Source organism: Brevibacterium sp. 239c (assembly GCF_900169365.1).
Lineage (GTDB): Bacteria > Actinomycetota > Actinomycetes > Actinomycetales > Brevibacteriaceae > Brevibacterium.
In genome coordinates this window covers 1-57,671 of the sequence record NZ_FXZH01000016.1, presented here as the reverse complement: position 1 = coordinate 57,671, position 57,671 = coordinate 1, and the positions used below count along the sequence as shown (strand labels likewise).

Annotated in this window: 43 protein-coding genes and 2 tRNA genes (1 of these 45 running past the window's edge); 26 read left to right on the top strand and 19 right to left on the bottom strand. The window is 62.6% G+C overall.

Translation table 11 applies throughout. The annotated features are described in order from the left end of the window. Positions 1 to 840: the 3' portion of a molybdenum cofactor guanylyltransferase gene (locus tag BSP239C_RS14485; protein WP_101574066.1), read on the top strand. It extends 84 nt beyond the left edge of the window; only the last 840 of its 924 coding nucleotides appear in the window; the start codon falls outside the window, past its left edge; the stop codon is at positions 838 to 840. On the opposite strand, the gene BSP239C_RS14480 is transcribed toward BSP239C_RS14485, so the two are convergent. Continuing rightward, entirely contained in the window at positions 821 to 1,150 is a 330-nt protein-coding gene (locus tag BSP239C_RS14480; RefSeq protein WP_101574065.1) for a hypothetical protein, read from the bottom strand. The genes BSP239C_RS14485 and BSP239C_RS14480 overlap by 20 nt on opposite strands. A 149-nt stretch (positions 1,151 to 1,299) precedes the next feature. Then, a complete protein-coding gene (locus BSP239C_RS14475) occupies positions 1,300 to 2,955 on the bottom strand; it encodes an APC family permease (RefSeq protein ID WP_219618911.1) in 1,656 nt (551 codons plus the stop codon). A 442-nt stretch (positions 2,956 to 3,397) separates the two neighbouring features. On the opposite strand from BSP239C_RS14475, the gene BSP239C_RS14470 reads away from it, so the two are divergent. After that, complete coding sequence (locus tag BSP239C_RS14470) at positions 3,398 to 4,096, top strand: GntR family transcriptional regulator (protein ID WP_180959047.1); 699 nt, start codon at positions 3,398 to 3,400, stop codon at positions 4,094 to 4,096. A gap of 7 nt (positions 4,097 to 4,103) precedes the next feature. On the opposite strand, the gene ykgO is transcribed toward BSP239C_RS14470, so the two are convergent. Continuing rightward, on the bottom strand, positions 4,104 to 4,226 hold the full coding sequence (ykgO, locus tag BSP239C_RS14465; RefSeq protein WP_096162004.1) for a type B 50S ribosomal protein L36: 123 nt from the start codon (positions 4,224 to 4,226) through the stop codon (positions 4,104 to 4,106). 68 nt (positions 4,227 to 4,294) lie between these two features. Between ykgO and BSP239C_RS14460 the strand changes: the two genes are divergently transcribed. After that, entirely contained in the window at positions 4,295 to 5,380 is a 1,086-nt protein-coding gene (locus BSP239C_RS14460; protein WP_180959046.1) for a GTP-binding protein, read from the top strand. A 76-nt stretch (positions 5,381 to 5,456) separates the two neighbouring features. Here BSP239C_RS14460 and BSP239C_RS14455 read toward each other — a convergent pair whose 3' ends face one another. Continuing rightward, positions 5,457 to 5,915, bottom strand: a complete 459-nt coding sequence (locus BSP239C_RS14455; protein ID WP_101574062.1) for a Fur family transcriptional regulator — start codon at positions 5,913 to 5,915, stop codon at positions 5,457 to 5,459. Positions 5,916 to 6,003: 88 nt separating this feature from the next. Here BSP239C_RS14455 and BSP239C_RS14450 point away from each other — a divergent pair, with 88 nt between their 5' ends. Together BSP239C_RS14450 and BSP239C_RS14445 are read left to right on the top strand one after the other, a co-directional pair. After that, on the top strand, positions 6,004 to 7,155 hold the full coding sequence (locus tag BSP239C_RS14450; protein WP_101574061.1) for a GTP-binding protein: 1,152 nt from the start codon (positions 6,004 to 6,006) through the stop codon (positions 7,153 to 7,155). A 315-nt stretch (positions 7,156 to 7,470) separates the two neighbouring features. Then, positions 7,471 to 11,151 (top strand): efflux RND transporter permease subunit, encoded by a 3,681-nt coding sequence (locus BSP239C_RS14445; RefSeq protein ID WP_101574060.1) that lies wholly within the window; start codon positions 7,471 to 7,473, stop codon positions 11,149 to 11,151. 47 nt (positions 11,152 to 11,198) lie between these two features. Here the strand turns inward: BSP239C_RS14445 and aztA are convergent, their stop codons facing one another. Next, positions 11,199 to 11,831, bottom strand: a complete 633-nt coding sequence (gene aztA, locus BSP239C_RS14440) for a zinc ABC transporter ATP-binding protein AztA (protein WP_101574059.1) — start codon at positions 11,829 to 11,831, stop codon at positions 11,199 to 11,201. Positions 11,832 to 11,860: 29 nt separating this feature from the next. On the opposite strand from aztA, the gene aztB reads away from it, so the two are divergent. From aztB to aztD, 4 genes are all read left to right on the top strand, one after another. Further along, complete coding sequence (gene aztB, locus BSP239C_RS14435; protein WP_101574058.1) at positions 11,861 to 12,712, top strand: zinc ABC transporter permease AztB; 852 nt, start codon at positions 11,861 to 11,863, stop codon at positions 12,710 to 12,712. 9 nt (positions 12,713 to 12,721) lie between these two features. Then, complete coding sequence (locus BSP239C_RS14430) at positions 12,722 to 13,954, top strand: PQQ-binding-like beta-propeller repeat protein (protein ID WP_101574057.1); 1,233 nt, start codon at positions 12,722 to 12,724, stop codon at positions 13,952 to 13,954. Beyond that, positions 13,954 to 14,874, top strand: a complete 921-nt coding sequence (gene aztC / locus BSP239C_RS14425; RefSeq protein ID WP_101574056.1) for a zinc ABC transporter substrate-binding protein AztC — start codon at positions 13,954 to 13,956, stop codon at positions 14,872 to 14,874. Before BSP239C_RS14430 ends, aztC begins: the two co-directional genes overlap by 1 nt. Before the next feature lie 82 nt (positions 14,875 to 14,956). Then, on the top strand, positions 14,957 to 16,207 hold the full coding sequence (gene aztD, locus BSP239C_RS14420) for a zinc metallochaperone AztD (protein WP_101574055.1): 1,251 nt from the start codon (positions 14,957 to 14,959) through the stop codon (positions 16,205 to 16,207). Here aztD and BSP239C_RS14415 read toward each other — a convergent pair. Continuing rightward, positions 16,188 to 17,039, bottom strand: a complete 852-nt coding sequence (locus BSP239C_RS14415) for a FadR/GntR family transcriptional regulator (RefSeq protein ID WP_101574054.1) — start codon at positions 17,037 to 17,039, stop codon at positions 16,188 to 16,190. The genes aztD and BSP239C_RS14415 overlap by 20 nt on opposite strands. Before the next feature lie 229 nt (positions 17,040 to 17,268). Here BSP239C_RS14415 and BSP239C_RS14410 point away from each other — a divergent pair, with 229 nt between their 5' ends. The 6 genes from BSP239C_RS14410 (at position 17,269) to BSP239C_RS14385 (ending at position 24,911) form a co-directional block, all read left to right on the top strand. After that, positions 17,269 to 18,960, top strand: coding sequence for an L-lactate permease (locus BSP239C_RS14410; protein ID WP_101574053.1), 1,692 nt, complete (start codon positions 17,269 to 17,271; stop codon positions 18,958 to 18,960). A 75-nt stretch (positions 18,961 to 19,035) separates the two neighbouring features. Continuing rightward, the gene (locus tag BSP239C_RS14405; protein ID WP_101574052.1) at positions 19,036 to 20,304 is read left to right on the top strand and encodes an alpha-hydroxy acid oxidase; all 1,269 of its coding nucleotides are present in this window, start codon (positions 19,036 to 19,038) and stop codon (positions 20,302 to 20,304) included. 386 nt (positions 20,305 to 20,690) lie between these two features. Continuing rightward, positions 20,691 to 22,553: a molecular chaperone DnaK gene (gene dnaK, locus BSP239C_RS14400; RefSeq protein WP_101574050.1), complete on the top strand. Its 1,863-nt coding sequence runs from the start codon at positions 20,691 to 20,693 to the stop codon at positions 22,551 to 22,553. Continuing rightward, positions 22,553 to 23,263, top strand: coding sequence for a nucleotide exchange factor GrpE (locus tag BSP239C_RS14395; protein ID WP_101574048.1), 711 nt, complete (start codon positions 22,553 to 22,555; stop codon positions 23,261 to 23,263). The genes dnaK and BSP239C_RS14395 overlap by 1 nt, the downstream gene beginning before the upstream one ends. Positions 23,264 to 23,436: 173 nt before the next feature. Further along, complete coding sequence (locus BSP239C_RS14390) at positions 23,437 to 24,459, top strand: DnaJ C-terminal domain-containing protein (RefSeq protein WP_101574046.1); 1,023 nt, start codon at positions 23,437 to 23,439, stop codon at positions 24,457 to 24,459. A gap of 14 nt (positions 24,460 to 24,473) precedes the next feature. Continuing rightward, positions 24,474 to 24,911 carry a heat shock protein transcriptional repressor HspR gene (locus BSP239C_RS14385; RefSeq protein ID WP_101574043.1) on the top strand — a complete coding sequence of 146 codons (438 nt, stop codon included), beginning with the start codon at positions 24,474 to 24,476 and terminating at the stop codon, positions 24,909 to 24,911. Between the two features lie 125 nt (positions 24,912 to 25,036). Here the strand turns inward: BSP239C_RS14385 and BSP239C_RS14380 are convergent, their stop codons facing one another. The 3 genes from BSP239C_RS14380 to BSP239C_RS14370 form a co-directional block, all read right to left on the bottom strand. Beyond that, positions 25,037 to 26,380: an LPXTG cell wall anchor domain-containing protein gene (locus tag BSP239C_RS14380; RefSeq protein ID WP_101574041.1), complete on the bottom strand. Its 1,344-nt coding sequence runs from the start codon at positions 26,378 to 26,380 to the stop codon at positions 25,037 to 25,039. A 244-nt stretch (positions 26,381 to 26,624) separates the two neighbouring features. Then, complete coding sequence (locus BSP239C_RS14375; RefSeq protein WP_101574039.1) at positions 26,625 to 28,544, bottom strand: hypothetical protein; 1,920 nt, start codon at positions 28,542 to 28,544, stop codon at positions 26,625 to 26,627. A 274-nt stretch (positions 28,545 to 28,818) separates the two neighbouring features. Further along, positions 28,819 to 29,934 carry a diacylglycerol kinase family protein gene (locus BSP239C_RS14370; protein WP_257930227.1) on the bottom strand — a complete coding sequence of 372 codons (1,116 nt, stop codon included), beginning with the start codon at positions 29,932 to 29,934 and terminating at the stop codon, positions 28,819 to 28,821. Between the two features lie 96 nt (positions 29,935 to 30,030). Between BSP239C_RS14370 and serS the strand changes: the two genes are divergently transcribed. Then, positions 30,031 to 31,311, top strand: a complete 1,281-nt coding sequence (serS, locus tag BSP239C_RS14365) for a serine--tRNA ligase (RefSeq protein WP_101574037.1) — start codon at positions 30,031 to 30,033, stop codon at positions 31,309 to 31,311. A gap of 28 nt (positions 31,312 to 31,339) precedes the next feature. After that, a complete protein-coding gene (locus BSP239C_RS14360) occupies positions 31,340 to 32,188 on the top strand; it encodes an HAD family hydrolase (RefSeq protein ID WP_101574035.1) in 849 nt (282 codons plus the stop codon). Positions 32,189 to 32,275: 87 nt separating this feature from the next. Here the strand turns inward: BSP239C_RS14360 and BSP239C_RS14355 are convergent, their stop codons facing one another. From BSP239C_RS14355 to ilvA, 5 genes are all read right to left on the bottom strand, one after another. Continuing rightward, positions 32,276 to 33,109, bottom strand: a complete 834-nt coding sequence (locus BSP239C_RS14355) for an HAD family hydrolase (RefSeq protein ID WP_257930226.1) — start codon at positions 33,107 to 33,109, stop codon at positions 32,276 to 32,278. Beyond that, entirely contained in the window at positions 33,106 to 33,624 is a 519-nt protein-coding gene (locus BSP239C_RS14350; RefSeq protein ID WP_101574033.1) for a hypothetical protein, read from the bottom strand. Before BSP239C_RS14350 ends, BSP239C_RS14355 begins: the two co-directional genes overlap by 4 nt. Further along, positions 33,621 to 34,241, bottom strand: a complete 621-nt coding sequence (locus tag BSP239C_RS14345; RefSeq protein WP_308298070.1) for a proteasome activator — start codon at positions 34,239 to 34,241, stop codon at positions 33,621 to 33,623. Before BSP239C_RS14345 ends, BSP239C_RS14350 begins: the two co-directional genes overlap by 4 nt. 61 nt (positions 34,242 to 34,302) lie before the next feature. After that, positions 34,303 to 35,349, bottom strand: coding sequence for an NAD(P)H-quinone oxidoreductase (locus tag BSP239C_RS14340; protein WP_101574032.1), 1,047 nt, complete (start codon positions 35,347 to 35,349; stop codon positions 34,303 to 34,305). A 47-nt stretch (positions 35,350 to 35,396) separates the two neighbouring features. Beyond that, entirely contained in the window at positions 35,397 to 36,683 is a 1,287-nt protein-coding gene (gene ilvA, locus BSP239C_RS14335; RefSeq protein ID WP_101574108.1) for a threonine ammonia-lyase IlvA, read from the bottom strand. Positions 36,684 to 36,913: 230 nt separating this feature from the next. On the opposite strand from ilvA, the gene BSP239C_RS14330 reads away from it, so the two are divergent. The 3 genes from BSP239C_RS14330 to BSP239C_RS14320 all read left to right on the top strand — a co-directional run bounded on the left by BSP239C_RS14330 (position 36,914) and on the right by BSP239C_RS14320 (position 39,882). Further along, on the top strand, positions 36,914 to 39,220 hold the full coding sequence (locus BSP239C_RS14330; protein WP_101574030.1) for a maltokinase N-terminal cap-like domain-containing protein: 2,307 nt from the start codon (positions 36,914 to 36,916) through the stop codon (positions 39,218 to 39,220). Between the two features lie 102 nt (positions 39,221 to 39,322). Further along, a tRNA-Ser gene (locus tag BSP239C_RS14325) sits at positions 39,323 to 39,410 on the top strand. 196 nt (positions 39,411 to 39,606) lie between these two features. Further along, on the top strand, positions 39,607 to 39,882 hold the full coding sequence (locus BSP239C_RS14320; protein ID WP_101574027.1) for a VOC family protein: 276 nt from the start codon (positions 39,607 to 39,609) through the stop codon (positions 39,880 to 39,882). 145 nt (positions 39,883 to 40,027) lie between these two features. On the opposite strand, the gene BSP239C_RS14315 is transcribed toward BSP239C_RS14320, so the two are convergent. Further along, entirely contained in the window at positions 40,028 to 41,401 is a 1,374-nt protein-coding gene (locus tag BSP239C_RS14315) for an APC family permease (RefSeq protein WP_101574025.1), read from the bottom strand. Positions 41,402 to 41,842: 441 nt separating this feature from the next. On the opposite strand from BSP239C_RS14315, the gene BSP239C_RS14305 reads away from it, so the two are divergent. Then, on the top strand, positions 41,843 to 42,985 hold the full coding sequence (locus tag BSP239C_RS14305) for an MBL fold metallo-hydrolase (RefSeq protein WP_257930225.1): 1,143 nt from the start codon (positions 41,843 to 41,845) through the stop codon (positions 42,983 to 42,985). Positions 42,986 to 43,019: 34 nt separating this feature from the next. Further along, the gene (locus BSP239C_RS14300; RefSeq protein WP_101574021.1) at positions 43,020 to 44,180 is read left to right on the top strand and encodes a C45 family peptidase; all 1,161 of its coding nucleotides are present in this window, start codon (positions 43,020 to 43,022) and stop codon (positions 44,178 to 44,180) included. Between the two features lie 30 nt (positions 44,181 to 44,210). Here BSP239C_RS14300 and BSP239C_RS14295 read toward each other — a convergent pair whose 3' ends face one another. Together BSP239C_RS14295 and BSP239C_RS14290 are read right to left on the bottom strand one after the other, a co-directional pair. Beyond that, positions 44,211 to 45,230, bottom strand: a complete 1,020-nt coding sequence (locus BSP239C_RS14295; protein WP_101574019.1) for a hypothetical protein — start codon at positions 45,228 to 45,230, stop codon at positions 44,211 to 44,213. A 51-nt stretch (positions 45,231 to 45,281) separates the two neighbouring features. Further along, positions 45,282 to 45,929, bottom strand: a complete 648-nt coding sequence (locus BSP239C_RS14290) for a TetR/AcrR family transcriptional regulator (protein WP_101574017.1) — start codon at positions 45,927 to 45,929, stop codon at positions 45,282 to 45,284. Between the two features lie 195 nt (positions 45,930 to 46,124). Between BSP239C_RS14290 and BSP239C_RS14285 the strand changes: the two genes are divergently transcribed. Then, positions 46,125 to 48,995: an efflux RND transporter permease subunit gene (locus tag BSP239C_RS14285; RefSeq protein ID WP_101574015.1), complete on the top strand. Its 2,871-nt coding sequence runs from the start codon at positions 46,125 to 46,127 to the stop codon at positions 48,993 to 48,995. Continuing rightward, positions 48,992 to 51,409 (top strand): YhgE/Pip family protein, encoded by a 2,418-nt coding sequence (locus BSP239C_RS14280; protein WP_101574013.1) that lies wholly within the window; start codon positions 48,992 to 48,994, stop codon positions 51,407 to 51,409. The genes BSP239C_RS14285 and BSP239C_RS14280 overlap by 4 nt, the downstream gene beginning before the upstream one ends. A 426-nt stretch (positions 51,410 to 51,835) precedes the next feature. Here the strand turns inward: BSP239C_RS14280 and BSP239C_RS14275 are convergent, their stop codons facing one another. Both BSP239C_RS14275 and BSP239C_RS14270 read right to left on the bottom strand, forming a co-directional pair. Next, complete coding sequence (locus BSP239C_RS14275; protein WP_101574106.1) at positions 51,836 to 54,145, bottom strand: FAD/NAD(P)-binding domain-containing protein; 2,310 nt, start codon at positions 54,143 to 54,145, stop codon at positions 51,836 to 51,838. 56 nt (positions 54,146 to 54,201) lie between these two features. After that, positions 54,202 to 56,052 (bottom strand): LCP family protein, encoded by a 1,851-nt coding sequence (locus BSP239C_RS14270; RefSeq protein ID WP_101574010.1) that lies wholly within the window; start codon positions 56,050 to 56,052, stop codon positions 54,202 to 54,204. Between the two features lie 759 nt (positions 56,053 to 56,811). Here BSP239C_RS14270 and BSP239C_RS14260 point away from each other — a divergent pair. Together BSP239C_RS14260 and BSP239C_RS14255 are read left to right on the top strand one after the other, a co-directional pair. Then, positions 56,812 to 56,900: transfer RNA gene (locus BSP239C_RS14260), tRNA-Ser, on the top strand. A gap of 161 nt (positions 56,901 to 57,061) precedes the next feature. Continuing rightward, entirely contained in the window at positions 57,062 to 57,565 is a 504-nt protein-coding gene (locus BSP239C_RS14255) for a short chain dehydrogenase (protein WP_101574006.1), read from the top strand. The last annotated feature ends 106 nt before the right edge of the window (positions 57,566 to 57,671 follow it).

Genomic DNA, 57,671 nt, shown 5'->3' with positions numbered 1-57,671 from the left:
CGATCGGTGATCTCGCGGATCATCGCGACCGTGCGCTCGGCGGTGCCCGATGCGAAGATCTGGCTGGCAGGTCCGGCCGAGGGGCTCTCGCAGGCCGAGCAGGCTGAGGTGTACACGGTCCGTGAGGAACCGATTTTCTCTGGTCCTCTGGCCGGAATCGATGCCGGCGTGCGCGCCGTCAGAGACCAGCACGAACAGAGGCAGAGTGGTGCCTCACAGCGTAGCCGTGAGGCTTCCGACGTCACCCTCATCCTGGCCGGTGACATGCCGCTGGTCAGTGAGGATCATCTGCAAGCGCTCATCGCCTCGTGCCGGGAGACCGAGAAGCCTGCGGCCGGTGTCGACGACAGAGGAAAGCTTCAGTTCCTGTGTGCGGCGTGGCCGACAGGGTTGCTGCGTTCACGACTGGCCGATATCGGCGACACACGCGACAAAGCGGTCAAGCTGCTCTTCCGCGGGGTTGAAGTGACCTCAGTGGAGGTCGATCCCGGGACGATCGTCGACTTCGACACGCCGGAAGAGTTCGAGCAGATCTCTGCCGAGGTCTCCGCTGCTGACGAGGGCCCTGCTGGCAATGGCTCTGCAGCCGATAGAGTTCGGCCGGTACCTGCGGAGGTCCTGCAGATCCGGGATTATGCGGAGTCTGAGATAGACGATGGCGAGGTTGCCGCGATCCTCGAGTTCGCTTCGAGGATCAAACATTCGCAGTCGTCCTTGAGCCCGGTCCTCGCTGCGTTCCTCGCCGGCAGGGTACATGCCGGAGGCTCAGCCGGTGCTCCGACGTCCGTCGAGGAGTCGCTGCGGAAGGTCGAGGAGGTCCTCACTCGTCGCAGCGACTGAGTGCGGCGATGACGTCCTCGACGCGCGCACAGGCACTGGCCGCCGTTTTAGTTTGTGCGTCTGAACGGGATCCGGCGAGGAAAGCACCGAAGGGGGCGGCCGCGCGTGAGCCTATAGTCGCCGCCCAGGTCGAACTGGAGTCCAGAAGCGTTGTGACCAGCCCCGAGGCATCCGACTCGATGTCAGCTTCATCATTTGGCACAGTGCTGGGTGTGCCGCTTTGGGGCAGACTGATCCCCAGCGCCTGAGCGGCGGCGAACAGTTCCTCTGCCATCAAGGCAAGTCGCTCGGGTGAGTAATCCGTGGCCATGTCTCCTCCTTGGTGACTGACCATAGTTCATGCCCGAGCGGCCGTGCGGTGATTTCGACCGTGACTATTCGATACCCACGGCATCACCCCGACGGCAAAGTTCGCCGAGGTGATGCCACGGGTGTGCGGTTCGGGAAGCAGACGTGGACTCAGTCGTCCACGCGCTGAGTCTGCTCGATGGCTTCGACCGACTCCTCTGGGGTCAGTCGGCAGCTGATGCCGACGTAGAAGACGATGACCGAGAAGATCACAGTGACGATCTCACCCCAGACGAAGCCCATGATGTCGAGTCCGCCGCCGTAATGGCCGATGAGGCTGAGAAGGACCAGGCCGACCATCCACAGGATCATCCACCAGCCGGAGCGCATCTTCAGGTCCGGCAGGCGAGCCTTGTCCTTGGCGAAGATGTGGTGGAGGATCATGACGACGTAACCGATCGCGACGGCGAGGAAGAGCTTCCAGTTCGTTTCCCATCCTGTCCAGTAGACGATGAGGTTCGCGCAGATGAAGCCGATGATGGGCAGCACGTCGTTGCCAGGCAGTTTGAACGGACGTTCCTGCTCAGGCAGCTGACGCCGCAGCGCGGCGACGACCACCGGGCCCGTGGCGAATGAGAGTACGGTGCCGGAGGTGATGAATCCGACCAGTTTCGCCCATGAGGGGAAGGGCAGGAACATGATGCAGGAGACGATGAAGACGACGAGCAGTGAGATCCAGGGGACGCCGTGCTTGTTGAGCTTGGCCAGGGCGCGTGGGGCGTTGCCGACCTTCGCCTGTGAATAGGACAGGCGAGGAGCCAGCGCGGTGTAGATCAGGCCGGTGTCAGCGGGGGAGACGATCGCATCACCGTAGAGGATGACTGCCAGCCATACGGCGCCCAGCAGCAGGGAGATCTCAGCCAGAGGACCCGCATCGTTGGTGAAGGCCAGTTTCGCCCAACCACCGTCGAGGAGGTCCGAGGGCAGTGCGCCGATGAAGGCCGCCTGCAGTGCGATGTAGATGACGCCGGTGACGAGGATCGATCCGATGACTGCGAAGGGGACATTCTTCTGCGGGTTCGTCGTCTCACCGGCGAACTCGACGCCTTGACGGAAACCGAGGTAGGAGAAGACGATGCCGGCAGCAGGCAGGGCTGCGAAGATCGGTCCGATTCCGTTGGGTGCGAATCCGCCGAACTGCTGGCTCGCGAAGTGACCGGGGTTGAACGAGAGAGCGAAGAACACGACGATGACCAGCAGGATGACGGCGAGCTTCCACCACACGAGGACGTTGTTGAACCGAGCGAAGAGCTGGACTCCGTAGAGATTGATGAAGCTGAAGACCAGCATCAGAGCAATGCTCACCGCAATGCCCGGGCCTGTGAGGACGGCGACGTCATCGACGGTGTGCATCAGCCAGGGAAGGTAGCTCGACGCGTACTGAACGGCGGCCATGACCTCGATGGGCACGGTCGCCGCCACAGACAGCCAGGTGATCCACCCGCTGGTGAAGCTGGCGAATGAGCCGAAGGAGAAGTGGGGGAAGCGAATGACGCCACCGGCGACGGGGAACATCACGCCGAGCTCCGCATAGTTCAGCGCCACGAAGATCATCATGACGGCGCCGAGCGCCCAGGAGATGAGTGATGCCGGACCGACCATCACGGAGGCGTTGAACGCGCCGAAGAGCCAACCGGAGCCGATGATCGAACCGACGCCGGTGAATAGGAGACCGATTTTTCCGATGTCTCTCTTGAGCCCCTTATCGGCCCGGACTTCGACCTTCGTTGGTCGTCCGGACGCCGGGGGAATGATTGTGGACATCATTGCCCTTTCAATTGTGTAAATAGCTTTCAACTTTTGAAGTTTCTCTCCTGGAGTGGGTGATGTCAATCACGTTGATAGTGATTTCCGGCCCTCGGGGGCGCGCATATATACCGCATGTGACCTGGGTCGATAGTCAGGCTTTCGAACAACGACAAGATATCGCGTCGAATGGATCCAATGCCGAAACAGGCTTCGCTATAGAGCCCATTAATATCTGTCATCGCTGAATGCCCAGTTGCCAGATTGGATCCAATTATGCTCAGAATTCCCAGGCAGCAGTTCCGCAGTTCAGGTGCCTTTGGTCCAAATGGGCCCAGATTGCAGTTTGATTGCAATCGGCGCGGAGTGTCTCGAGTCGATGATCATTGCGGACCTTGGGATCCGCCGTCTCGCAGCGTGTGGGCGACTATGCTTCACGGCAGAGGGCGAAAGTATGAAAGGGATGCGAACTGTGACACACGATCAGGCGGCCAGCGCCAGAATCGCGGCCGAGCTGAGGTCGCGGATCATCAAGGGAGTTCTCGTCCCTGGAACCAGGATCAGGCAGGAGGAGATCGCCGAGGAATTCGGCGTGAGCAGGCTGCCGATCAGGGAGACCCTGCACATCCTCGAATCCTCTGGACTGGTCACCCTGGTGGCATCGACTGGAGCGTGGGTGTCAACGCTTAATCTTGACGAATGCCGGGAGATCTACCTGATGCGGGAACGGCTGGAGCCGCTGCTGCTGGGGATGGCGATGCCCACTCACACTGCAGATTCCTTTGCCGAGTTCGAAGCCAGTGCCCAGCGGGTGGAGGCGGCGACGTCGAGTGGTGACTTCCTTGAGTGTGACCATGATTTCCATCGGGCACTGATGGCAGGCCCGACGACGATCAGGCTCCACGACACTGTCGAGCACCTGTGGAATCTCACCCACTATTACCGCAGGCAGCTGCTGGCTCCGGACGGAATCACCCGACGTTCCCGGCGGGAGGACATCTTCGCCGAGCACCGCATGATCCTTCGGGCCGTGATCGATGGCGATGTCGAATCCGCGGAGGCGATGATGGCCCTGCATATTCGCCACACCCGAAAGCTCGTTGAGCTCAACCCCGAGATCTTCACGCACGGCAGTGCGGGCGGCCCCAGGCGTTCGCGCTGAGCTCGGATCAGCCCTGACGTGCCTTGAATCGGGGATTGAGCTTGTTGATGACATAGACGCGGCCGCGTCTGCGCACGACCTGTGAACCCGGCTGCTTCTTGATCGAGCGCAGAGATCTGCGAACCTTCATGACTGATCTCCTTAATGAGAATGAGTATTGTTAGGCTTAACAATAGATTCTTTGAGGGAAGGATGCCAATGCCAGAGTCAAGTGATGCCGATGTCGATGTGATTGCGGTGACTGGCGCGTGTGCCCAGGAGAGGGGCAGGTGCGCCCGGAGCATAGCGGAAGTCCGGGGATTCGTCTTCGTCCCTGCCGAGCAGACGGGTCAAGGACTCGAAGCCGTCGACAGGGCAGTCAATCTGATGCGCAAGGCGATCCACGTTCCCGGCGTCGTCCTGGAATACCCACTGGAGGTGCCGGTGATGGAGATCGTCGGCTTCCTCACGGCTCCGGACGCGGGGACGGCTCTCCTCGACCTCGTCTGCGTCCTCGACGTGGGATGTATGCTTGCTGATCTTGACTCTGAGGAGCTCATCAGAGTCCCCCTGGCGAGTGATGCGAGGGACGGAGGCGTCATCGCCTCGAAGGCTGAGCTGCTCGTCGCTCAGATCGAATTCGCTTCGACGATCGCAGTTGTAAACGGAAGCTCGCTCCAGCCGAAGGCGCTCGAGCGGGCTGCCTCGCTGCTCAGCCATCTAGCCCCAAGTGCTGAGCAGAGACTCGTCGCGAATCCCTGCAGCCGGCACGGTCGCGACGGTCTCGGCGGTCGCGACGGTTTCGAAGTGCTCGGTCGTGCCGGGAGGACCTACGTGCAGCGGCCACCGGATGCCGGCTGGGTGGCGATCCTCAACCAAGAATTTCCACCGCAGCGGCAATCCTGCGTGGTCGAAGCCATTCGGTACGAGCAGTATCGTCCCTTCCACCCAGGTCGCCTGAATCACGCGCTGAAGGCATGCCTGTTTCAGGGGCACTGCGGTCACATTCTGCGCTCGGCCGGATTTGCACGATTGGCCACACGTCCGCACATCACCGCTCAGTGGGATCAGGTCGGCCGCATATTCACGCTTTCTCCATTGGCGTTCGACGACAGCCCCGGCGCTGGGGCCGAGTTTCTCGCGTTCGGTCAGGACCTGGCGTTCATCGGCACCGGACTCGACGAGCTCCGGCTGCGGCAGGTCCTCGACGAGGCCGCCCTCAGCGATGCGGAGCTGGAGGCCGGGCCGATGGAGTGGGCGGGCTACCCCGACGAATTTCCGGCGTGGAGCACAACGGCGACGTAGGTTCGCCGATGCTGTCCGCCGACGACTGCAACTGGTTCTTCGCTGGCGATTGCAACCGGTTCATCGCTGGCGACCGCTACCGGTTCTTGGCCAGGGCGGCGCACTCAGCGCAGAGACCGAAGATCTCGAACACATGTCGAGTGACTTCGAATCCATGTGATTGTGCCGTGGTGGTGATCCAGTCCTCGCTGGGCGGTTCCACCTCAACGGCTTTGCCGCAGTTTTCGCACACCAGGTGGTGGTGATGTTCATCCTGGGTGCAGGCGCGGAACAGCTGTTTCTCGGCAATGGTGATGGAGTCGGCGTGCCCGGACTCGCTCAGGGAGTTGAGCTGTCGGTAGACGGTGGCCAGCCCCACTGTGTGTCCCTGATCCTCAAGCGTCCGATGCAGCTGTTGGGCGGAGACGAAGCGCTTCTCGCTCTCGAGGGCGGAGCGGATCACGGCCTTCTGAGCCGTACTGCGGGTCTTCTTGGGCTCTTCAGCCGTCATGTCCTTGTGCCTCCGACGCTGCAGCGCAGTTGGTCCTGTGAGCATATGCGCATACGTTGATATGTTCCAATATTAATGAAAAACATTACCATTAGCGGATGACGAGCGTCCCGATGGCAGATGTGGAGGAGATGTGAACACGAAGCAGTCTGCAGGAGCCGTCCCGGTGATCCTCCTGACTGGCTACCTGGGGGCGGGTAAGACCAGTCTGCTCAATCACCTGCTGCGCCATCCCGATGCGCGCATCGGAGTCGTCGTCAATGACTTCGGCGACCTCAACATCGACGCGGGCCTCGTCGTCGGGCAGGTCGATGAGCCCTTCTCCATCTCGGGCGGATGCATCTGCTGCCTTGATGATGACACTTCGCTCGAAGACGCACTCACCGCACTTGCGAAACCACGGCTGCGTCTCGACGCCATCATCGTCGAAGCCAGCGGTTTCGCCGAACCGCTGACACTGGCCCGGATGGTTACCCGCATGGGCCACCACCGCTTCCACCTCGGCGGGGTCATCGACGTCGTCGACGCCACCATGCATGCCGCCACGGTCGACACCGAAACCGCACCGCCGATGCGCTACGCGGCGACGACCCTGGTGCTTGTCAACAAGCTCGATCAGCTCCCCGTCGCAGACCGGGACACGGCTGTCGCTGCGATCCGGGAACGGGTCCATCAGCGCAATCCGCGACTCCTGGTCGTCGGCACCAGCTACGGCTGTCTCGACCCGGCGCTGATCTTCGACCCCGGTTCAGGGGCCGAACGAGGCGGCGACGGAACACGGTCGGGTGACAGTTCAACCGGGGATGCAGGCGCAAGCGCAGACCCCATCCAAGCGGAACTTCCGATCCGGGAACTCATCCGACAGGCTTACGCCGCGGCCGCTCAGACGGGCTTCGACGGCGAAGGTGAGAGCGCCCCCGTCCACCATCACGCACAGTCGGTGACGATCACTGGCGGCGGGTCTGCTGATGCTGGTGCCGTGCTGGACTTCCTTGAGGACCTGCCTGCCGGGGTCTACCGGGTGAAGGGCTCGATTCTTGTCGACGACAGAGCCGGAAGCAGGCGCTATGGGCTCCAAGCGGTAGGCCCGAACGTCTATGTGTCGGCGGTTGCGCCGCAATCGACAGCCGCACCGCAGAAGGAGCGCTGGGACAGTGCGCTGGTCGTCATCGGCGAGTCCTTCGACGAAGGGGCTGTCAGGGCGAGGCTGAAGGCCGCGTTGCGCAACGACGGAGGCGCGAACGGAGTGGAGCGACTCCGCCACTACGTACGCCTGCACAGCTGAGAGCAGTGAGGCGCCGATCTGCGCCGAGACCCGTCACACCGACGACTGTGGTGTTTCCGGAATCCAAGACGGAGGAAAACACCCGCGCCCGCAGCACACGGCGCTCATATGATCGAATCATGACCGATCTCCAACGCCTCACTCAGCCTTTTGGGGGAGAAAGAAGACAACTTTCGGGGGACGCGTCGACCAGCCCGGCCTGAAAGACTGAACTCGTTCCACCCTCGCCCGGACCATCCCCATCGACACACCGCCCCACAGAATCACTTGAACACCCATCCGCAGCTCCCGCATGCCCAAAACCCGGAGGAACCCGTGTCCCTGATCACCAGGATGAGTCTGAAGAACCGCCTCATCGTCGGCCTGCTCACCCTTGTGATCGCCGTTTTCGGCGTCATTGCGACCACCTCGCTCAACCAGGAGACGATGCCCTCGGTCGAGCTGCCAGGCACCTCGGTGCAGGTCACGGTTCCGGGAGCCTCACCCGAGGTCGTCGAGGAATCGGTGACCAAACCGATCGAAACCGCGCTCGAAGGGGTCGGAGACCTCGAGACGGTGAGCACAACCTCCTCGGCGGGATCGATGTCGGCCAACGTCACCTGGCCCTTCGGCAAGGATGCCGAGGAGATGACGGACTCTGTGCGCTCCGCCGTCGACTCTGCGAAGGCAGACCTTCCCGACGGCGCCGAGGCGGAGGTGCTCTCCCAGCAGATCGACGACGTTCCGGTGGTCATGTTCGCCGTCTCCGGGGGAGAGGACTCGCAGAAGCTCGGCGATCTCGTTGAGACTGAACTCGTCCCCGAGCTCCAAAGCGTCGCGGGCGTATCCAGCGTCGACGTGGCCGGGCAGAACGAGCAGCGAGTCAACATCAGCTTCCGTCCCGACGACGTCAACGATAAGAACGTCGTCACCACCTCGGTGCCGGACGAACTCACGGCCGCCGGAAGCGTCGTGCCCGCAGGTCAGAGCGCACAGGGGAGCAAATCACTGTCTGTGGAGGTCGGTACCGAACTGGACGCCGTCAAGGAGATCGAGAAGACCCCGCTGCGCACCGCTGACGGTACGGTCCTGCTAGGCGACGTCGCCGATGTCGAACTCGACTCCGTGGATAAGACCTCGTACTCGCGCGCCGATGGCAAGGATGCCGTGACGGTGTCGGTGACCAAGGGCCAGGACGACAACGTCGTTGAGGTCTCCCACGGAGTCAATGAGGTCCTTGAGAGGATGGGACCCGAACTCGGCGACGACATTTCCTTCTCCACGATCTTCGACCAGGCTCCCGAGATCGAGAAGTCGATCCATGACCTGTCGGTCGAAGGCGGGCTGGGACTGTTCTTTGCGATCCTCGTGATCCTGGCCTTCCTCGGCTCCTTCCGATCTACCGTGGTCGCCGCGATCTCGATCCCGATGTCGCTGCTGATCGCGATGATCGGTCTCATGGTCGGCGAATACACCTTGAACATCTTGACCCTGGGAGCCCTGACCATCGCCGTCGGCCGTGTCGTCGACGACTCCATCGTCGTCATCGAGAACATCCGCAGACGGCAGGGTACGAGCGACCTGACGGTCGATGACATCGTCGCCTCTGTCAAGCAGGTGGCCGGAGCCATCACGGCCTCGACCCTGACCACTGTGGCCGTGTTCCTGCCCATCGCCTTCGTCGACGGCATCGCCGGACAGCTGTTCCGACCATTCTCCGTGACCGTGACACTGGCTCTGCTCGGTTCGCTCCTTGTCGCGCTGACGATCGTTCCGGTCTTCAGCTACTGGGTCCTGCGGAAGAGCCCGAAGCCCCTGTCGCCGAAGCGCCAGGCTGCCACCGACGCAAGCTATGAGGCATGGGCCCGAAAGCATCGGGAGAAGGGCATCAAGCGCGCTGAGAAACGACAGTCGAGGATCGACAGGAAGAATGCCAAACGCGGCGCCAAGGGCAAGACGCTGCTCCCGGCGGCGACTGCCGATGCTCCGGTGACGCCGATGCCTGGTGACGGTGAGGCCTCGGACAGGGTCGACCGTCTGCAGCAGCGAAGCCTGCCGGCTATCCTGGCCGCACTTCGACACCCATGGCGCACGATCGTCATCTCCGTGGCGATCTTCGCCGTGACGATGATGATGGCCAGCTTCCTCAAGACTGATCTCCTCGGGGCTGCAGGGCAGAACTCTCTCTACATCGCGCAGACTCTGCCAGCCGGAGCCTCGCTCGAGGCCAGTGATGAGGCGGCGAAGAAGATCGAAGACGTTCTCGCCTCCGACCCGGACGTCGACACCTACTCGACGACCGTCAACGGACCCGAAACCGGTTCCGAGAACTCCTTCAACATCACCCTGAAGGATGATTCCGAAGCGGAGGTCGCAACGAACCGGCTGTCGAACCAGATCGACGGACTCGGCGACGATGTCGGCGAGATCGATCTCCAAGACGCCTCAGGCAGTGCAAATGAGGACGTGGAGATCAAACTCTCCGGCTCTGATCTGTCAGCGCTGGGCGAGGCCGCCGATTCCGTGACGAAGAAGATGAGTGAGACCGAGGGCGTGACGAACGCCCGCAATGACCTCGCCTCCGATCAGCCGATCATCCACGTCGATGTGAACCGGGAGAAGGCCGCGGACTACGGCTACAGCCAGGCAGAGGTGGGGCAGGCCATTGCGGCAGCCCTGCACGGAAGTGAAGCCGGAACTCTGACGCTGGAGGGCAAGGAGCGAGATATCTTCCTCGCCCCGACCCACCCCGATGCGACTCCAGACGAGATCCGAGCTTTGGAGCTTCCGGTCACCGAGGTGCAGACGCAGAATGCCCAGGAAGACGCGACCGATGCCGTTGAGGAGAAGACCGACCGCAGGGCCGAGGAAGCCAAGGCTAAAGCCGAAGAGGAATCAGCCGACCAGCTTGACTCGGCCCGGGAGGCCCGAGACAACGCCGCCGATCAGCTCGAAGAAGCACGGAAGGCTCTGCGAGATGCCCAGAATCCACCGCCGGCTCCGAGCCCCGGCGACATGGCAGCCGACCAGGTGGAACAGGCAGAAGAAGGCGTCGAACAGGCAGAGAAGAGCCTGAACGAGGCCAACGACGCCATCGACGACCTCGTCGACAGCCAGCGTGAGCAGGAGGAGAGCCAGGCCGAGGAGCAGGACCTCGCAGACGAACAGGCGGCGATCCCCGACATCAAGGGCGACCCGATCACGGTCGATGAGATCGCCAGCGTCGACGAGACCGAAACCCCAGCCACCGTCACCCGGGAGGACGGAAACCGTCAGGTCACAGTGTTCGCCACCCCTGCCGAAGGACAGCTCAACCCGGTCTCCGCGAAGGCACAGGAACTGACCTCGAGCATGGATCTGCCCGATGGCGTGAGCTTCGACGTCGGAGGTGCGAGCCAGGAGCAGGCCGACTCCTTCGCCCAGCTCGGATGGGCCATGCTCGTGGCGATCGCGCTGGTCTTCCTCGTCATGATCGCGACCTTCCGCAGCTTCGTCCAGCCGCTCATCCTGCTCGTGTCGATTCCGTTCGCCGCGACCGGTGCCGTGCTGCTGTTGCTGCTGACCGGCACGCCGCTGGGCATCCCCTCGCTCATCGGCCTCCTCATGCTCATCGGCATCGTGGTGACCAACGCGATCGTGCTCATCGACCTCGTCAACAAGCTGCGCGAGCACGGGATGGGACTGTGGGACGCGATCATCCACGGCACCCGACTGCGACTGCGCCCGATCCTGATGACTGCCGCCGCCACGGTCTTCGCCCTCGTGCCCATGTCACTGGGACTCACCGGCGGGGGAGTCTTCATCTCCCAGCCGCTGGCGATCGTCGTCATCGGCGGCCTCACCTCCTCGACCGTGCTGACCCTGATCCTTGTGCCCGCCCTCTACCTCCTCGTCGAGCGGCGCAAGGAGCGCCGGGCGGAACACAAAGAGGCGAAGGCTGCGGCTAAGCATGAGGCCGATCAGCACAGAATCGATGAAGAGACCGCCGAGGTGGCCGCCCGTCCCGTAGATGAGTGAGGTTCCGTGCGGCGACGGTTCACTGCCGCGGGAGTTCTGGTGAGTGCTCACCGAAACGCGAGCGCACCCTGGCGCAGATGGACGACGTGGTCGGCCCGAGCTGCCTGGGTGCGCTCGTGCGTGGCCATGACGATCGTGGCGCCGCGGCTGCGCTCGGAGTCGATGGCCAAGGTGATGTCCTCGGTCGCACGAGCATCGATTCCGGCCAGAGGTTCGTCGAGGAGCAGCAGGTCCGCGCGTTGTGCCAGACCTTGCGCCACCAGGGCACGCTGACGCTGACCCCCGGAAAGTGAACCGAGGCGACGCGAGGCGAGGTCGTCGATGCGCAGCTGGGCGAGGCAGTCGTCGACGATCCGCTGATCATCACTGCCGAGGCGGACGAAGAGGCTCCGTGCGCTCCATCTGCCCATGGCCACGACCTGCCTGACGGTGATCGGGAGGTGGTCCGGAGCAGAACCGCGCTGGGGCACGAAAGCCACATTGGACGGCAGGCCGGATATCGATCCGTGTGTCGGTTTGAGCAGGCCTGCCAGTGCCATGAGCACCGTTGACTTGCCTGAGCCGTTGGCGCCGACGAGTGCCGTGACTCGGCCCAGGGGAGCGGCCAGGGTGACCCGGTCGAGGGCGAGATGGGCACCATAGTGAGCGCTGAGGTTGGTGAGGGTGATCGGATTGTCCACACCATAACAATAATGGTTATCATCATCGAATGGAATTCCTGTTCGCACCCTTCGAGGTGTCCTTCGTCCTCCGCGCCCTCATCGCCGGTGTGCTCGCTGCCGTGCTGTGCGGGTGCATCGGCACCTGGGTCGTCCTGCGCGGTCTGGCCTTCTTCGGGGACGCGATGTCGCACGGGATGCTGCCGGGAGTCGCAATCGCGGCGCTCCTTGGCGGTCACCTCATGGTCGGCGCAGCGGCCAGTGCCCTGGTGATGGCCGCCGGGATCACCTGGGTGTCTCGCGAGTCGAAGCTGTCCCAGGATGTCGGCATCGGACTGCTCTTCGTCGGAATGCTGGCCGTCGGCGTGGTCATCGTGTCCCATTCTCAATCCTTCGCCGTCGACCTCACGGGCTTCCTGTTCGGTGACGTGCTCGGTGTCCGCGGTCAGGACCTGATCGTCCTCGCTGTCGCGGCCTGCCTGAGCGTGCTGGCCTGCGCGCTCCTGCACCGACCGTTCCTTGCGCTCGCCTTCGACGAGCGCAAGGCGGCAACTCTGGGCATGCGGCCCGGCTGGACTCATATTGCGATGCTCATGCTCACGGCCCTGGCAGTCGTCGCATCGTTCCAGGTCGTCGGCACTCTCCTCGTCTTCGGGCTCCTCATCGGCCCCCCGGCCACGGCCTGCCTTCTCTTCGACCGCGTCGGAGTGATCATGGCGGCCGCCTCGGCGATCGGTGCGATCGCGTGCTTCTTGGGGCTGCTTGTGAGCTGGTACGCCCAGACATCTGCCGGTGCGACCATTGCGCTGCTCACCGTCCTCGTCTTCTTCGTGGTGCTCGTCGCGAGGAGGGTGAGAAGTGCGCTACGATACTCTCATCACAATGAGAACCATTATCAATAGAAAGATCTCATGACGAGGACAACAGGATTCGCCGCGCCGAGCGCGGCACTGATCGCACTGCTCGCCCTCACCGGGTGCCAGGGACAGCAATCATCCAACGGGGCCGGCAGTCCCGGCCAGTCGACGGCTCCCCACGGATATGTCGAAGGCGCGGAGGAGGCCGATGAGCCGCAGCTGCGCCTGGCCGTCAGCGATGCGAAGACCGGCGCAGTCTCGGTCGTCGACTTGCTCACCGAGGACATTGTGGAAAAGGTCGAAGGCTCGCCGTCGACGACCCTGTCGGGCGCGGATTCCCGATATCTCTACCTCGGCGATGGTGAAGCCGGAACGGTCACAGCCGTCGACACGGGGGTATGGACGGTCGACCACGGCGACCACAGGCACTATTACAAGGCCGAGCCGAAGACCATCGGTCAGAGCGACGGGGCAGACCCCGCGCACGTCGTCTCGACGCCGACGGAGGTGGCCTTCTTCTTCGACAGAGAGGGCCGAGCGAAGATCTATGACCGGAGCGCATTCGGCGATGGCGAACTCAGCCAGCTCGGCACAGTGAAACCCGGTGCCCACCACGGAGTGACGATCCCCTTCGAAGACCACTTCGTGTCCACACTTCCAGGAGACAAGGCCGAGGATCTGCCCTCCGAACTCACCGTGTACGACGACAAGGGCCAGGCCTCACCGATCGATGCGAGATGCGACGAGATCCACGGCACCGGCGTCACGCGTGATGGGCTGGTCTTCGCTTGCGCCGACGGCGTGATCAGGGTCAACGAAGACTTCGACGCCGAGGTGCTGCCCTACCCCGAGGGCACCGATGAGCGCGCGTGGTCCGTCGAGGTCGGTCGGGACCTCGCCGCGACCCCCTTCGACGATGGTGGCATCGGGATCCTCGATGCGACGACGGATGAGTGGACCTTCGCCGACACCGACGCCGAGGTGGTCTCCGCCGGCATCGCCCCCGACGATTCCGCGGTCGTGGCCCTGGACGAAGACGGGGCCGTCTATTCGCTGAATCCAGAGACCGGGAAGGTGCTGACGAAGAAGAAGCTCATTGCACCCTTCGACGCCGAGAGCCAGGGTCACGGAGACGGACCCTCGGTGGCCGTGGACAGCGAACGCACCTATGTCAGCGACCCTGCGTCGGGGGCAGTGCTTGAACTCGACCCGGCCGATGGGCTGCGTGAGGCGCGCAGCTTCGACCTCGGTGGGGCACCCGCAAGCCTGGCTGTGACGGGGCGGTGATGGGCACACGGCACCACCTCACAGCGGTGGCGCTCACGTTGGCCATGCTCGGAGCACTGACCGCCTGCGCGGAAGGAGGCGAGGAGCCGTCGATCGTGGTGACGACGAACATCCTCGGCGATGTTGTGCACAGCCTCGTCGGAGACCACGCAGCTCTCACGGTGCTGATGAAGCCGAACTCCGATCCGCATTCCTTCGGCATCTCGGCGAAGGAAGCCGGAACAATGGAGGACGCCGATCTCATCATCAGTAACGGGCTGGGGCTTGAAGAGGGGCTGTCGGCGAACCTCGACAACGCGCGCAGCGAAGGGGTGCGCGTCCTCGAAGTCGGTGAACACATCGATCCCCTTGAGTACACCTCGGGTGGCAGTGCGGGGGCACCTGACCCGCACTTCTGGACCGATCCCGCGCGGATGGTCGCCGCCGTCGATGTCATCACCTCGGCGCTGGGGGAGGAGGTCGGTGATGGCCTCGCCGAGGCGATCGAAGCGTCCGCAGCCTCGTATCGAGGGCAACTTCAAGACCTCGATGCCGAAATCGAAGAGATCGCCGAGACGATCCCTGCCGAGAACCGGAAGCTCGTGACGAACCATCACGTGTTCGGCTACTTCGCGAACCGCTTCGACTTCGAGGTCATCGGGGCGGTGCTGCCGAGCGGGACCACACTGGCATCACCCTCGGCAGCCGATCTCGAGGAGCTTGCCCGCACGGTCGAGGACGCGGGGGTGCCCACGATCTTTGCGGACTCCTCGCAGCCGCAGAAGCTCGCCGAGGCCCTGTCTGAGGAAGTCGACCTCGATGTCGAAGTGACACCGCTGTTCTCGGAATCGTTGACCGAAGCCGACGGGGAGGCCGGAACCTACATCGACATGCAGCGAACCAACGCGCAGGCCATCGCAGACGGACTCGTTCCCCGCTGACGAGCCCTTCTCAGCGCGGCACACGGCCTCGCTCCACCACAGATTACGGACACACCATCATGGAAATAGGGAAGAGAGAAGAATGAGAACACAACGAACCCTGATCGCACCACTGGCTGCCAGCGCGGCCGTCACCGCCCTCCTGCTGAGCGGATGCGGCACTACCGGTGCGGAGGCCGACCCCGACAGCGGCGAGCAGGCAGACACAGCAGAACCCTCGGACGCCGAACAGGTCGAGGAAACGCAGCCACGGCTGATCACTACCTATGACGGCGGCATCCTCACTCTGGACGCGAGGACGCTCGAGGTCATCGACGACACGAAGCTCGAGGGCTTCAACCGAGTGAATCCGGTCGGCGATGGACGACATGCGATGGTGTCGGTGGCGAACGGGTTCCAGCTCTTCGACGCCGGTGTCTGGACCGAAGAGCACGGCGACCATACCCACAGCTTTGCCGGCTCACCGCGCCTGACTGACAAGGTCTATGAAACCGATACCCCAGGTCACATTGTGCGCCACGGCGGTTCGACAGTGCTCTTCGGCGACGGCGACGGGCGTATGCAGATCTTCGACACCGACGCCTTCCACGATGGCGCACCCGAACCCGAAGTCAAAGAGGCCGAGGAGGCACACCACGGTGTGGCGGTGCAGTTGGAGAACGGCGACGTGCTGCACACCATCGGCAATGAAGAGGAGCGCTCGGGTGCGAAGGTCGTTGATGCCGAAGGCAAGGAGATCGCCCGCAATGAGGACTGCCCGGGCGTCCATGGGGAGGCCGCTGCCCAGAACGAGGCGATCGCCGTCGGCTGTGAGGATGGAATCCTCTACTACAAGGATGGGAAGTTCACGAAGGTCGACTCCCCGGACAGCTACGGTCGGATCGGCAATCAGGCAGGATCCGATGACTCGCCGGTCGTGCTCGGCGACTACAAGGTCGACGAGGATGCCGAGCTCGAACGCCCGGAGAAGGTCACACTGACGAACACCGAGACCGGGAAGATGAAGCTCGTCGACCTCGACTCCTCGTACAGCTTCCGTTCCCTGGCCCGCGGGCCCGAAGGCGAGGCACTCGTGCTCGACACCGACGGCAAGCTCAACGTCATCGACCCGGAGTCCGGCAAGATCACCGGCTCACATCCGGTCACCGAAGCATGGAAGGAACCCGTCGACTGGCAGCAGCCCCGGCCGACGCTGTTCGTGCAGGGGCAGAAGGCCTATGTCTCCGAACCGGACAAGAGCCAGCTCCACATTGTGGATCTGGCCACCGGTGAGGTGGAGAAGAGCGCCGAACTGCCGCACGCCAGCAACGAAGTCACCGGTGTGACCGGTTGACGCCCGCGCTCAGCCGCGCTTCTGTCCGGCCCTGCGTCAGCTGCGGCAGGGCGGCGGTGGCTGATCGGATGTGATCTTCGGTCAGCTGCACCGCGTGATCGGTATCGCCCTCGACGATCGCCTGCAGGATCGCATGATGCTCCTCCTGCAGCTGTGCCATCAGTGCACGCGGATCCTCGACCTGGTGGAAGGCATCGAGGATGGGCCGACGCAGCGAACCTCGGATGGCCTCGGTGAGATCGGAGAGCAGTTGATTCTCGGAGGCGTGGGCGATGGCGACGTGGAAGGCAGTGTCAGCGTCGTTGAAGGTCTCGAGGCTGACCCCGGGAGTGTCCATGATCGCCAGTGAGGCATTCATGCCGGCCAAGGCGTCTTCGTGGACCCGCCCCGTGGCCAGCGCGGTGCTTGAGCGCTCCAATTGGATGCGTGTCTCGATGGCCTCCTCGATGCTGAAGTTCGCCAGAGCCACATGCAGACGCAGGAAACGAGTCAGCGCTTCCTTGGGCATGGACGCGATGAAGGTGCCAGCGGACTTGCCGGACCCGACGTTCGAGACGACCACGCCGAGAGACTCCAGCACACGCAGGGCCTCACGCACTGCTGCACGACTGACTTCGAGTTTGGCGGCCAGCTCCCGCTCCGAGGGGAGTGGATCGCCGACAGTCAGAGATCCGGAGGTGATCTGCTCCTCGATCGCATTGATGACGAGTTCGTGGGTGCTCGATCGCGCAACCGGTTTCCATTCCGGCGTCTGGGACATGTTGAGGGCCTGACCTAGGGCAGCGCCGGTGTCCTTGCTGACCGATCCGCTGCTGACTGATTCATTGGGCATGAGTACTCATTTTTCGCACCTGTTCATCATTCCATGTGTGAGACATTGGCCGACCATGAATGAAACCTTGACCTGGGTCACATTCGGCAATACACTCACCTTAGTGGTCTGACCACATAAAGGACATACTGAAAATCGTCGAGTATGCATGATCGGGCGCGTTCAACGTCGAACCGCAGACGCTGTAGTCGAGTACCGAGCATGTAGGAGAGAACGTGTAGGAGACACCATGTACACTCCTGAAATCGCCCCACTTGCAGACAGTCTTCTGTGGTCATCTCTGATCGCCGTGCTGCCGCTTCTGACCATGTTCGTCACCCTCGGAATCTTGAAATGGAAGGCTCACTGGGCCGGCCTCGCCGCTGTGGCCGTCGCCCTGATCATCGCCATCTTCGTCTACGACATGCCCGCCGGATTGGCCGGGCTCTCCGCAGCCCAGGGCTTCGCTTTCGGTTTGTTCCCGATCATGTGGATCGTGGTCGCAGCCATTTGGCTCTACGAACTGACCGTGACGTCTGGTCGGTTCCAGGACCTGAGGCTCGTCATCAACGTGATCTCCGATGACCCCCGAGTGCAGGCCATTCTTGTGGCCTTCTGCTTCGGCGCACTGCTCGAAGCGCTCGCAGGGTTCGGGGCGCCGGTGGCCATCACCGGCATCATGCTCGTCGCAGTTGGATTCACTGCCATGCGAGCCGCCATGGTCGTTCTCGTGGCCAACACCGCACCGGTTGCCTTCGGCGCGATCGGCATCCCGATCATCACCGCCGGAAACCTCACCGGAATTGACTACCAGGACATCGGCGCCATGGTCGGTCACCAGACTCCGCTGTTGGCCTTCATCGTCCCGCTGTTCCTGGTCCTCCTCGTCGACGGCAAGCGCGGACTGCGCCAGCTATGGCCGCTGGCGCTCGTCGTCGGAATCGCCTTCGGTGTGGCCCAGTACCTCTCGTCGAACTTCCTGTCGGTAGAACTCACCGACATCATCGCCTCCTTGGTCAGCCTCGGCGCCGCCGTGCTCATGCTCCAAGTGTGGAAGCCCGTCGGCGGGCAGGATGCGCTGGACACGATGGCGGAAGAGAAGAAGACGGAAAAGGCGTCCGCGCCCGATGCCGGTGGCGCAGGGGGTGCCGTGGACACCGCCGTGGATCAGAAGACCTCACCGCTGACCGGATCACGAGTGTTCCTGGCTCTCTTCCCCTACCTGCTCGTCATCGTGATCTTCTCGATCTCGAAGCTGGTTCCATTCCTCAGTGAATGGTTGGCCAGCACCGACATCAAGATTCCTTGGCCAGGGCTGGACGGGAACATCCTCAACTCTGCCGGCGAGGTGTCGACAAGCACTGTCTATAACTTCCAGTGGCTGTCGACGCCGGGCACCCTGCTCCTGATTTCAGGAATCATCACGGCAATCGTGTTCAAGATTTCGGCCGGAGTGGCCTTCAAGGTCTTCATCGACAACCTCATCAAGATGCGGTTCTCGATCCTGACCGTCGGGTTCGTCCTGGCGCTGGCCTATGTCATGAACCTGTCCGGGCAGACAATCACCATCGGTACGTGGATTGCCGGAACCGGTGCTCTGTTCGCGTTCCTCTCGCCAATCCTCGGCTGGCTGGGAACCGCAGTGACCGGATCGGACACCAGCGCTAACGCCCTCTTCGCCACCCTGCAGCAGGCGGCGGCGACCAAGGCTGGAATCGACCCTGTTCTCCTCGTCGCCGGCAACAGCTCCGGCGGTGTGGTCGGCAAGATGATCAGTCCGCAGAACCTCACCATTGCCGCGACTGCGGTGGGGCTTCTGGGACAGGAATCGGCCATTCTCCGCCGCGTGCTGTGGTGGTCGGTCGGCATGCTCATCGCAATGTGTCTGCTGGTTGGCCTGCAGTCGACCGTTCTGTCCTGGATGGTGCCCGGTGGAGCATGAGGCCTCGCCCGCCGAAGACTGAGCATTGAACCCCCTGCACTGAAGTGTGCGAACTGAAGAGAAAGAGACCCACTCATGGTCAAGAGGCAATTGCCCAATCCGTCCGAGATCTTCGAGCTGATGAAGTTCAAGAAGTTCGAACTCGACTCTCGGAAACGCCGTCTCGAATCGGCGTTGACGATCGAGGACCTGCGCCAGATAGCCAAACGGCGCACTCCCGCTGCCGCGTTCGACTACACGGACGGCGCGGCAGAGGGGGAGATCTCGATGGAGCGCTCGGTGCAGTCCTTCCAGGACATCGAGTTCCACCCGTCGATCCTCAACGATGTGTCACAGGTCGATACGACGACACAGATCCTCGGCGGCAGTTCGGCGATGCCCTTCGGTATAGCACCGACTGGGTTCACCCGGCTGATGCAGACTGAAGGTGAGATCGCCGGTGCCTCCGCTGCCGGCGCGGCAGGCATTCCATTCACCCTGTCGACGTTGGGAACGACCTCGATCGAGGACGTGAAGAAGGTCAACCCGGATGGCCGGAACTGGTTCCAGCTCTACGTCATGCGCCAGCGGGAAATCTCGTACGGTCTGGTTGAACGGGCCGCAGCGGCAGGCTATGACACTCTCTTCTTCACCGTCGACACTCCGATCGCCGGCGCTCGCCTGAGAGACAGTCGCAACGGGTTCTCCATCCCGCCGCAGCTCTCACCGAAGACCGTTCTCAATGCCATTCCGCGTCCCTGGTGGTGGTGGGACTTCCTGACGACGGAGAAGCTGCAGTTCGCTTCCCTGTCCGAGACAGGTGGGACTGTGGGCGAGCTGCTCAACTCGGCCATGGACCCGTCGATCGACTTCGATGATTTGGCCACGATCCGAAAGATGTGGCCGGGCAAGCTGGCGATCAAGGGTGTTCAGACCGTTGCCGATGCCAGGAAACTCGCCGACCTCGGCGTCGATGCCATCGTGTTGTCGAACCATGGCGGGCGACAGCTCGATCGTGCTCCGGTTCCCTTCGAGCTGCTTCCCTCGGTGGCGAAGGAGGTCGGCAAGGACCTCGAGATCATCGTCGATACGGGAATCCGCAATGGTGCCGATATCGTCGCCTCCATGGCTCTGGGCGCGGACTTCACACTCATCGGCCGTGCCTACCTCTACGGGCTCATGGCCGGTGGAAGGGAAGGCGTCGATCGCACGATCGCGATCCTCAGCGAACAGGTCGAGCGGACGATGAAGCTGCTTCAGGTGGCCAACGTTTCCGAGCTCAATCCGAGCCACGTGACCCAGCTGCGTCGGTTCAGCCGCGATGGGCAGTTGGACGGTGCGACTCCACCGGCCGGCCAGATCTGATCCATCGCTATTTCCACTGTGAAGGCGGCCTGCGGGACTCTCCGCGGGCCGCTTTCGCTGTGAAATCAGGATCAGCGTGTGGTTGTCGTGCGACGTTGCAGACCCGGGCGAGGGGCAGCAGGAAGCGCTTTCAAAAACTTTTTCTCCCCCGCGGAATAAACCCTCACTCCGCAAAGTTGAGTCTAGTGTACGCAACTTTGGTGATGCTGGGCTTGACTGCTTGGATCACGAAGATAATACTTGAGTGCAGTTGGCTCAATGTGTGCGGTCGAGTGGGTCCACCACTCGTCCCCGTGGCAGGAAATGTCGTGGAAGCCAGGTGGTGGATCCGCCCGATCGCACACATTCGAGTCGAGATTACTCACGATATGTAAGGAGACAACGTTATGGCACGTGCAGTTGGAATCGACCTCGGAACCACGAACTCCGTCGTCACAGTCCTCGAAGGCGGCGACCCCAAGGTCATCGCAAACGCGGAAGGCGGTCGCACGACCCCATCCGTCGTAGCTGTCAACAAGAACGGCGACTCCCTGGTCGGCGAAATCGCCAAGCGCCAGGCCGTCACCAACATCAAGAACACCGTGGCTTCGGTCAAGCGCCACATGGGAACCGACTGGTCCACCGAAATCGGCGGCAAGAAGATGTCGGCACCTGAGGTTTCGGCTCGTATCCTGCAGAAGCTCAAGCACGACGCTGAGGAATACCTGCAGGAAGACGTCACCGACGCAGTCATCACTGTTCCCGCATACTTCAATGACGCCGAGCGTCAGGCCACGAAGGATGCCGGTGAGATCGCAGGACTCAAGGTCTCGCGCATCATCAACGAGCCCACCGCTGCAGCTCTGGCCTACGGCCTTGAGCGTGGCAAGGAAGACGAAACCATTCTCGTCTTCGACCTCGGTGGCGGTACCTTCGATGTCTCCCTGCTCGAAGTCGGCAAGGACGAAGACGACTTCTCTACGATTCAGGTCCGTGCGACCTCAGGTGACAACCGCCTCGGCGGCGACGACTGGGATCAGCGCATCGTCGACTGGCTCGTCGGCGAGGTCAAGAACGGATACGGCGTCGATCTGAGCAAGGACGCGACCGCAATCCAGCGTCTGAAGGAAGCTTCGGAGCAGGCCAAGAAGGAACTCTCCTCTGCCACCAGCACCAACATCTCGCTGCAGTACCTGTCGATGAGCGAGAACGGACCCATCCACCTGGATGAGACCCTGACCCGCGCGAAGTTCGAGGACCTGACCAAGGACCTTCTCGAGCGCACCAAGGCTCCGTTCCACGCAGTCATGAAGGACGCAGGCGTGTCCGTCTCCGAGATCGACCACGTCGTCCTCGTCGGCGGTTCGACCCGTATGCCAGGCGTCACCACCGTCGTCACCGAACTCACCGGAGGCAAGGAGCCCAACAAGGGCGTCAACCCCGATGAGGTCGTGGCAATCGGTGCTGCCGTGCAGGCCGGTGTCCTCGTGGGCGAACGTAAGGACGTTCTGCTCATCGACGTCACCCCGCTCTCGCTCGGACTCGAGACCAAGGGTGGCGTGATGACCAAGCTCATCGAGCGCAACACCCCGATCCCGACCAAGCGTTCGGAAACCTTCACCACGGCCGAGGACAACCAGCCCTCCGTGTCGATCCAGGTCTTCCAGGGTGAGCGTGAGTTCACTCGCGACAACAAGAACCTGGGCACCTTCGAGCTGACCGGTATCGCTCCGGCGCCTCGCGGCGTGCCGCAGATCGAGGTCGCCTTCGACATCGACGCCAACGGCATCGTGCACGTGTCGGCCACCGACAAGGGCACCGGCACCGAGCAGTCGATGACGATCACCGGCGGTTCCGCACTGCCGCAGGAAGACATTGACCGCATGGTCAAGGAAGCCGAAGAGAACGCAGACGAGGACAAGAAGCGCCGTGAGGCCGCTGATACCCGCAACAATGCGGAAAACCTCGCCTACCAGACCGAGAAGCTCGTCACGGACAACGAGGACAAGCTGCCTGAAGAGGTCAAGACCGAGATCAACTCGGACGTTGAAGCTCTCAAGGAAGCACTCAAGGGTGAAGACGACGACGCCGTGAAGACGGCCTACGACAAGCTCGTTGAGAACCAGCAGAAGATCGGCGAAGCCATCTACAGCCAGCAGGGTGCCGAAGGCGCCGCTGGTGAAGAGGCCACCGCTGGTGCAGATGCAAGTGCCGACGACGATGTCGTCGACGCTGAGGTTGTCGACGAAGAGGACGAGGAGAAGAAGTAATGACTGCCGAGGGCAACGATCCGTCGTCCGAGGAGCCAGGCTTCACCTTCAGCGACAAGCGCCGAATTGATCCGGACACCGGCGAGCTCCGCCCAGAGGCCGACTCAGCGTCGGCCTCGGCGGAGGCCGGTGAGGCCGATGTCGCAGCCGGTGCCGATGGCACCGACGACGTCCAGAATGCCGATGAGGATCTGGCCGATGCCAGTGACCTCGGCGTTGACATTCCAACCGATGCTTCGACGTTGAATGACACCGAGGCCGCGCCGGGCGAAGAGGCCGCCGAACCCGAACCGGGAACTGAGGCCGCAGCGTACCTGGCCGACCTCAAGCGCATCAATGCCGAGTACGCCGCCTACCGGATGCGGACCGATCGCGAACGCGAGCGAGCCGCCACCGGTGGCACGATCAAGGCCATTGAGGCATTGATCCCTGTGCTCGACGAAGTGCGCCTGGCGCAGGAGAACGGCGACGTCACCGGGCCATTCGAGACCCACGTGAACAAGCTGGTCGACTCGCTGAACAAGGTCGGCGTCGAGCAGTACGGTGACGTCGGCGACGAGTTCGATCCGCGACTGCATGAGGCTCTCATGCAGCAGCCTTCGGACGACGTCGAGACTCCGACCGTCTTCCTGGTCATGCAGCCGGGCTACCGCCTCGGAGACCGAGTCATCCGTGCGGCGCGCGTCGGCGTGCAGCAGCCGGAGGACTGAGAACCACACCCTCGCCGAGGTGGTCCCACGGCACAGCGTCACTGAACTGACGTCGTGAACGTGGGAACCACCTCGGCGGCGGTCCGGATCATCCGGGATTGTGATCCCGGGGCTGCGGATTGTGAGGAGACAATTGAATACACTGATGAAGAAGACACGGAAGGAGGTGCCAGGTGAATACCGGTCCTCAGAATGATTGGTTCGAGAAGGACTTCTACAAGACCCTCGGCGTCTCCAAAGATGCTTCCGACGCAGAGATCAAGAAGGCCTACCGTAAGCTGGCACGCAAGTATCACCCGGATGCCAATCCCGGTGATTCCAAGGCTGAAGACAAGTTCAAAGAGCTCGGCCAGGCGCATCAGGTGCTCTCTGACAAGGAATCTCGAGAACAGTACGATCAGGTCCGCGCCATGGGCGGCGGAGCCAGGTTCACCGGTTCCGGAGGACCTGGAGGCGGCGCCGGCGGTGGATTCGACGACGTATTCTCCGACCTCTTCGGCGGCGGAGGCGGACGGACACGGACCCGCTCGCCCTACGGCGGAGGCGGGGGAGACGTACCCCCTGACCTCGCTGACCTGCTCAATGGATTCGGCGGAGGCGGCTACGGCGGCGGTGGTTTCGGCGGCGGATATTCGCCACCGGTCAAGGGCGGCGACATCAAGTCCAGCACCACCCTGTCCTTCACGGAGGCCATCAACGGCGCTTCGGTGAAGCTGAACATGCCGGGCGGAAAGCCGCTGACCGTGCGCACGCCCATCGGCGTCAAGGACGGGCAGAAGATCCGTTTGGCAGGCAAGGGCAAGACCAGTCCCAATGGCGGTGAGGCCGGCGACGTGATCCTCACGATCAAGGTCAAGCCCCACCCCGTGTTCACCCGCGATGGTGACAACCTGCGGATGGACCTGCCGGTGAGCTTCGACGAGGCTGCCCTGGGTGCCGAGGTCAAGGTCCCGACGCTCGATGGACTGCCGGTGACGATGAAGATCGCCCCGGGCACACCATCGGGACGGACCATGCGTCTGCGCGGCAAGGGCGTGAAGTCGAAGAAGGGCACCGGCGACCTGCTGGTGACCGCAGAGATCGTCGTCCCGCAGAACCTGTCGAAGGACGCCAAAGCAGCTGTCGAATCGTTCAAGGCCGCGACCGAGGACGAGGATCCACGGGGCGGACTGCTCGACAAAGCCAAGGCCAGTTGAGGTGGTGAAGCACGATGCACATATCGACCAGTGCAGCGGTGTACGTCATTTCGGTGGCGGCGGACCTGGCAGGAATGCACCCGCAGACGCTGCGACAGTATGACCGTCTAGGTCTCGTCATCCCAGAACGTACCGCCGGCAGAGGCCGGCGGTACTCGGGGCGAGACATTGCCAAACTCCGGCTGATCCAGCAGCTCTCGCAGGACGAGGGCGTGAACCTGGTGGGGATCAAGAAGATCATTGATCTGCAGAACCAGGTGGATCAGCTCAAGAGCCGCAACGAGGAACTTGAGAAGGAAGTGCGGTCTCGCATGTCAGCGAAGGAACGTGAGGCGCGAGTCTTCGCTGCCGGCTCTGCCGGTGAGGTTGTCTCGATCTCGCGCGGCAGACGTCCGCAAGGGCGACCCGAGCCGGGCGCTATGGTTCTCTACAACAGGTTCCGGCGCCGGTGAGCTGACTGCTTGCCGCGCTCAACCCGGAACTGGTTGCGATGAAGGGGGCGAATCCAATTGGATTCGCCCCCTTCATCATGCCCGGATGCTGTCTCCGGTGCCATTGTTGGGATCAGCTGATGGGATCAGAGCTCCGAAGGATCCTGAGGTCCCTTCTTGCGACGCACCGTCAGAGCAACTGCGACTCCACCGACGAGGAGGAGGCCGGCTCCACCGACGAGCCCGGTGAGTTCGGTACCGGTGCGAGGCAGATCGCCGCCGCCGTGTCCGTCGCTGTTTCCGTTGTCGTTTCCGTCGTTGCCGCCGGTGTTGGCATCTTCGCCGACCGTGAAGGCTCCGGTCATCTCGTCCTCGCCGCAGGTGACGGTGATGTCATAGTCGCCGAGGTAGGCCGACGGGTCATTGGCAGAGGTGCCGTAGACGTTGACGGATGCCTTGCCCTCATCATCGGCCTTGACAGTGTTGTCGTAGGCGGCGACGTCGGAGTTGCCCTTGGGAGAGACCACGTAGTGGACGTCGCTGCCTGGTTCGCAGTTCTCAACGGCCAGGGTGACGCCCTTGTTCTCTACGACGAAGTCAGCGGCTTCGATGGTTTCAGGCGAAACTTTCAGGGTGGCTTCGGCCGCTGGGATGGTTGGCTTGGGCTCTTTGGTCTCGTCTTCGGTGACTGTGAACTTCGCGGCGTTCGAGGCTTCTTCGCTCTCAGCGTCGAATGCGGTGACCGAGTAGTCTCCGGGCTCGAGGCCGCCTTCGGGCGCCTTCACCGTTGTGCTGAACTTGCCGTCTTCGTCTGCCTTGACCTCGTCCTCGTAGAACGGAGACTGGGTGGCTTCACCGGAGACGCTGACTGCGCTGTCGGGAGTGAAGCCCTCGCCGGTGACCTTGAGGCCGTCTTTCTTGAAGTCGCTCTCGCTGATCTTCTTGTCGGAGATCGAGACCTTGGGGTCGACGGCGGGTGCTTCTGGTTTTTCGTCGTCGGCGGTGACTTCGAATTCAGCCGGAATTTCCTGCTTCTCTTCGCCGCGTATAACGGTCACGGTGAAATTGAGCATCTGAGGATCGATGGCGGAGGGATCACCGGTCTTGTTGTAGATGGTGTACTCGACGGTGTCGCCTTCTGCGGTCTGCGGTTCCTTACCTTCGAAGGACACGTTGTCGGTGACGGTGTCGCCAGCTTCGAGACCCGAGACCGTGACTTTGACGCCCTTGGCCTTGTCAGCGAGGTCGGTCTGGGTGATCTTCTCCGGTGACACCGAGACGGATGCTTCGAGCGCGGCCTGGTCCTCGGCGCCGTCTTTAGCGTCCTTGGCAGGGTCGGTTTCATCTTCCTGGCTCTCGTTCTGGCTGACCACGAAGTTGGTCTGTCCGAAAGCGTCGGCGGTGGGGGCTGTGGGTGCAGCCATTACGGGGGATGCGGCGAGGCCGGTGATGGCCAGGGCCACTGCGGGGGCGAGTGCCAGCTTCTTCATAGAGTCCTTCGTTCTTACAGCTTAGAATGATCTCCTACGCAGGTAACGATAATGAAATAGTTACAACGAGCATAGTTGTGTTCGTTTTGTTCACACGTGTTGTTCAGCATAGCTACATGCGTTGTTGATTGATTATGACGGTGAGCTTGTCGGAAATGGGTGTGGCCCCGACCGGAGCCGGAGCCACACCCATTCAAGCGCTCGCATAATCAGTCTCGTCGAGTGATTACTTTGGAGTCTCTCATCAGAAGTCGGTGGGCAACTGTCCGACCTTCTTGCGTCGACCGGTCATAGCAATTGCTGCTCCACCGATGAGGAGGAGCATCGCTCCTGAAGCAAGACCGCCGAGGTCTGCACCGGTGCGTGGCAGCTGGCTTCCATCGCTGCCGTTGCCGTCATCATCGCTGCCGCCACTGCCGCCACCATTGGCCCCGGCCGTGACGGTGAACGACTCCTTCATCGTGTCGTCGCCGCAGGTTGCGCGGGCTGTGTAGGCGCCGACGTAGGCCGAAACATTGTCGGAGGTGCCGAAGACACTGACCGAAGCCTTGCCCTCGTCATCTGCCTTGACCGTGTTCTCGTATGCGGTGACCTGGATGCCCTTTGGTTTAACCGCGAAGTGCACATCCGCACCTGGTTCGCAGTCCTCGACGGCCAGGGTGACACCCTTCTTGTCGTTGGCGAAGTCTGCGGCCTCAAGCGTCTTCGGTGTGACCGTGAAGGACGCTTCTGCGGGAGCCTCGGGAGTGTCCTTATTATTGCCCTTGTCTCCGTCGTCGCCGTCTTCTTTGTCTTCGGCGACAACATTGATGTTGCCTTTAAGGGTTTTCGACTCGGTGCCTTCGCGGTCGATGGTGACCGTGAACGGAACCTTGCCTTCTTCGAGGTTCTTCGGGTTGCCTTCGTACCAGAGGTGGAGTTTGTAGTCGCCATCGGAGTCGGCTGTCTCGGTGTCTCCAGTTAGTGAATCCCTGACCTTGTCGCCCTTCTTGACGCCCGAGACGGTGACGGTGACGCCCTTGTCTTTGTTAGCGAGATCCGCTGCCGTGATCTTCTTTGGATCGACCTTCAGCGAGGCGTCGATGGGATCGACTGCATCGTCCTCGGTGACGGTGACTTCGACGGGAGCCGACTCCTCGCTGGTCTTGTCGTCGATAAAGGTGAGCGAGTACTTGCCCGCCTCGATCGATTCAGGTGCGGTCACAACGCCGCTGACATTTCCATCTTCGTCGGCAGTGGGCTTTTTGGCCTGAGCAGCGGCGCGCTGCGTCGAAACAGCTTGGCCGGTGACGCTGACGGTGCCGTTAGGGCTGAATCCCTCGCCTGTGAACTTGAGTCCGTCCTTCTTGAAGTCCTCTACCGAGATCTTATTGGTCGAGAGCGAGACCTTCGGGTCTGCTTCGACAGCCTGGATTTCTAAGGACTCGGTGAGGTTCTGCGTGGTAGATTCGCCGGACTCGCTGGCCCTTGTGAGCTTGATCGAGAGAGCTATTGCACCCTCATCGATCTGCTTAGCAGCTTTCTCGGTCTGCAAAGTCACGGTTGCAGATTGACCTGTTGCTGTCGTGGACTCGGCGGAGAGATCGCTGCCCTTCACCTCCACCCTGTCGCCCTTTTTCAGATTGGTGACGGTGACATCGAGGCCCTCATCGGCGAGGTCTTCGGCGGCAATTGATGAAGCGACACTCACAGAAGCATTGATCTCTTCGACGTCGTCCTTGGCGTCGGAGTCGTCCTTCTTGGAGTCTTTCGATTCCTTGGAATCGTCATCCTTGGGTGCAGGCTTCTTCGAATCCTTGGCGTCGTCGCCGGACTTCTTACCTGCCTTGTCGTTAGCCTTCTTCTTGTCGGCTGCTTTCTTGGCTGCGTCTTTCGCATCAGCAGCCTTCTTATCGGCTGCGTCCTTCTTGTCCTGCTCAGCCTTTTCCTTGGCAGCTTTTTCCTTAGCTGCCTTCTCGGCTGCACCCTTGTCCTCGGCGGCCTTTTTCTGCTCAGCCTCCTCGGCGAGCTTCTCGGCCTTCTCGGCTTTTTCCTTCTTGATCTGCTCGGCTTCAGCCTTGGCAGATGCAGACTGGGTGGTGGGAGTCTCGGCGGCGGCGACTGGGGCGGCCACCAGACCTGTGAACGCGAGGGCCACGGCCGGCGCGAGAATGAGCTTCTTCATTGGAGTGCCTTCAATCTTGAGAGTGTGAGGGGCTGCACATCTGATAGCCATCCTAGATACAGAGAATCCCCCAAACTACTTATGTACGTTTAGTTCAGGGTGAATAGCGGTAACACTTTGGTGAACGAAGTGACCCCGTCGAGACGCTCTCGTGATGTGACCAGTCAGTAGCTATGACCGTAGGGTGACAGTCAGCCGTACTCACAGCGCGGCCAGAGCCGCAGCGTTGCCAGAACCTCAGCGCTGAACCTCAGCGCTGCCAGCGGTCGCTCTCTCAGACCGGCCAGGCCTCGGCCCGGATCTGTTTGCGCTGCTCCACAGTGGGCACGCGCACGGTCAGCGCTGCGGGCATGACCTCCATTGCCAGATACCCCGACTGGCCGATCGGATCCCCGTCCAGCTGCACATCGAGTTCCTCACCGGATTCGATGACGACCTTCTGGCACTTGCGAATGTTCGTGTGCAGACCCTTCGACGTCTGTCGGCCCAGGACAGAGGCGAGAACGCCTACCCACTGGCCCAGGTTCTTCGGGCTGACGATGAGGACATCGAGCATACCGTCGTCGATGACGGCCTGTGGCAGCAGCTGAATGCCGCCTTGCAGCTTCCCGCAGTTGCCGCCGAGCACCGACCGCACGCGTGCCGAAATCCGATAGTCGTCATCGAAGGTCACCTTCACGTGACTGGGGCGGCCGGCGAGCTTGCGCGATCCAGCCTCGACATAGGCCAGCCAGCCGAGGCGGGATTTCAGGTCGGAATTGGTATCGGCCATGACGGCCGCATCGAATCCCAATCCGGTCATGACGGTGAATACGTGAGTGTCCGCATCCTCGGCGGTCTTGGCGGTTCCGACGTCGATCCTCCGATTGCGGCCCCACAGCGCAATGCGCAGCGCCCACTCGGTTTTGTCGAGCACGATCTCGAGGTTTCGTGAGAGCAGATTTCCCGTTCCCAGCGGAATGATCCCCATCGGTGTCTCTGACCCGGCCAGCGCCGAGGCGACGGCTCGGACAGTACCGTCACCGCCGGCAGCAATGACGACGTCGACCCCCTCGTCGAGTGCGCGGGAGGCGGCGCCTTCGCCGGAATCCTCGATGGTGGTCTCGATGACCAAAGGCGGGTTCCAGCCTTCGAAGCGACAGATCGCCTCGGCGGTCGAGGACAGTCTGCTGACATCGGTCTTCGTCGGATTCACGACGATAGCGGCCCGGTAGCGACCGGGGTGCTCGCCTTCGAGCGCTTCGGGATCGGAGCCACGGGCGTACTGCCGAACACGGTTCAGGGCACGACGAGTCCCCGTCCGGTGGCCGACGATGAACGCGGTCAGCAGCACCACGACGATGCCGGCGATAACGAACCACGTCATCATGGGGTCCAAAGCAACGGTCATGTCTCAAATTTACCGTGCCGAACTTGGGTGCGAGCTGCCACCCACCGGAGAAGGGCCCGAATGTCGAAAAGACTCCAGGGCCGTTAAGCTGAGAGGGTGATCGATCTAGCGCTCCTCAGAGAAAACCCGGACCTGTTCAAGGCATCGCAGGAGGCCCGCGGCTCGTCCGTCGACCTCGTAGACGAAGTCCTGGCCGCGGATTCCGCACGCCGTTCTGCCATCACCGCGTACGAGGACGCACGCGCCGATCAGAAGTCCTTCTCCTCCCAGATCGCGAAGGCGCCTAAAGAGGACAAGCCCGCACTCATCGCAGAGGGCAAGGAAAAATCAGCCAAGGTCAAGTCGCTGCAGTCCGAGTCCGAAGAAGCGAACTTCGCATTCGAGAAGCTCGCTGGCAAGCTCTCGAACCTCATCATCGAAGGGATCCCCTCCGGCGGCGAAGAGAACTTCGTGACCCTGAAGACCGTGGGCGAACCCCGCGACTTCAGCACCGACGGCTTCGAACCGGCCGACCACCTCGAAATCGGTGAGACGCTCAAAGCTATCGACACCGCACGCGGCACCAAGGTCGCAGGTTCACGCTTCCACTACCTCACCGGGTTCGGCGCCAAGCTGGAGATGGCGCTGCTCAACCTGGCCCGCGATGTGGCAGAAGAAGCCGGGTTCATCCCGACCATCACACCTACGCTGGTCAAGCCCGAGGTCATGCGCGGCACCGGTTTCCTCGGCGAGCACGCCGATGAGATCTACCGACTCGAAGCCGATGACCTGTTCCTCGTCGGCACCTCCGAGGTGCCCCTGGCGGGACTCCACATGGACGAGATCATCGACCTGTCCGATGGCCCACTGCGCTACGCCGGAATCTCCTCCTGCTACCGCCGTGAGGCAGGTTCCTACGGCAAGGACACCCGCGGAATCATCCGCGTCCACCAGTTCCAGAAAGTGGAGATGTTCGCCTACGTCGAGGTCGAGGACGCCGAGGCTGAGCACGAGCGCATGCTCTCCCTGCAGGAGAAGATGCTGGGCCTGTGCGAACTGCCCTACCGCGTCATCGACACGGCAGCCGGAGACCTCGGTGACTCTGCAGCCCGCAAGTTCGACTGCGAAGCCTGGGTGCCGACACAGGGCACCTACCGTGAGCTGACCTCGACCTCGAACTGCACGACCTTCCAGGCGCGCCGCCTGCAGGTCCGCGAACGCTACGACGGTGCCACCCGCCCCGTCGCCACACTCAACGGAACCATGGCCAACACCCGCTGGCTCGTCCCGATCCTGGAGAACCACCAGCAGGCAGACGGTTCGGTCACGGTTCCCGCGGCGCTGCGCCCCTACCTCGGCGGCATGACCGCCCAGGGGCCAGAGGGTCCGCGTTACTGAAGTCCCGATCCTCAAGCTTGGAGAGAAATTGCCCGAACACCTCATCGCGCTCGACATCGACGGCACCATCGTCAACTACGACGGTGCACTGTCCGAACCTGTCCGCCAGGTCCTGACCCAGCTCGCCGAAGCTGGTCATCACCTCGTCATCTCCACCGGGCGGGCACTGCCCGGAGCGCTTGAGGTCGTGCACGCACTCGGCCTCAAAGATGGTTTCGTCGTGTGCTCGAACGGGTCAGTCGTCGTCAAGCTCGACCCGGCTTCGCCGTTGGGTTGGGAGATGCACCATGTCGTGTCCTTCGACCCGAAGGATGCGCTGGAGAAGATGCACGATGCGCTGCCGAGCGCACTGTTCCTCGTCGAAGACCCAGACCTGCACCGCTGGGCCTCAGGACCGTTCCCTTCGGGTGAGCTCGCGGAATCGGACACACTCGACATCGTCGACTTCGAACAGCTCCTCAACAAGCGGGCCACCCGCATCGTGATGCGTGAGGTCAACGGCACTGCGGAGGAGTTCGCCGAGGCTGTCGATCGTCTCGGACTTCACGAAGTCAGCTATTCGGTGGGCTGGAGTAACTGGCTCGACATCGCCCCGGACGGAGTTTCGAAGGCCAGCGGCCTCGAACTCGTCGAATCCGAACTCGGCATCGACCACGAGCTGAGCATCGGTGCCGGTGACGGACTCAACGACATCGAAATGATCGAATGGGTCCACCACGGGATCGTCATGGGCCAGTCGAAGGACGTGCTCAAGCAGCACGCCTCGGTCGTGACGAAGTCCATCGACGACGATGGTCTGGCCGTGGCCCTCGTCGACTACTTCGACCTCGACCCGGCGGTTCTCGAACTCAGCGGCTCCCGCGACACCCGCGGCTGAGGACAGCTCAGACAACTCATCCGCTAAACCTCCCCGACGTCACTAATTGCGCCTGGCGCCGGGCGGTAATAGTGACGTCGGGGAGGTTTAGCGTTGGTGTGCGTCGAGTACAGCGCCCAGATAACGTGCGACACCATCCTCATCGACGGCGGCGGTGACGGTGGCTGCGCAGTCCTTCACCGACTGCAGGGCGTTGCCCATGGCCACACCATGCCCGGCCCAGGTCAGCATCTCGATGTCGTTGGGCATGTCCCCGAACGCCATCACCTGTTCTCGAGCCACGCCGAGGCCGTTGCACAGTGCCTCGAGCGTCTTCGCCTTCGTCACACCGGCCGGAGCCAGTTCGACGAGTCCGTTGACGGGATCGGAGAACGAGGCATGGCAGTTGGCGGCGATGAGGGGATCGAGCAGATCGTGAAGGGCCTCCGAATCCTCAGAGCCGATGCTGACGAGGATCTTCACAACGTCCCGTGTGGCCAGCTCGGACAGGTCTTCCATCACGTGGGCCTGGCGGGGGTTGCGTGAGATGAAGTTCTTGTCGACGAGTCCGCCGGTGAGGGTCTCGAACGCGAAGTGCGCTTCCGGATGGGAGGCGGTGATTGCGGAGACGATCTCCTCGGTTTCGGAGAAGTCGATGGTGTGCGCCGAGACCACACTCGCCGAGGCGATGTCATAGACGACTGCTCCGTTGAGGCAGATGACACGGCCGAGATCGGGGATCTGAGAGGCGATCGCCTCGAGCCACCTGATCGGTCTGCCGGTGACGAGCACGAAGGGGATGTCCATGTTCTGGCAGCGATGGATCGCATCGATAGTGGCCGTGGAGATGGGCCTCCAATCAAGTAGGAGCGTGCCGTCGATGTCGCTGGCGACCAGACCGAGGTCGAAATTCTCCGGGGGTGTCATCATCGCCTTCGTCATGATTCTTGACCACCTTCAGTGGCGGCCTGGGCGCGTTCGAGCAGCTGCGCGGCCTCGGAGATGAACCGCTCGGTCGCCTTTGCGCTGGGGCCGATCGGCCTGTCGGCGATGATCTCGGTGCGGGCCATCGATGCTGCGAGCACCGCCTCGGCGACCTTCGATGAGGCCTTGGTCAGCAGTTCCGGAGTGTCTCCGACTGCATTGCGGGTGTGGCCGGGAACGACCTGCCCGGAGACCGGATGATTGGTGTGGAGCCATGCGGTGACCTCGTCGACGATCGGCACCAGATCATTGAGGCGCCGTGTCCCATCGATGATCGTGTTCGCGTCGGCAGAGGGATCCTGGCCGTCGGCGGGAAGCTTATGGATGGCCACCGAGGTGGTGTAGTAGCGGTCGACGGCACGGATGAATCTGTCACGGTTGTGCCGCCACAGTCCAGTGCCGAACTGCTGGTCAGGGCCCTTACGCGAGGAGGAGCCACCTGGCTTTCGCAGACCGGAGAAGATGTTCTTCACAGGTAGTTGCCTGGGCGAGGGTCGTCGGAATCGTCCTGTGTCTGGTCGTTCGCAGCTGCGTTCGGTGCAGTGCCAGGTGGCACCATTCCAGGTGGCAGCTGCCCGTGTCCGGCGAGTCCCTGCTGCGCCATGGCCTGCTGCGCTACGATCGCGGCCTGAATGCCGTGGAAGAGTCCCTCCAGCCAGCCGACCAGCTGGGCCTGAGCGATGCGCAGCTCGGAATTCGTCGGCGGTCCTTCACTGGCGTCGAACGGCAGATCGAGGCGTTCGAGTTCGTCGATGAGATCCTTCGACAGGCCATCCTCGAGCTCGTCGATCGACCGGCGGTGGATCTTCGCCAGACGTTCGCGACCCTTTTCATCGAGGTCGGTGCTGCGGACCTCTTCGAGGAGCTGCTTGACCATAGTCCCGATCCGCATCACCTTCGCAGGGGAGGACACATCGGCCTGAGCCGAGGACTCCTCAACCGACTCACCGGCAGAACCTGGCGACTGAGCAACAGGACTCACCGACTGGTCGGGGGAATCCCCCTGCTGTCCAGACGACGCCTGGGTCTGACCAGACGACGCCTCTGCCTGATCAGGTGGGTTCTCGGACTGACCGGGATTGCTGGACATGATCGAACACCTTCCTCCTGCGCTGAACCTCAGACTGGCCGGGTCTCAGCCTCAATGAATCTCAGACGTGCTGCGCTGACTTCGTGGCCGACGCTGACTTCGTTGACGGCGCTGACTCGTCAGCAATGAGCAGCACCTTCCCGATGCTCGTGCCCTCTTCCAACGCGGTATGTGCCTTGGGTGCCTCGGACAACGGCATCGTCTCATGGATGATCGGGCGGATGTCACCGGAGATCACGGCCGGCCATAACCGTGCGGCCACCTCGGTGACGATCTCGATCTTCTGCTCCTTGGGGCGGGCTCGCAGCGTCGTTCCCGCGACCGATTTGCGCGGCTGCATGAGCGAGGCGATACTCAGTTCGGCCTTCGCGCCGCCCTGCATGCCGATGATGACGAGGCGCCCGTCGGTGCCCAGAGCCTTGATGTTGGACTTCAGGTATTTCGCGCCGATGATGTCGAGGATGACGTCGGCGCCGGTGGAGCCGTCGGGGCGCACGCAGATCTCGTGGACGCGTTCGACGAAGTCCTCGTCGCGGTAGTTGATGACGGCATCGGCGCCGAGGTTGCGGCAGAATTCCGCCTTGCGTTCGGACCCGACCGTGACAGCGATCTTCACACCCAGATGCTTGGCGATCTGGATCGCGGCCGTGCCGATTCCCGAACCGCCGCCGTGGACGAGGAGCCATTCGCCGGCCTGGATGTTCGCGTTGCCGACGATATTGGAATGGACCGTGGACAGGACCTCTGGCAGTCCCGCCGCCTCGGTGAGGTCGAGGCTGTCCGGTACGGGAAGGAGCTGACCTGCAGGGACGGGGACAGATTCGGCGTATCCTCCACCGGAGAGCAGGGCCGCGACTCGGTCGCCGACCTTCCAGCCGGTGACCTCAGAGCCGAGTTCAGCGATCGTTCCCGAGACCTCGAGACCGGGGATCAGTGTGGCACCGGCGGGTGGGTCGTAGAAGCCTTGGCGCTGCAGCAGGTCGGCGCGGTTGACACCGGCCGCATGCACGGTGATCAGGACTTCGTCGGCCGCGATGTCCGGGGTCGGCTCCTCGGTGATCTGGAGGACGTCGGGGCCGCCTGGTTCAGAAATCGTGATTGCTCGCATGATTCCACTCTAGTGGTTCAGCCCGATTTCGGCCGAGGCATCTGGGATCAGGCGAAGAGGCGGAACATCGGTGAGTTCTGGTGGACTCGTTCGATCTCGATCTGGGAGGCGTCCATGCGTTCGAGCAGGTTCGGCAGATCCTCGGCGTAACCGAGTTCGATGCCGACGAAGGCAGGTCCGGTCTCACGGTCGGAGCGTTTGACGTACTCGAACATCGCGATGTCATCGTCGGGGCCGAGGATCTCGTTGAGGAAGCGACGCAGAGCGCCGGGCTCCTGTGGGAAGTCGACGATGAAGTAGTGCTTGAGGCCCTCGTGGACGAGCGAGCGTTCGAGAATCTCCGGATATCGGGAGATGTCATTGTTTCCGCCGGAGACCAGGCACACGACGGTCGATCCCGGTTCGATGGCGATCGGCTTGCTCGTGCCCGGTGCCCCGATGGCCGCCGAGGCGATGGCTCCGGAAGGTTCGGCGATGATGCCGTCGACCTGGTACATGTCGAGCATCTCTGTGGCCACGGCACCTTCGGCAACCGGGCGGACATCGACGTTGAGGTCGGAGACGATGTCGTAGGTCAGAGCGCCGGCGCGTTTGACCGCGGTGCCGTCGGCGAAGGGGTCGATGTTCTCCAAGGTGACTGGTCGGCCGGCCTTGAGCGCTGCGATCATCGAGGCCGCACCGGCCGGTTCGGCACCGATGACGGTGGTATTGGGGAGGTGCTCGGCCGCATAGGCCGCGATTCCAGAGATCACTCCGCCACCACCGACGGGCACGATGATGTAGTCGGGGGCGACCTCGAGCTGGTTGGCGACCTCCACCGCGACCGTGCCCTGGCCGGCGATGGTGCGCAGGTCATCGAAGGCGGAGACAAGGAGGGCGTCATTGCGCTCGGCGTGCCGGTGGGCCAGAGCTGATGCGTCGTCATAGGTGGAACCGGAGATTTCGATCGTGACCCATTCGCCACCGAAATGGCGGACGCGTTCGACCTTCTGCCTCGGCGTGGTCTTGGGGACGAAGATGGTGCCCTGGATGCCCAGCTCCTTGCAGGCACGGGCGAAGCCCTGGGCATGGTTGCCCGCCGAGGCGCACACGACTCCGCGGGCGCGCTCGGTCTCGTCGAGCTGAAGCATGAAGTTGAAGGCGCCGCGGATCTTGTACGAGCGCACCATCTGCAGGTCCTCGCGCTTGAGGTAGACGGTGGAGCCGGTCGCGGCGGACAGCCGCTCCGAAATCTGCAGGGGAGACATGATCACAGAGTCGGCAATTCGCGCCGCGGCCGCTTCGACCTCGTGCGCGAGTGTTTGCTGCTGGGGTGATACGTCATTTTTCAACACCACTCCATTGTGCTCCTTCTGTCTTGCTCTTTTGCAAGTCGTTCCGGGATAAGGACACTCTGCTGGCCGCACACCAGCACGCGGGCGCTGAATGAGCGGGCGCTGAATGAAAGGTGTGCTGCCGGTATGGAATGTGGGGCTGAGTTGATGATTTCGGGTGCGCCCTGAACAGTGCAAAGGCCGTAACATGATTGGATGGAAGATGCCCGTAATTCCTTCAAGGAGGCGACATGGCCATCAGCAGTGAGCTGGAGCAACTGTTAGCCAGCTGGATACCTCGGCAGTCGTGGTTTCCCAAGCTCGCCGCAGACTTCGGAACCGACCCCGATATCACCCCGATGTCGGTGGCTCGCGCCTTCGTATACAAGGCCGAGGAGCTCGGTGGTTTCGCCGGTCTCGTGACCGTGATCTCTGTCGGTGACGGCCCGACCCTGCGTCGGCTCAACATCCCGCTCTCACTGCGCGGCGTCGAAGACATCCACCTGCGAAAGTCGCTGATCGGTCAGATCGATGACCTGGCACTGGGCCACGTCTACGTCTATGACGGTGCGGCAGATCCCGTGTTCGTCAATCTCATGGCCGACGCGATCACGAAGCGCAAGGTCTTCGACGGCGGCCAGCTGAGCACAGAATCACTGCGCCACAGCCAGGAGAAGGCTGTCTCACGGGACAAGCAGTCTTCCCCGGAAGCGTCGTCTCAGGCACCGTCTTCTCGGGCGCCAGCAGGCTTCAATGATTCTCCCTCCGAGGTGGTCCCGCCGAAGCCATCGAAGGCTGCGTTGGTTGCGGATTCCCGTGAAGAGCTCAACATCGACGTCCGCCCGATCGAGGTCTCTGACGCTGGTGCCCACAAAACGACGGTCATCATCCACGACGAGTACGAGCCGATGGAGCTCAGCTTCTTCCGTGTGCTGGAGAACGGGATGCCGTCATCGCTGACGATCCCTGTTCTGCTCACCGAGGCGGGCTCCCGCAGTGTTCCCGAGGTGATCGGCTGGGGCTCTGGCCGGTGGTACGACATGTTCGAAGTCACCGAGATGGAAGCCCCGATGGCGTTGCTATCTCATGTCGACGTCGATGCCGAACCTGCCTGGCGCGAAGCCGTTGACATCGTGTGCGCTGTTGATTCGGGATCAATCGGTGCCTATAACGCACAGGCCGCGGAGATGGGCCGCCGCATCGGCGAACTCCACTCCGACATGGCCGCCGAATTCGGCATCGTCGAAGGTCGCGGAGAACCGACGAAACTCCTGGCCAAGAAGTGGATCGAGCGCATCGATTGGGCCCTGGGCCGTGCTCCGCTGGCCCTGGATTCCCTGGTGCCCGAGCTGCGGGCCCACCGTGCGAAGCTGCAGTCATTGGACACGATCGGTGTGCTGCAGAAGATCCATGGCGAGCTGACACTTGATCACGTGGTGAGTTCAGGAACCGACGGCTATTCGGTCGTGAAGTTCACGGACTCGACGAACTCGGATCCGAAACCGGTGGCACTCGACCTCGTGGCTCTGCTGCGCAGCGTCGATTACGCGGCCGGCTTCGCCCGTCTGCAGCGGACCGGCGAACTTGATTCGGAGGACGGCGGACTCGTCGTCAACGGCTTCGGCAGTGACGCCTCCGCTTTGCGGACCATCTACGATTCCCCGGAGTTCCTCTGGGCCTCGCAAGTGCAGAACTCGCTGCTCAGCGGGTATTCCCGTGCCCGAGGCGAAAGCCTGGGCCTGGGCGACCCCGTCCTGCGCGCGGCTCTCATCGACAGGCTGCTCGTCGAGGTCGTCACCGAACTGCGCAATCGTCCCAACTGGCTTTCGGTTCCGCTGTCGACTCTGGCTCTCGTGCTCAAGGGCAAGCCGGCTCGTTCCGGTGATGCCCCCGCCGAGGCGGAACTCGGCGTTCCTGAAACCGCCGCAGCAGCCTCGGGCACCGTGGGTGCTGCGGATGCGGTGGATTCTCTAGGCGAGACGGACGCTTCTGCTGAAACGGGTACTTCTGCCGACGCTGAGGTGTCGACGGATGCTTCGTCTGCCGCTGTGGATGCTGACGCGGACGAATCGGAGAAGCCCGATCTCGTAGTCGAAGCCGACGAAGCTCTGGTTGACGCAGACGCTGACGCAAGCACCGCCGTTGACGCGGACACTGCTGTTGACGCAAGCTCCAATATCGACAGTGACGCCGAGACAACAGAATCGGCTGAGCCTCAGCCGCGACCCACCATCCAGCGGGAGCCGGTGGTGCCCTCGAGCGGTGCTGCCAGGCAGAGCCGGATTCGCCGCCCGAGCCCCGCCGAGCAGTCCGAGACCGTCGATGAGGAGTTTGAGGACGAAGAGGACGAGTTCGTCGTCTCGCCCGTGCCCGCTACCTTCGCTGCGCGCGGTGCTGCCTCAGAGGATTCGGATTCGACCGGTCGGCACGTCGTGAACGAGGGAAAGCACGAGAAGCCACGGGCAGAGGATTCCGAGAACGCGCAGGTTGAAGGGCCCGAAGGATCACAGACTCAGACTGAGGATTCTGAGTCGGATCGTGGCTCAGGGAAGCACTGACTTCAGTCCATCAGGAAACGATTAGCAGAAGACAATCGGTTTGTGAGAAACTATTGTGGCTCAGCCTCGCGCTGAGCAGGCCGTGGTTCATTGCGAACCATTGGAAGCGTGTCCGAGCGGCCGAAGGAGATGGTCTTGAAAACCATTGAGCGGCAACCCCGCTCCGTGGGTTCGAATCCCACCGCTTCCGCAAAGTGAAAGCCCCTGTTCGCATCGTGAAAACGACTGCGGGCAGGGGCTTTTCTCACTCCCGGGATCCCGCCTACTGGGCAAGAGGCCTATCCTGTAGACGCAATCTGGCCTATCAACCGAACTATCCGGCCCTTCTCTGCACTATCTGAGCCGGCACCATTGCCAGAACGACGGTCCGTGTCTAGGTTCGACGCATGAGCTGTCATCTGTCTGAACTGGTACTGAACTGTCATGACCCCGAGATGCTGTCTCGTTTTTGGTGCGACGTGCTCGGTTACGTCGAACTCGGTCGCGAAGACGCAGACATAGAGATTGGTCCGGAATCCGGCTTCGGCGCCCGACCAGCCGATGTCGGCCAAACAGGTGAAGAATCGTGGCACGTCCTCGCCGATCCCGAAGGCAACGAGTTCTGCCTACTGAGTTCGCGCCTGCCGGAGCTGAAGGCCCAACCCGTGACCGAGTCTCCTTAACCCAGAGGCGGGGATTTCGCGGGAAGAGAACCTCGATCTCCCGTACGAAAATCGAGGTTCTCTTCCCGTGAAAGTCTGGGGTGGCCACGGCGGCGCCTGGGTGGGCTGGCCGCTACAGCGCCTGGCGCGACCAGCGGTGCCTGTCTTACTCCTGGACGGCCTCCGGCTCGGACATGTCGGCGTCGGCTGCGGGGTCATCGAAGCTGCGGACCGTGCGTTTGAAGCCACGGGTCAGCACGGCCAGGTAGATGACACCGAGGGCCAGCCAGACGACACCGCCGATGAGAGCGGTGTGGTGCAGGCTCACCCACAGGACTCCTGTCAGGATTGCGCCGATCGCAGGCATCACCACGTAATTGAACGCGGACTTGAAGTCGACGACCTGCCTGGTGCGGAACGCGAAGTGTGCGATGACCGTGAGGTTGACGAAGGTGAAAGCGATGAGTGCTCCGAAGTTGATGAGCGCGGAGATGAACTCGAGGCTGAACGACATCGCCAATAGGCAGACCACGCCGACGAGGATGATGTTGAACATCGGAGTATGCGTCTTAGGGTGGATGTAGCCGAATGTCTTGCGTGGCAGCACGCCGTTGCGACCCATCACCAGCATCATGCGAGCGACCGAAGCATGGGAGGCCAGTCCCGAGGCGACAGTGGCGGCGAAGGCCGCGGCGAGGAAGAAGCCCATGAACAGGTGCCCTCCGGTGAGGAGGCCGATCTCCGGCAGAGGATCGTCGACGACTTTGAACTGCGAATTGTCGGGAAAGAGCTGCTGGGCGAAGTAGCTGGCGACGAGGAAGATGAGGCCACCGGCGAGGACCGTGAGCAGAATCGCCTTGGGCATGAGATTCACATGCTTGGCTTCATTGGTGTACATGGTCACGGCATCGAAGCCGATGAACGAGAAGCAGACGACGGTGGCGCCGGTGAGCAGTGCGGACATGCGCACGCCCTCATGCATGAAAGGCTCGGCGCTGAAGACGATTCCGGTTCCCTCGCCGTTGGTCAGATTGACGATGGCGATGATGCAGAAGAGGGCGACCATGGTCACTGCGAAGACCAAGAGGACTGCGTTGAAGTTGGCTGTTCCGCGCATGGACGTGGAGACGATGGTGGTCATGATCACCGTGTACAGGACCACCCACACCCAGGCGGGGGCATCGGGGACCAAGGATTCCATATACAGGCGTGCGATCAGGCAGTTGACCATCGGCAGCAGGAGGTAGTCCATGAGCGAGGTCCAACCGACCAGGAAGCCGAGCCCTGGGCTCATGGTCTCGCGAGTGTATGTATAGGCCGATCCCGCAGTGGGGAAGACCTTGACCATCTTGCCGTAGCTGAACGCCGTGAACACCATAACGATGAGAGCGACGAGGTAGGCCGCGGGTACGGCGCCGTTGGTTTCGCCGGACACGATTCCGAACGTATCGAAGACCACCGTCGGCGTCATATATCCGAGGCCGAGTCCGACGATGGACCACAGCCCGAGGTTACGTTTCAGTGAGCCAGACGCGGCCATATCAATCCTCCACAATGAGTCTTGCCGGTTGTCGCAGTGATCGCACCTGATTGCGTTTTCGGTCAGGCGTAGAAGTGATCTGCGCCATAGATACTATCCCGTCATCAACTGAAAACGCAATCATTACCGCGAATCAATGCGATAACTTCACCTGCGGCGTGTCTAGGGCGACGAATCCAGTAGATTGCGTTGCTGATTGCAGAATGAGCTCAAAGCCCGCCAACTCGCCGAGGTGGCCCACCTCGCCGCCCGCCAACTCGCCGAGGCGACCCACCCCGCCGCAGGCGGCTTCGGTCCACGCGGTGACCCGCCCGCATCGCTCGACCGCCCGCCCCTGTGTCGTGGATCTCATCCCGTCTATCGAACGACTTTTCAGTAACTGTGAAAAGAGAGTAGGTTGATCAGCATTGGCAATGTGGCCCGCAGATTTGAGCGGCCGCGATGGTCCGGTCTGAAGCGGACCTGACCATGATGCTCGACGAAGAGAGGCAACGGCGAACAATGGCGATCGAAACACTCAGTTCAGCGCAGTCGAAGGCGTGGAAAGAGCGAGTTCTGCCCCCAGTGGAGAACGTCGCCGAAGGCGTCTGGGCGATCCCTGTCCCGATCCCGAACAACCCGCTCGTCTACACCTACTGCTACGGAATCGCCGATGGCTCGGGCCTGATCCTCATCGATCCCGGTTGGGACGGCAAGGACCAATACCTGGCGCTCACCTCGGCGCTGGGATCCCTGGGATTCACCGTCGCGAACGTGCACGGAATCGCCATCACCCACTACCACCGCGACCACATCGGGCTGGTACCGGCGCTGCTGCACAAGAACCCCGACATGTGGGTCGCCATGCACGGTGAGGACCTGCGCTCGATCAAACGGTTCTTCTCCAAGAGTGTGGACCTGGGCACCGGCGTCGACCCGAGCATCAACCTCGCTCAGGCCTACGGAGTCCCCGAGGACCGCTGGGCCGAAGTCGAGAGCCTCCAGGTCGGCAGTAAGAAGGGCAAGGGCACGGCCGGATCCAAGGACGACTTCGCACTGCTGATGAGCAGCATGCCCGACACCGTCAACGTCCTCGAAGACGGCTCCGAACTGCCACTGGAATCCGGGTCCCTGCGGGCGCTGTGGACACCGGGCCACACCTACGGCCATTCGGTCTTCGTTCGCGATGAGGACCAGCTGCTGTTCTCCGGTGACCACGTGCTCCCGACGATCACCCCGAATATCGGACTCGACAGCGGCGCGATCACACACAGCCTCGGCGACTACCTGGGCTCCCTGGACAAGATCGGACAGTTGGACACCGAGGTGGCTGTCCTGCCCGCGCACGGGTTCCGGTTCCAGGGACTCCACGACCGCAGAGCCGAACTCGTCGAGCACCACCAGCAGCGCCTGGATGAGATCACTGAGCGCATGGACGCCACCGAAGACCACAGCGTTTACTCGATCGCGCAGGGCCTGCACTGGTCGCGCGGATTCGACTCGCTGCACAACTTCAACCTGTTCGCAGCCCTGGCAGAGACCGCCGCCCACATGCACTACCTGGATATCGACGTCGGAGTGGGGTCGCTCGTCCCGCAGTCCTGAGACGAGCGCGTCCACGTGAGAAGAGGAATCGCCCATGAGCACTGAATACGTTCCCGCCGCCGAGATCAGGCCGGAGACCTTCACCTCCCGAGCCTCTGACCACGTCCAACGCGGTATCCAGCGCGGACGTGAGCTGGCCACGGGCATCGCATCTGCGATCACCGGCTACCGGCGCTACTTCGAAGTCCTGTCCATCTCCGAGGCGGATGTTCGTGCCGCTGCCGCCTCGAGTCACGCACGTCTCCAGGCCTGGTCCCCAGTAGCCGCCGAGGAGGTCGCGGCCGTAGCCGAAGGTGCGAAGATACCGGTCGGTGAGCTGATGGAGGTCATCGCCCGGACCGAGATCATGACCCTGGCACCAGCCTCGGCGACGGAGTGCTCAACCGTGAGCTTCACCCGTCCGGGAGGCTCGCTGGCGGCGCAGAACTGGGACTGGGCCGCCGACTTCTCGACGCTGTGGCACATCAACGATGTGGGTGCAGTGCCTGGCCAACTGCGTCACGTGGGCATCGCCGAATACGGGATGCTCGGCAAGATCGGACTCAATGAAGCCGGCGTCGGCGTCCTGCTCAACATCCTCAAACACGAGGGCGACGAGGCCGGGGGAGTGCCCATCCACATGATCCTCGAACGGGTCCTGTCGACGGCGAGGACCCTCGAAGAGGCCTTGGGGATCATCCACTCCGCGCCCACCACGTCTTCGTCGATCATCACGGTGGTCACCGCCGACGAAGTGGTCCAGGTCGAGATCGCCAACGCTGAGAAGCGTGAGCGTCGAGCCGGAGATTCGGGCGCGGTGCCGGGGGCCGATTCCGGTTCAGGATTCCTGCTGCACACGAACCACTTCCTCCACCTCGACCTGATCCCCGGCAGCCTCGAGCTCAATGCGACGTCGACCTCGCGGGCACGCCAGGCTCACCTCGAGCAGCGCCTCGAGGACTTTTCGATCCAGGCTGAAGCATCTGGTGGGGCCGAGGCCTCCGGCGGTCCCGAGTCCACGGCCGATCTCATCGACATTCTGACCACGGGGCCAGGTGAAGCGCCGGTGTCCTGTACCCCCGAGCCTGGTGCAGCCTACGGGGACCGGTCAGCGACCCTGGTCACAGTGCAGATCGATCCGGCGCGCAAGCAGATCGACCTGGCACCCGGTTCACCGGCAGATGGGATGCAGGGCAACCGTCGCTACCAGCTCTGAGCAGTGACTGCCGGCTCTGAGCGGCAACGATCAGGTCTGGTCCGGCTCGGCGCCGTCTGACTTGGCCTCTTCGCCCTCGGCGGCCGCCTCGCTCGCGGCTTCCTCTTCACGCATCGAGACGATCGTATCGAGTCCCGAAGCGATCGAATTCGAATCCTCGAGCGCGGTCTGGGCCAGGCGCCACGGGACCATATCGAGGTTCTGGTCGCCGACCTGGAATCGGATGAAGGGCTGCCCGTTGCGGGGATCATCGGCCTCGAGGCCCGCACCGTAGCGCCACTGTCCGAAACCGATCCGCCGGATGGACTCGCCGATGAAGCGCATCGCTCCGGCAACGAACACGGTCTCGCCTTCGGCCATCATCTCATCGCGGGAGTCATAGCGGGCCTTGAGCTGCTTGCCCAGCCGTACAAGGGTCTCGCGCCCGAACTCCCACGAGGTCGGATCGGCCTGCTCTTGGGTCCAGGCGGCGATGCCCGGTTCCACGGTGCCGATGAAGCGTGAGAGGAACTCGACCTCTTCCTCGCTGGAGTTCTCGGTGTTCAGCATCCCCATCACGAGGCCGGTGCAGTTGCGCTTCGGCTCGCCGTCACCGCCCAGGTTCTCGCGGGCCTTATCCAGGACAGCCACGAAGACCTCGGCAGTCCGGGCATCGACCGCTGCGAGGATGATCGCCAGGATGGGGATGGGCTCACCTTTCAGCGGACCCTCCTCGGTGTCCGGGCGGATGAAGGGCATCCCGTTTCCGGTCTCCTCGTCGTGATCCCAGGCTCCACCGATCGCACGAAGATAGGTTTCGCCGAGATAGCGGATGAGCCCCTCGACGAATCTGCGGTTCTCCGGGTCGAGCACCTCGTCGGGGGAGGAGAAGCGAGAGAGGGTGAAGAGCTCGAGCATCGGCAGGGACTTGGGGCCGAAGTCCTTGGGGAACGGCACCGTCTCCCCGTCTTCTTTGTCGAAGGTTTCGGGAAGGTCGGCGAGGACGAAGGCGCCGAGGCGGACATCCATGTTGTTGAGGAAAGCGTAGTATTCGCGCTGCAGTTCATTCACGGCCACCACTTTAGTGCCTTGGCGCCGATCGGGGGTGTTGAGAGCCTGAGACTAGGGCGTCTGCGAGAAGTCGAGCAGCCGACTGAGGATGCGCACCATCCGGGTCGAGTCGATGTCAACGACCTCGTGCAGCTTCTTCCCCGCAGCCGCGCGCAGGGAGGCTTGCGAATGGATGGCGGTGAGGGCCTCGATGAGGTCCCTGAGTGGAATCGTCGCTGCCGCTTCAGCGAAGCCGATGGCGTTTTCGATCAGCGATTGGATCCGCTGCCCCTGGAAGGAGTTCAGCTCCGCGTACCTGGGATAAAGGCCCGGCGTACGCAGGCAGTACAGCTCGATCTCATGCTCAGCGATCACCTCGGCGGCGGTGGCCCTCTTCTGACTGAACGTGTCGTCGATGAACTCTCTGAGGAAGCCTTCGATGTCCTCAGGCCGGCTGGAGTTGAGCCGATCGCGCCACCGTTCGATGCTGGCGTCGAGCATGTCGAGGTCGTGAGAGGTGCGCTGTTCGATCGTGGCCAGGACCAGATCGTCGCGGCTGGAGAAATTCGAGTAGAACGCGCCGCGAGTGAACCCGGCCGCCTCGCAGATCTCTTCGATCGAGGCCCCATCGATGCCTTTGACGGCAAAGACGGACACACCAGCCTCCACCAGGGTGGATCGGGTGTGCCGTCTGCGGGCGCTGAGATTATCTGTATTCATCGAACATTTCATCGTCGTGGCGGGAGCGGTGGCGGTGTCGCAGCTGCGGTGCTGCTGCTGGGGCACGCTGCGAGTGGGTGTGGGCCTGGGCATCCGATGGGAATCTGCACGAATCTCCTGATGCATTTGCGCCGAGGGCTATGAGTCAACAACAATACAATACTGTATCCAATACACTTTTGTATCGAGGTCTTCGTGTCAACATTCTTGTACGCCCTGGGTCGTCGTGCCTATCGCACTCCCATCCGATTCATTGCTCTGTGGTTGGTGATCTTCGGACTCGTCGGTGCAGGTGTCGCAGCCTTCGCGAAGGACTTCGACGACGACTTCACCCTCCCCGGGTCCGAAGCCCAGGTCGCACTTGACTCGATGAAGGCGACCTTCCCCGAAGCCTCGGGCGTCGCCGCAGACGTCATCGTCGTCGCCGCCGATGGTGACTCGGTCAAGGCACCCACATACAAGGATGAGATCAAGAAGGAAGTCGATCGGCTCGAAGACCTCCCGCACGTCGACACTGTGACCTCACCCTTCGACAAAATGGTCAAGGGCGCCATCAGCGACGACGAATCCGCCGCGATGATCTCCGTGCAGTACGACGGCACCCAGCAGGAGGTCGGCGAGGACGCCCCAGATAAGCTCTTGGACGAACTGGATCCGCTCCGCGACGCACTGCCGGACGGCGCCCAGGTCGAAGGCGGCGGCGAACTCTTCCAGATCACCGGTGTCGCGATCTCCTGGGTCGAAGGCATCGGCGTCGTCATCGCCTTCATCGTCCTGCTGCTGACACTCGGATCCTTCCGAGCCGCCGGCATGCCCCTGATCACAGCGCTCATCGGCGTCGGCATCTCCGTCCTTCTGGTCGTGGGGTCCACGGCCTTCGGTGCGGTCAACTCCTCTTCTATCATGTTGGCGCTGATGTTGGGCCTGGCGGTCGGCATCGACTATGCCCTCTTCATCGTCTCCAGAGCCCGGGCCCTCCTGGCCGAAGGACACGACCCGCTCGAAGCCACCGGACGGGCCGTTGCCACCGCCGGATCGGCTGTGGTCTTCGCCGGTATGACCGTGATGATCGCGTTGCTGGGACTGTCCCTGGCTGGCATCCCGTTCCTCACCGTGATGGGCATCGGTGCCTCCGGCTCGGTCGTCATCGCAGTCCTGATCTCCCTGACGATGGTTCCGGCGCTGCTGGGACTGGTCAAGGCCAAGATCACACCCAAACCGACCAAACGCTACCGCCGGGCCTTCGCAAGCGCCCAGAAGAAGTCAGACGAGTCGACTTCTCGGGACTCGATTGCCGCCGAGGCGGAAGCTGAGGCAGGTGAACCGTACCCGCCGACGATCATGAATAAGTTCTTCGCTGGCTGGCTGCGCGTGGTGACGAAGATTCCGCTGCTCACAGTCGTCATCATCGTCGGTGGACTCGCACTGTTTGCGATCCCCGCCTCCAACCTCCAGCTCTCCCTGCCGACCGCAGGCAGCCAGGAGGAGGGCACTCCCGCCCGCACCACCTACGACCTCGTCGACAAACACTTCGGCCCCGGCTTCAACGGGCCGCTGGTCATGACGAGTGAGATCGTGACCTCCGATGACCCCCTCGACGATGTTGAGAAGATCGAGAACGAGATCGAAGACGTCGAGGGAGTCGACCAGGTCATCCTCGCCACCCCGAACCGGGATGCGACGACGGCTCTGTTCCAGATCATCCCCACCACCAGCTCCGAGGATCCCGCGACTCTCGACACCGTCGACCGGCTCCGGGCGCTGAGCTCGGACATCGAGGATGAAGACGGCTTCGAGACCGCAGTCACCGGTGCCACAGCCATCCAGATCGATGTCTCCGACCAACTCGGCAAGGCATTGGTTCCCTTCGGCATCTTCGTCGTCGGCCTCTCGATCATCCTGCTCATGATGGTCTTCCGGTCGATCGCGGTGCCGATCAAGGCCACAGGCGGTTTCCTCCTCTCCGTCTTCGCCTCCTTCGGAACCGTGGTCCTCGTCTTCCACGACGGTCTCTTCGCCGGTCCGCTGGGCATCGATTCGACCGGACCGGTGATCAGCTTCCTGCCGATCATCCTCATGGGCATCCTGTTCGGACTCGCCATGGACTACGAGGTCTTCCTCGTCTCCGGCATGCGTGAGGCCTATGTCCACGGAGCCAGCGCACGCGACGCGATCAAGGCCGGCTTCGCCTCCTCCGCTCGGGTCGTCTCGGCCGCGGCAATCATCATGTTCTCCGTCTTCGCCGCCTTCGTCCCGGCGGGCGAGCCGATCATCAAATCCATCGCCCTCGCCCTGGCCTCCGGCATCTTCGTCGATGCCTTCCTGGTGCGCATGTCCCTGGTACCCGCCATCATGCAGATGCTCGGCGACAAAGCCTGGTGGCTGCCGAAGTGGCTCGACCGCATCCTGCCCAGACTCGACGTCGAAGGTGAGGGCCTGGCTCACGAGGTGGCGCTGCGGGACTGGCCGGAACCAGACTCGGCGTACCGGGTCTATGGCCGCGGCATCGCGGTCAGCTCGGGTCGACGCGGATTCTCCCAGGTAGACATCTCCCTGCTGCCGGGCCAGATCCTCGTCGCCAGCGGCCAAGCCCGCAAGGCGCTTCTGCTCGCCCTCTCGGGTCGCGTAGGACTGACCGCCGGCGAGATGAAGATCGGTGACATGGTTCTGCCCGAACATGCTGGACGAATCCGTCGCCGAGTTCCGTACTTCGACCTGGATAAGAAGGGGCCGGGCAAGATGCCAGGGGCACGTGAGCTCTCACAGCTGCGTACTTCGGCACCGGACCTGCTCATCATCAGCGAAGCCGGTGCACTGGCCGATGAGGAAGACCGGGACGTACGCGATCTTCGGGAACTCCTCCTTGATCTGCAGGCCGAAGGCACGGCAATCGTGCTGGGTCTGCCCGACGGTGACGTCAGCGGAGTGCTGTCCCCACATACGAACTATTTCCACCTCGACCTCGATGAGGCCAAGCCCGAGGCTGAGCGTGGAACCGACAATGACAACGGCGGCGTGCAGGCGCATGCGGCCGGTCGCAGCGAAATGGAAGGCGTGCAGTCGTGAGACTCGAACGTGCGAACTCGAAACGGCCCGTGACCTGGCTGTCCCTTTTCGGTCTGGTGCTCATCCCGATCATCGTGGCCGCCGGATTCATCATGGCCACGTACAACAGCACCGATCGCCTCGACACGATCGAGGCCGCGATCGTCAACAATGATGACGGCGCGAAGGTGGACGGTAAGACCGTGCCGATCGGCCGGCAGCTGACCAGCGGGCTCGTGGGTGAAGACGATAAGAACATCCATTGGGTCATCACCGACCAAGACGATGCCGAGAAGGGCATGTCTGACGGAACCTACGCCGCGACCCTGACGATCCCCGAAGGCTTCTCTCGGGCCGTGACCTCGGTCAGCGACGCCAAATCTGCAACGCAGACTCAGCTCGACGTCGACGTCTCCGGAATCGCTCCGGCAGCCGATACTCAGATCGCGCAGTCCGTGGCAGGGGTGGCACGCACGACATTCAACACGAAGATGACCGAGAACTACCTCGACAAGATGTACGTCGGCTTCAACGACATGGGCGACCAGATGAAGGATCTGGGCGACGCCGCTGGTGAACTCGACGACGGCGGCAAGGACCTGGCGAAGGGCACGAAGAAGTCCGCGAGTGGTGCAGACGAACTCTCCGACGGCATGGAGAAGCTGGACTCATCGGGCGCCGAACTCAACAAGGGTGCCGGTGGCCTGTCCAAGGGTGCTGACGAACTGTCGAAGGGCACGTCCGAGCTCTCGGGTGGTCTGCAGGACATGAAGAAGCAGACCGCGGACCTGCCTGAGAGCACGCAGAAGCTGGCCGATGGTGCCGGAGAGCTCTCCGGCGGTGTCGATAAATACACGAAATCCATCGATGCGATCATCAAGGGCTTTGCCGGTGCAGGTGAATCCGGCTCAGGTGAGGGAGGAGTCGATGATCTGATCAAGGGTGGCAAGGACCTCGACAAGGGGGCCAAGGGAGTCTCCGAAGGCGCCGAGGGTCTGTCTTCGGGTCTCGGGAAGTACCGCGACGGTCTCCAGGAGGGGGCCGACCAGGCCGATAAGCTCGCCAAGAGCGGAACCGTGACCGGGCTGGACTCACTCGTTGCAGCGGGCGTGATGACTGAAGACGAGGCCAAACAAGCACGTGCTCAGATGTGCCCTGCCGGTACTCCGGATGAGGTCTGCGCTGGCATCGAGAAGGCTTACGCTCAGGGTCTGCTTCAGGGCACCTCGGGCGGCCTGAACAGTGCCGTCGATGGTCTGGAACAGAAGGACGAGAACACCGGACAGTCCCTGCTCGGGGGAGCGGACAAGCTCGCCGATGGAGCCGGTGAACTCAGCGACGGCGTGAGCAAGTTCGTCAAGGGCCTCGAAGACGGTCTCGGCAAACTCACCAAGGGCATGGAGGACATCTCGAAGAACGCTCCGAAGCTGCTCGAGGCCTCGAAGGGTTTGCGTGATGGGGCCTCCGGTGTCGCCGAAGGCAATCAGAAGCTCGCTGACGGTATGCCGGAGCTCAGTGACGGCATCGCCAAGGTCGCCGATGGCTCGAGTGAACTCGACGACGGTGCAGGACAGCTCTCCGACGGACTCGGCGAGTTCTCCACCGGACTCGACAAGTACACGACCGGAGTCTCAACCGCCGCAACCGGCACCTCTGACCTTGCGAACGGACTGGATACCCTGTCCGAGGGCACAGGCAAGTATTCGCAAGGCGTCGGCAAGTTTGCCGACGGTGTGAAGAAGGGCGCGGACGAAGTCCCCTCCTATTCGGCCCCGGAGCGTGACAAGCTCTCCACCGTCGCCTCCCAGAACATCAAGGCTCCCAGCACTTCCGACTCCGGGACGAATGTGCTGCAAGGCTCGACGCTCGCACTGCTCATCATGCTCGCCCTGTGGGTCGGCGGACTCGTCACCTACACGGTGCTCAAGCCGATCCCAGCTTCGACCCTGCTCTCGACGAAGTCCTCGGTGGCCGTCTGGCTGCGCGGCTTGGTGCCGGGCGTGATCGTGGGACTGCTGCAGGCGCTGGTGCTGTCGATTCTGGCGGTGAGCGTGCTGGACATCGATGCCGTCCAAGGCTTCGACATCGCGATCCTGACATTCGTCTCCGCGCTGGTGTTCATGGTGCTCAACTTCGCCCTGGTGGCTTGGTTTGGCGGCGTGGGCAGGTTCCTGTCCGTGATCGCTGTGGTTCTCGCGGTTGCCGGACGAACGATCGGCGCGGTGCCCGGCTTCTTCGACTTCCTTGCACCGATCCTGCCGCTGACGCCGGCGATGAACGGCTTCGCCGCGATCACCGCCGGAACCACAGGCGTGGGTGCCGCCTATGGTGGCCTGCTGGCCTGGGCGATCATCGGAGTCGTGATGTCCCTGCTCGCGATCGTGCGAGCCAGGACTACGAAGCCCGAAACTGCCCTCGAGATGGCCGACGCCTAAGGGGAAACCCCGGCGTGGGGCACCCGCGTGAGGCCCGTGGGGCTCAGGCGGGGGAAGGTGTTGGGAAGGCTATGCGGAGAAGCAGCTCGGCCGAAGTTTCAGGGCTCTGGTTTAAACGCGAGCTCTGAAACTTCGATGCAGCCTTAGCGAGACCTCGATCTGGCTGAGACTCCTCGTGCGCGCCAGTTCGTGCGTACTGAACCCCGTCTCGGTGCCGCGGGCGCCGGCGCTCTACCGTCTAAGTCACTCTGAGTTGATTTGCAACCAGCTCAGTCTGGCTCAGAGTGCTCAGCTTGCTGCCTCAGGCTGCCCAGCCCAGCTGCGCAGCCTCGAGGCTATGTGAAGCGAGCCCGCATGGACCGAGGTTTCGTGGAGCAAACCTGAGTGGAACAAGCCTCGTGGACCGTGCGGGCCTGCGTGTGAACCTCATATGAGGTCGAGGATCGCCTGTGCTGCGGCGTGAGAGTCGCCGAGTGTTGCTGCGTTCGCATTGGGATTCGCTGCGATCGCCAGCCCCCACTGGACGGAGGAGAGCTGAATCGACAGCGCGAACCGTCTGGGGTGCACAACACCTTCGATGTCGATGGTGCGGTAGGGCCGCGAGGTGAGCGCGAGTCCGTTGAGGAATTTCTCGCGACCGTCGTCCAAGGTCAGCCGTGCGGGTGTGAGCTGACCGCGCTCGACCATCCCGCGCACCAGCACATCTGCGGCCCGAGACACCGCGTTCGTCGGTGACGCCGCATCGATGACGACACTTCCCGTGATTCCGCCCGTGACCTGCGCCGAGGTGACAGTGAATATCTGCGGCAACGGATCCCCGTTTGCCGAGGCGTGATCCCCGTCCGCGCTCGCAGCGCCGTCGGGAGTGGCTTCGATGCGCATGTCCGGGCCGATGAACTCGACGAAGCCGGCTTCGGCTAGAGCAAGTAGTTCGGCGATGCGCTGCGGGGGAGGGCCGTCGCAGATGCCGGAGACGAAGCTTTCGAACCAGCCGCAGATCTCCATGTCGATGCTGACGCGGTCGATGTGGCCGGCCACGATGAGTTCTTTGAGGAGCAGTCGTGACTGCCAGAGCACGGTGAACAGAGACTTTTCGGCGCTGCCCTCGGGCCCGGCCAGAGAGTCGTGGAGATCGGTGCGGAGGAAGTCGAGCATCCACTCGTGCAGGGAGTTCGCCTCCCTGGGCCCCCGGCTGTCGAACTCTCGTCCCTCGAGAGGATTGAGCAGCTCGTGCAGTGACATGCGGTGAGCGGGATCGGGGACGAGACTCTCCTCGATCTCCGACCAGGCGAAGGCCTCTCGGGTGACGCGGCCCTGGCGCGCAGCCTCGGCGGCTTCGTGATCTCGGGACTCCGCAGCGCCCGTGGCCGCAGAATCTTCCCTGGCTGTGGCCCGCGAGGTCTGCGTCTCGCGCGAATCGCGTGACTCCGGGTGGGTCTCTTGCCAGGTGCGCCTGGTCAGGTGTCGGGACACCGCCTCGGCGATGGCTTCACGCAGCTGTCCGGGATCACCGGCGAATGCGTCGGGGCGGATCCGGGACAGGGTGCTGTAGTAGGCGAGACGAAGATCGGCGAGGATGAGCGGCCACAGCTGGTCGTTGAAGCGGGCCCCGGCCTTGCGCTCGCCGTCGAGGTCATCGAGACCGGCGAGCAGTGCGATGTTCTCCCGTGTGAAGTAGCGCAGGGGCCAGGATGAACGCGGGTGGGCTTGGCAGATGGGTTTGCTGCGGTAGGGAACTCCACGGCGGGAGCCGAGCAGCAGGCGAGGTTCCTCACCGCTGCGCACATAGCGGAGTTCGCCTGCAACGTCGGGGTCCGGGTCGAACCGGCCTCCGCGTTCGTGTGTGAACAGTGTCTGCAGGTCGAAGTAGTTCAGGCCCATGCCGCGGACGATGACACGGCTGCCGGGTGCCACCTCGGCGACGGGAGCTTCCGCCGGCAGCCCCTGCGGGATGTAGAGTCCGCCCTTCCGCTGTGCGAAGGCCGCGAGTCGGGCACGTTCCTCAGTCTGCGCACTGGGGATGTGGCCGACAGCAAGGACGACGGCGGAGGCGATGATGGCGGTGCCGTCCTCGCATCGGACCAGCTGCGGTGGCACGGTCTCGGGATCCGTTGAGGTATGGCCCAGGGGTTCGACCGGTGGAAGGTCGATGACCGATTCGACCTTCGTGGGATGCTCGACGATCTCGACGAAGGCAGGTGCCATGTCGCGGATGCGAGCATAGGCGTCACGGAGATAGCGGCCGTAGAGAGTCCGACTGGGGAACGTGGCATCGACGGGATCGGTTCCACCCATCTCCCGGTACCACTGAGCCATATCGGGGCCGAACCGATCGGATGTGCCGTCGAGTCCGAAGCGATCGGGCACCCCGTCGACAGAGCCCAACGCACCTTCGGAGAAATCAGCCGATGTGTCGGCAGAGACGAACGAGCAGCTCGAGTCGGGGAAGATCGTCTGCTCGCCGATGGTCGTGTTCATCAACAGTGCCTTGGGCTGATCTGTGCGCCAGACGATGCCCGCACCCGGCGGGTAGGGATCGATGAGATGGACAACGATGCTGGCCGGAGAGTCGGCTCCGTCGGCTTCTGTGTCGGAGAGTCGTTCGACGGCGAGGGCGACGAGTCTCTCGAGGATCGAGAGTCCGCGGGGCCCGGCGCCGATGATCGCAACCGAGTGGGCCCGCGCGTCTAGACCATCTGTGCCCGAACTGGTCGTCACCCCTGACCTGTTCGTCACGCCCGAACCGTTCGTCTCAGTTGAGCTGTCGTCGACCGAATGTGGTGAAGAAGTTGTCACCCTTCATCTCCGGCTCCCGGGCCTGGATAGCCGGGGAAGTCGTCGCCGGGCTTGAAGCCCTTCGGGTAGCACTTGCCCTCGGCGTTCGGCTCACCGGGCTTCGTGGTTTCGGTCGGTTCTCCACCATTTTCCTCGGCCGGCTGGTCCTCGGAAGACGCCTCATCGGAAGGCTCCTCAGCGGCGGTGTCCTTCTTCTCGTCGGGAGCTGGCTTGTTCGTCGGCTTCACGGACTCTTCGCCCTTGGACGCGCCCTTGACCTCACCGAGAATCCACTTGTGGAGGACGTCGAAGTCGGGGTTGTAGGTGGGGGTGACGTCGTTGTTGATCTGCACCGTGGTGACGTCGCCCTTCTGCATGGAGATCGCGAGCTCGATGAAGGCCGGGACCTCGTTCTGCGGAATCGACGTGGCGATGTTCTTGGTCGCCGAATTCGCGAGTTTAGGGTACGCCGTAGCGAGTTCGCGCGGGTCGATCTGATCGAGGGTGGTCTTGATCATGCGCTGCTGACGGCACATGCGATCGTAGTTGTCACTGCCTTCACGGGACCGCACATACCAGAGTGCGTCCTTGCCCCTGAGCGTCTGCGGGCCCGGATCGACCCAGCCGTAGATCTTGTTGGAGACTCCGGACATGGACTTGCCGCCGCCCATCGGGATCGGACGTTCGACGTCGATCTTCACCCCGCCGATAGCATCGACGACGTCTTCGAACCCGGCCATGTCGACCGCAGCCCAATAGTCGAGGTTGAGGCCGAGCGAACCCTCTACAGCCTGCATCGTGGCGAACATGCCCGGCTCAATGCCGTGGGTGTTGCCGATGTCGTCCTTGTTCTCCTCGCCCCACTGCCAGACGGAGTTGATGAGGTCGACCGAGGATTGGCCGGTGGGTCGGAAACCGTCGGGCCAGGCCTTCTCCAGTTCGCTGCCTTCGGGGAAGACCGGGAACGCGAGGTTACGCGGCACAGAGATCAGGGCGGTGTTGCCAGTCTTCGTGTCGATCGAGGCGACGAGCATGGTGTCGGGGCGTGTACCCTCACGGTCATCGCCGTTGTCGCGGCCCATGAGGAAGACGTTGATATAGGGCTTGTCGGCCCAGAGATCTTCAGCGTTCTTGGCATGTCCCGTGCTGTCGCCGAAGAGGCTTGAGACCGTATCGCCTTGGACTCGGGCGTAGACTGAGCCGACGCCGAAGGGAATGCCGACGATCAGTGCGAGAGAGACGACGAGCACCCCAGCCATCTTGTTCTGCCACGGGGCATAGCGGTGGCCTTTGCGCAGCCCGAAGTGGGAGATCACGATCACGAGGATCCAGATCACGCCGATGATGGCGAGGACGATTGCGAGGAAGGTCAGCAGCGTCGGACTTGAGACGACGGTGCCGAATGCGCGGACTGGCCCCTTGATGAGGACATAGAGGATGGCGACGAGGAAGGTGATGACGAATCCGCCGAGGAGGATGAAGCCCAGTGGGCGGAATCGTGTGCGCAGCAGGCCGATGCCGGGGAGCAGGGTGCTCAGTGAGGTCCAGCCGACGAGGCTGGGGAATGCTTCTCCGACTCGTGATGAATGGCGACGTGCCCGGGAAGCCTCAGCTTCCTCGGCGGCTTCGTCAGCTCGGCGGTCCCTGCGCCGCGGTGCGGCGCTTGCTTCGTCGGCGGTTCGATCCGCAGATTCCCTCGCCGAGGCGGGGCCGCGTTTGCGTGCATCCGCGGGCTGGACTGCATTGCGGCGAGTTGGTTCCGGTGCGTCGGTGTTGGGCTCCGAAGTCCTGGCCCTGTGTTCTTGGGCCTCGGCGGCCGATGCCACCCCTGCGGCCGATGCTTCGTTGGCTCCTGCGGCACGAAGCATCCGTGCTTCGCGGCGAGTGCGTGGTGCAACTGGACGAGGCGTCGGTGCCTTCGACTGATTGTTCTGGGAGACCGGCTGCTGTGAGGTCGAGGACGGACGTTGAGTGGATTCGGAATTCTGTGACGTGGATGAGTTCTGTGACCGCCTCGATGAGCTCGGAGGCTGAGGAGACGCTCGCCGTGATTGTGAACGCGACTGCGACTGCGAGTGTGAACGCGACTGCGACTGCGAGTTCGATGATGGGCGGAGTGAAGCCGACTGATCCTCGCTGGCTGTGGAATCACCGCGGAATCGAGGGCGAGAAGAAGCGCGGAGACGGTGACCAGCAGGACGAGAATTGGGGTCGTTCCCATTCGGCCCTTGCTTGTCAGGGGGAATCTCTGGCAAGTTCTTAACTCCTCGTAGTTTACGTCTCGTGCTCTGTGCGATGCTGGCTATCGACGCGAATCATGAACGATGTCAGCGCAGGAGGCACCTCCGTAGCATCGTTTCCAGACCCGTCAGAGAGCAAACCGCAGAGCACTTCAGACCGATTTTACGCCCGTAGATTGATGAATGCTGGAATTCGCGTGTATGCGAGCAGAAGAGTCCGGTCGCGATCCCCTTTTATCCAGTGATCCGACTCTAACCGGATTATGATCAAGCCCACTCTTTGAGCGCACGCTTTGCTCTTCGCCGTTGGTTTCGCATAGGCTGTTCCCCGTAGTGATAACTGCAGGTTCGACACTCTCTTCGCCAAGAGGTATCGAGTCAGTAATTGGAGTCGTGGCTGAGCGGCCGAAAGCGTCACCCTGCTAAGGTGAAGTCCCTTGAACTGGGGACCGAGGGTTCAAATCCCTCCGACTCCGCGTTGTGAATTACCCCCGTCTGGCCAGTCAAACACTGAGCAGGCGGGGGTTTTTCGTCTGAGCGCCCTCAGCCCTGGTGTGATCGCCCCTGATCCTCTAGGCTCAGGATTGTCAGTCAATCCTGTTTGGTCTGACCTTCACATCAAGGAGGGAGCCCTGTCATGAAGATCTTGTTGGTCGGCGCCGGAGGGCATGTCGGAAGAATCGCGTTGGCCGAGCTGGAGGCTCGAAACCATCACGTGGTTGCAGCATCCAGATCGACGCAGCCCGGAGTAGACAACTCAGATCCTGAATCGATCGCAGTGCTTCTTGAGGCGGTCGGTCGAATCGATGCGATCGTTGTTGCGGTGGGCTCCGCGGCATTCAAACCCGTCACCGAGCTCACACGTGAGGACTATACGAGTGCGTTTGTGTCGAAAGCATTGGGCCAGGTTGAATTCGTGACGCAGGGCCTCGACTATCTCAATGACGGCGGTTCGATCACGTTGACCACAGGTGTACTCAGCCGCGAGCCCGTGCCGACTGCAGCTGCGGCGGCGTTGGTCAACGGCGCCGTCGAATCATTCGTCAGCTCCGCTGCTCCGGAACTTCCGCGCGGCATCCGCATCAATGCAGTCAGTCCGAACGTGCTGGCGAACTCCCCCCCCCCGTTACCTTTTAAGTAGCCCCGACTTCCGTCAGGATAGAAGGGGTCGCTGGCCTAAGATTCCCGGCATGATTCATGCCCCCAGCCGTTCATGGTCCGGGGGGTGTTGTCACCGGGAGTCGTAG

Bases quoted from the DNA above. Each gene is read 5' to 3' on its own strand.
- BSP239C_RS14375 (WP_101574039.1), bottom strand. From the start codon at position 28,544: ATGAAGAAGCTCATTCTCGCGCCGGCCGTGGCCCTCGCGTTCACAGGT.
- BSP239C_RS14480 (WP_101574065.1), bottom strand. From the start codon at position 1,150: ATGGCCACGGATTACTCACCCGAGCGACTTGCCTTGATGGCAGAGGAA.
- BSP239C_RS14345 (WP_308298070.1), bottom strand. From the start codon at position 34,241: ATGTCCAGCAATCCCGGTCAGTCCGAGAACCCACCTGATCAGGCAGAG.
- BSP239C_RS14395 (WP_101574048.1), top strand. From the start codon at position 22,553: ATGACTGCCGAGGGCAACGATCCGTCGTCCGAGGAGCCAGGCTTCACC.
- BSP239C_RS14405 (WP_101574052.1), top strand. From the start codon at position 19,036: ATGGTCAAGAGGCAATTGCCCAATCCGTCCGAGATCTTCGAGCTGATG.
- BSP239C_RS14315 (WP_101574025.1), bottom strand. From the start codon at position 41,401: ATGGCCGCGTCTGGCTCACTGAAACGTAACCTCGGGCTGTGGTCCATC.
- aztD (WP_101574055.1), top strand. From the start codon at position 14,957: ATGAGAACACAACGAACCCTGATCGCACCACTGGCTGCCAGCGCGGCC.
- BSP239C_RS14380 (WP_101574041.1), bottom strand. From the start codon at position 26,380: ATGAAGAAGCTGGCACTCGCCCCCGCAGTGGCCCTGGCCATCACCGGC.
- ykgO (WP_096162004.1), bottom strand. From the start codon at position 4,226: ATGAAGGTTCGCAGATCTCTGCGCTCGATCAAGAAGCAGCCGGGTTCA.
- BSP239C_RS14385 (WP_101574043.1), top strand. From the start codon at position 24,474: ATGCACATATCGACCAGTGCAGCGGTGTACGTCATTTCGGTGGCGGCG.
- BSP239C_RS14340 (WP_101574032.1), bottom strand. From the start codon at position 35,349: ATGCGAGCAATCACGATTTCTGAACCAGGCGGCCCCGACGTCCTCCAG.
- BSP239C_RS14320 (WP_101574027.1), top strand. From the start codon at position 39,607: ATGAGCTGTCATCTGTCTGAACTGGTACTGAACTGTCATGACCCCGAG.
- BSP239C_RS14470 (WP_180959047.1), top strand. From the start codon at position 3,398: ATGCGAACTGTGACACACGATCAGGCGGCCAGCGCCAGAATCGCGGCC.
- aztB (WP_101574058.1), top strand. From the start codon at position 11,861: ATGGAATTCCTGTTCGCACCCTTCGAGGTGTCCTTCGTCCTCCGCGCC.
- BSP239C_RS14305 (WP_257930225.1), top strand. From the start codon at position 41,843: ATGGTCCGGTCTGAAGCGGACCTGACCATGATGCTCGACGAAGAGAGG.
- BSP239C_RS14255 (WP_101574006.1), top strand. From the start codon at position 57,062: ATGAAGATCTTGTTGGTCGGCGCCGGAGGGCATGTCGGAAGAATCGCG.
- BSP239C_RS14410 (WP_101574053.1), top strand. From the start codon at position 17,269: ATGTACACTCCTGAAATCGCCCCACTTGCAGACAGTCTTCTGTGGTCA.
- BSP239C_RS14415 (WP_101574054.1), bottom strand. From the start codon at position 17,039: ATGCCCAATGAATCAGTCAGCAGCGGATCGGTCAGCAAGGACACCGGC.
- BSP239C_RS14370 (WP_257930227.1), bottom strand. From the start codon at position 29,934: ATGACCGTTGCTTTGGACCCCATGATGACGTGGTTCGTTATCGCCGGC.
- BSP239C_RS14290 (WP_101574017.1), bottom strand. From the start codon at position 45,929: ATGAATACAGATAATCTCAGCGCCCGCAGACGGCACACCCGATCCACC.
- BSP239C_RS14270 (WP_101574010.1), bottom strand. From the start codon at position 56,052: ATGCTTCGTGCCGCAGGAGCCAACGAAGCATCGGCCGCAGGGGTGGCA.
- dnaK (WP_101574050.1), top strand. From the start codon at position 20,691: ATGGCACGTGCAGTTGGAATCGACCTCGGAACCACGAACTCCGTCGTC.
- BSP239C_RS14475 (WP_219618911.1), bottom strand. From the start codon at position 2,955: ATGATGTCCACAATCATTCCCCCGGCGTCCGGACGACCAACGAAGGTC.
- BSP239C_RS14355 (WP_257930226.1), bottom strand. From the start codon at position 33,109: ATGACGAAGGCGATGATGACACCCCCGGAGAATTTCGACCTCGGTCTG.
- BSP239C_RS14330 (WP_101574030.1), top strand. From the start codon at position 36,914: ATGGCCATCAGCAGTGAGCTGGAGCAACTGTTAGCCAGCTGGATACCT.
- aztC (WP_101574056.1), top strand. From the start codon at position 13,954: ATGGGCACACGGCACCACCTCACAGCGGTGGCGCTCACGTTGGCCATG.
- BSP239C_RS14460 (WP_180959046.1), top strand. From the start codon at position 4,295: ATGCCAGAGTCAAGTGATGCCGATGTCGATGTGATTGCGGTGACTGGC.
- BSP239C_RS14300 (WP_101574021.1), top strand. From the start codon at position 43,020: ATGAGCACTGAATACGTTCCCGCCGCCGAGATCAGGCCGGAGACCTTC.
- BSP239C_RS14430 (WP_101574057.1), top strand. From the start codon at position 12,722: ATGACGAGGACAACAGGATTCGCCGCGCCGAGCGCGGCACTGATCGCA.
- BSP239C_RS14455 (WP_101574062.1), bottom strand. From the start codon at position 5,915: ATGCTCACAGGACCAACTGCGCTGCAGCGTCGGAGGCACAAGGACATG.